This window comes from Crenothrix sp. (assembly GCF_043729335.1).
GTDB lineage: Bacteria > Pseudomonadota > Gammaproteobacteria > Methylococcales > Methylomonadaceae > Crenothrix.
In genome coordinates, this window is the sequence record NZ_JAYTLQ010000034.1 from 1 (window position 1) to 57,671 (window position 57,671).

A 57,671-nucleotide genomic window follows, 5' to 3' on the forward strand; every position below is an offset into this window, starting at 1 on the left:
GCCCTCCGTACTGCCAAACCAGGCAAACAGTTCGTTGCCAATATGGGTACAGTAGCCATTCTTTCCGTTATGCCGTGCCCCCGTGTCGTCCGCATGGACGTACTGCGAAACTGATAGCCCCGCTTCCAGCAGCTGGTCTTTTTCGTCATGGAACACGTCCAGCCCATCGGTGATGAATTGGCTTAACCGGCCACTGGAAATGTCAACGCCCAAATCGTGCAGTTGTTTGAGCAGCAGTGGCCGGGTAACGTGTTGGTGATGGTATTGGTACAGGATAAAGCCAATCAGGTTCTTGCCAAAATGGCAGCCGCACAACCCATACGGCAATAGTTCGGAGGAATACGTCAGCTATTGCGTCAGGCGATAAGCCGTAGCAGCTTAACTTGGAGGCTTGTTCATATTCTTTGAAACTGCCATGTTTGCCACACAACCACAATAACCTGTTTCAGAAAAGCGGTGATTTCCTTTTCCGCAGTGAAACATCTGTCGGAAAACACCATCACTTTTGGTTGTGTAGCCACCATCTTTGGTGATGTGGTTATCCGTTGACTTGTGGTAGGGACAATCGGCTCTTGGGCAAAACAAATTTAACGGGGCGTTCAGTTTAGCAGGTGTAAGATTCATGACATGGTAGCAAAGTTTAGCCGCAGACTATGTCAAAAACACCTAAAAAAGCTACCTGCATTGATTTGCAGGGACTACCTAATGCACACTGTTATGACGTTATTGGAAAACTCAAAATCAAAGCGGTGTATTTATAAACACGGAAGACTAATCCACTACCTACAATAGCCGGGATGAATATGTTAAATACGATTTCTTAAAAAACAATTGACCATAGTAGTCTAAATGCTATATTATAGGCAGCTATTCAAGAGCAACTTGAATTAGATTATCAAGTTTTAGAGCAGCAGATGATAATCGGGGTGTAGCGCAGTTTGGTAGCGCGCCTGCTTTGGGAGCAGGATGTCGGGGGTTCGAATCCCTCCACCCCGACCACATTTTGCGCTTGTAGCTCAACCGGATAGAGCACCAGCCTTCTAAGCTGGGGGTCGCAGGTTCGAGTCCTGCCAAGCGCGCCATTACTTGAAATACCCTTTATGGTGAGCGTAGCTCAGTTGGTAGAGTCCAGGATTGTGATTCCTGTTGTCGCGGGTTCGAGCCCCGTCGTTCACCCCATCAAATACAGCTGTTAACCACATCAACGGCTTTCTTACTGTTTATCTGTTTTGTAAATTCTGAATTTACACTAAATAGTGGTCATTTTGGCATTATTAAAAGAATGCTTTTAGCATCAGAGACAAAATACCCGCCAACATTAAGCCCATCATCCATTTTAGAACCGTTAGATCTGTGTAAATTGGAGACAACTTGTTATCGAATTTATTATCCAAGTACTCCTTGGTGACTAACGCGCCCTGCGCTTCCGCAATTACACGAATAACGGCCTCCGCTTGCTCCTGCTGAAATCCGGCGGCTTTTAGTTTATCAACAAGTTGCAGCGTATCAAAAGTTACAGTAGCCATGAAATTTTCCTATGCAGATGTCCACGCAAAGTCTAACACAGTATTAGTTTTGAAATAAGCCGCTAAAGACCATTGTGCCTTACTGGTTTGCCAAAACGATAATTTTATCCTCCGCAGCAAAATCAATCATTTTAGATTTAAGTGGATTGATGTTAATCCCATAGCACAGTGAAGCATCATTAACCTGATTAAGTAATCGATAGCCGATAGCTGTTTCATTTTTACGGCGTGCAGCTTCCATAACCGTGTAAAAACTGACGCTTTGGCCAGGGCAAATATAATCTTCAACCGGTTTCAAATAAATTTCTGCGCCATCGGCATCAAATAAATCACTGAAAACAGCTGCGAGTTGTTTGTTTTCAGAAATTTGCGTTAACAGTAATCCCACCAATTCATCACTGACAATAAAATCATCGGCTTTGGCTATTTCCGCCAGCGCCTGATTTCTGCTGTCCATCATTTCCGCCACAATACTATAAGATTCACCTTTATTGGTTTCAATGTCGCGCAGGTGCAGCAAAGTTAGCAATGTTTTAGAATCGGCTTCCTGCATGCTTAAGTTGTCGCTGTAACACAGCAATATAATGTGGGCGTAGGAGGTTAGGTTAAGTGACTCAAGAAATACCCGGTCTGTAGTATTGCCCAAAATAAAATTAATACGCAGGTTTTTAAGCTCTGTTATCAGCGTGTTAACTATAGCTTCGGTACTGGCTAATTCTGAAACAATCGTTAATTGTGAATCCGGTGCAGCATAATGATCCATCTCACGCACACTGATTTCGGCTCTGTGATTCCAGCCTAAAATAATGTCGCGTTCTTGGGCTATGGAATGAGGTAACTTGCTGCTAATGGCTGAGATGGCAACATTGGGCGTACCCGATATCTGGATTTTATCGTCATCGGCGGCAATGCAGATCAGCGCGTCATCGAGGTCAATAGTTGTCGCCATATCGGGATTAAGATGTGTTACACCATTTTTTTGCAAACCAATTAACGCCGAATGTGCAAAGCTGGCTAACGCATCGCCATAAGTTTTGCCAACTAACGTGGGTTCCTGTTTGAAATAAATTTCGTCACCGGAAAAATTCAACAGCTCTTTATAGACGCTGCTTAAACCCACTTGTCTGGAGGTTTGCACGGTTATTTTGGCGATTAAATCATCGGGTATCACCAGTTCGATTTCATCTTTGCCTATCATTTTGGCGACAGCAATGTTTCTAGCATCACGCAATTCAGCGACGATATGATATTTTTCCGCGCGGCGATTAGGGTGATTGGTAATGGCCAGAATCATCTTTATAACCTGGGCATCTGGGTCTGCATAGCCTTCTGGGGACAAAATAATAATCGATTTAGTGGATTGCGGGTTGACGACATCCAACGCCGCTAAATCGATAGGGCTACCAGAGCGGCAGATTACTTTAGTGCGGCCGGTATCCGCCACATGGGAACGGATTTCATCTTCCATAACCGTCTTTTCCTGATCGGCCAAGACGACGATACGTGGCTTTTTAACATTGGCATTTGCAATAGCCAACTCGGAAATAATCAGGAATAAGCGTGATGACCAGCCTAAAATCAGGGTATGGTTTTGCTCGCAGACCAGCGAATGACCTTTACGTAATTCTTCCAGTTTACTTTCCAGTCCGGTAGACAAAATACTGATTAAGCTACCGACAATAAACAACCCGGCTAGTGTGATTACCAATCCCCACAAGCGAAATTCCCAGCCGTTACCATTATCATCAGCCGCATCGCCGCCGACTGTGCCCGCATCCAGTGAACGCATGAGGGTTTGCCATGCAGCTTCGGGGAAGGAGTAGGCATCGGCAGTATTATCAGATGCTACAGCATTGTTAGGGAGTGCGTCGTCTGTAGGTATGGTGTTGCTTATAGATTGAGGCGTATCGCTAGCCGGTTGCCAGTTGTTGATGACCAATATCGATGAGGCTATCAATATAATGCATAAGGTAATCAGCGCCAGCCAGCCTATAAGTGAGGCTGTGCCACCTGATAAGCTATTATCAAAGTAATAACGCAGTTTTTGGGAGAGTGTTATTTTGCGCATAAACGCCCTATTGATTAAATGGCCTTGTTAGCGGGTCAATTACATACAGAAGCTAAGCCAACAATGAAGACAAACCGATTTTTCATAACGCGACAGCTTCTTGCAGTACTTGCTGACGTAAGTATTTATTTAATGCCCGTTCGCTGACTATATCAACCTTACGCCCCAGTGTTGTGGATAATTCATCAATAAGCCCCACCTGATCTAATAGTGTTGAACCGGGCAAAAAATCGACTAACAAATCAATGTCACTGTCTTCGTGTTCTTCTCCACGCACTACAGAACCAAATACACGAATGTTGGCTGCATGGTAATGGCGGGCAATCTCTATAATAGAGACTTTTTGTTGCTGTAATATTTCGTATTGTGAAATCAATTGAGCATCTCTGATGGCAATTAAAATATCTTTGTTAATTTTATGTCGCTGGCTTGGTTACGAATGTATTCAATAAAGGTTAAGTGTGAGACCATTTTTATTCTACTTGGTAAGGCGGCAGTGAGTAGTTAAAGGGTCTACTTCAGGATAAAAATAACCGTTCAGATTTTCATTGGGTAGCCTTAGATAATCTGACCCTTCTTTAGGGAGGCTCTAGTAGAGTGTATTCCCCGCCATTAGTTGCCATAGTGTATTCCTCTCCAACTCTCTGCCTTTATGAGTGACTCTTCCGAAAGTGTCATCGATAACACGTTGGTCATCTTTATAAACATGCACATGAATCCCTTTTTCTTGAGGTCGATCTGCAGTCCACAAAACAGCAGGAGTTGAAGACCAGATATCAAAATCGAGTCCTGCATATTCGTCTAGGTTTAGAGCCCGTTGTGGAACTATATAGCTGTTACTATTATTGAATTGGTCATGCAAGGGTTTTAAGGGAGTGGAAACAATCTTCCCATCACTCCATATGCTGTCATTGCCGCAGTTTCCGCAGAAGTGTTTGGCGTGAGGTGTAATGGCAAAGTTGCCCAGATCCAAGTGTGGATAACCACATTTTTTGCAGGTCACGCAGCCCATTGTGCGACCTTCCTCAAGAGATTTAACAAACTCAAATGCCGCCGGGGGCGTGATCTGGATCTGAGTAATCTCGACACTTGAAAAAAGACCAAGACCCTGATTGTACGAACAAACTATGGCATCAAAATCCATATCCAATGATTTCTTGTCTCTAGCAGAAAAACGCTTGTGAACATGAATTTTAGGAGGGCGTGGCTGAATAGGTTTGCTAGACATCGCCGGAGGAAGGGAGCACCAAACACCGATTTGTTCAAAGTCGTTGAAATCAATAACAAGCGGATCCACCACGTAGCTCATGACCATGAGGTGATTGCTGCAGGTAACTTCACCGGATGGTGGGACTGCCGCTAGATCAGCTTTTACACCCCAGTGAATTTGATGTGTCTTGCAGTACCATCGGTTGGCACCGTTTCTGAACTTGCCGCAAGGGACAATATGGCAAGGAAGAACTGCATTATCACCTGCTTTGCTAGCGAAACTGCCGAAGACTTCCTCCGAATGCACGGCGATATTGCCTATAGTACGCCCTGGAGCCCAGCAGATCGCCGATGCAGCTGAGTATTGCTCAAGCACAACTTCAAGTTGACCTTCATTGCAGTGCTTGCGTATGAAGTCTTTTTTGGCCATTCCGGTGCCAGGGTCAGACCATTCACATTCCCAGACTTCCACTTCTCCTGTTTCTGGGTTCAGCTTTCTTGAGTAGAACATTCTCGAATCCTTAATGTGAGCGTAAAGTTATGCTGTTCTTTTTGGCTGACATGACAGAACATTTTTAACCCACTTATTGAAACCGGCTCCCTTCTCATACTGGTAAATGTCGAAGTATTCTGGATACGACTCTTTGAATTTTCCATTAAACTCGACCTCAGAATATTCTCCATCTATAGATCTCAAAACTATTTCGAGCTTCTTGTTGATGTCTTTGACTAAGTGACCTTTTGGCTTTCTGGGCAGTTTGACATTCTCACCGAACGCTTGCAATTTGAGAAATGCCAGCTTTTGAACTGCATGCACCTTGTCGTGAATCATTAAGCGCCAAAGAATATCTGTAGACTGCTGGCATTTGAAATTTCCGAGTCCCTCTACCGCATTTAGGCGATTTTTGTAATTTGTTCGATCAGACGCCTGTTTTTTTAACGTTTCAATGTTCTCTGGTGTGTGATTTTCCATGATTGTCCTTTTGGTGGTGTTGTGGAGCGGCATAACTTAGTATTATTAGGTGGGAATAGCGACGCAAAATATTACGTCGCCACATCGTAACCTAAACCATCAATCCCTCAGCAACTCATTAATGCCGGTTTTACTCCGAGTTTTTTCATCGACTTGCTTGATGATAACTGCACAATACAAGCTGTATTTACCATCCGCTGACGGCAAGTTGCCAGACACCACCACAGAACCTGCTGGAATACGGCCAAAGCTGACTTCGCCAGTCATGCGGTTATAGATTTTAGTGCTTTGGCCGATATATACGCCCATAGAAATCACGCAGCCATCTTCAACAATTACACCTTCAACCACTTCTGAACGCGCACCGATAAAGCAGTTGTCACCAATAATAGTTGGGTTGGCTTGCAAAGGTTCTAGCACACCGCCAATACCTACACCGCCAGATAAATGCACATTTTTACCGATTTGCGCACATGAGCCCACCGTTACCCAGGTATCCACCATGGTGCCGCTATCAACATACGCGCCAATGTTAATGTAAGACGGCATTAAAATCGCCCCAGAAGCGATATAAGAACCACGACGCGCTACGGCATTCGGCACTACGCGCACACCGGCTTTAGCAAAATCTTCTTCTGAATAGTTGGAGAATTTGCATTCTACTTTGTCGTAATAACGGGTATTGCCGCCGTCCATCATGCGGTTTTCGTTGATACGGAATGATAATAACACTGCTTTTTTCAGCCATTGGTGCGTAACCCATTCGCCGTCGATTTTTTCGGCAACGCGGGCAGCACCGCTGTCCAGTAAACCAATCACTTCGTTGACGGCAGCGCGTATTTCAGCAGAAACGTTGGCGGGCGTAATGTCGGTACGTTGTTCAAAAGCGCTTTCTATAATACTTTTCGTGTCGGTCATATTTTTTTATTTTAAGGTGGTAAGGAAGTTGTGAATTCGGTTGGCGGCTTTGATGCATTCGCTTAACGGTGCAACCAGGGCAATTCTGACATGGTTTGCGCCGGGATTGATACCCTCAAACGGGCGGGATAAATAACTGCCCGGTAATACGGTAATATTTTCTTGCGCGAACAGTTGCTGGGCAAAGTCGGTATCGCTAATAGGCGTTTTTAGCCAGACATAGAAGCTTGCGGGTGGCTTGTGTATCTCGCAGATATTTTCAAGAATGCTGATGAAAGCGGTAAATTTTTCACGGTATAAGTCCCGATTTTCTTGTACATGGGTTTCATCCCCCCAGGCCTTAATACTGGCATATTGCGTGGGTAAAGGCATAGCGCAGCCTTGATAGGTGCGGTACTGAAAATACGCTTTTAAGATGTCTGCATCCCCCGCGACAAACCCCGAACGCAAGCCAGGGACGTTAGAGCGTTTGGATAAGCTATGAAACACTACGCAGCGTTTGAAATCGGTATTGCCCATAGCATAAGCACTTTGCAGCAAGCCAATAGGTGGATTGTTTTCGTCATCATACAGTTCGCTGTAGCATTCATCGGATGCAATAATAAAATCATATTTTTCCGCCAAACCTATCAGTTTCTCCTGTTCGCTTTGGCTGATGACAGCGCCACTGGGATTGCCCGGCGAGCAGATATAAATCAGTTGGCAGCGTTGCCAGATATGTTCAGGAACGCTATCAAAATCCGGTAAATAACCGGAATCTTCCAGGGTATTTAAAAAATACGGCTCAGCACCGGCCAGTAACGTCGCACCTTCATAAATCTGGTAGAAGGGGTTAGGCATGATGACTACCGGTTTGTCGGTCGGGTCAACAATACACTGGGCGAAAGAAAACAATGCCTCACGCGTTCCGCTGACTGGCAGGATATGTGTGTCGCTGTCGATAAATTCAGCAGGAATCTTGAAGCGGATACTTAACCAATCGGCAATGCTAGCGCGTAGTTCCGGTATGCCCTTCGTGGTTGGGTAAATTCCCAGGCCTTGGCTGTGCTGTGCCAAAGCGGCTTTAATAAAATCCGGTGTCGGATGCGTGGGTTCGCCTATGGATAATGCGATGTGGGTTTTATCAGCGGGTGGTGTTATACCGTGCTTAAGCTGCGCCAGCTTTTCAAAGGGATAGGGGTGTAAATGCGTTAGATTAGGTGTCATGCGTTATGAACATCTCGGTTGCTTGCCCATCGCCTGTGCTTGCTGAAAAAAACTCATCGCTTGTGGCATGTGCTGCTCTAAATCTTGAATACGAGTCGCGTGCGAGGGATGGGTCGACATAAATTCTGAAGGCTGATTCCCTTGCGATGCCTGTTCCATACGCTGCCATAAGCCAATACTTTCACGCGGATCAAATCCGGCTTTGGCCATCAGGTCAATGCCAATAATATCCGCTTCACTTTCTTGCGTACGGCCATAGGGCATGAGTACGCCATATTGTGCGCCAACACCCAACAGACCAAAGCCTAATTGACCTAAGGCACTGGTCGGTGCGCCTGCGATGGCTTGTACCACGGATAAGCCTTGGCTCATGGCCATTTCTTGAGACGCGCGTTCATTACTGTGTTTTGCCATAACGTGGCCAATTTCATGGCCAATCACCGCAGCCAGTTGATCTTGATTGGCGACCAGTGTCAGTAGGCCGGTATGAACGCCTATTTTGTTGCCGGGCAAGGCAAACGCATTGGGTGATTTATCGTTGAAAACCACCACTTCCCATTGGCCTGCGCCTAACTCGCGGGTAATAGCTTGGGCGACACATTGGGTTAAGTGGTTGTATTTGGCATTATTGCTGACTGGCTTGTCTTTTTTCAAGGTTTCGAAAGCTTGCAGCCCCATGTTATCAATTTGTGTTTCAGGCATCATGATAAACTGGCTTCTACCGGTAGGGCTGGTAACGCAAGCACTCAGCAATAAAGCCGATAACAGTACAGACATTTTTTGTTTGAACATAATCGTGGCCGCTAGTGGTTATTAATAGCCGCCATTTTAGCGCAACTTTATTAGCTTGGAATTAAAATTGTTGGGCTTTTTTCAGGGCGTATGGATTTGACTGTGAAACCAATGGGGGTTTTTGGGTAAGGTGATTTATGATGTAGCATTAAATTAGCAATTATGGCAAATAGACCTGCGATACTATGCCTTCCTGTATTGCTTTTTTGCAAAAACCTTCATCAAATGTGTAAAACAGCATAGTGGGCGTATTTGCTAGGTGCAAGGCATCAGCGAAATCAGCCCCTAAGCGATAGTAGCAGATTGCATTCATTAACGCTGTTTCATCCTCACAAATAATTTGCATTTTTTGCAACAAAATCCCAAAAAAATCAGCGATTTCAACAGATGTTCGTTTATAACGGGAGCGTAAAACCCATTCCGTTTCAAGCTGAACGGTACGACTTATAAAAAGTTGATGCTGTTGTATCAGTGACAGAACTTTTTGATATTGCAGTTCGTCGTCGCGCATAGCGAGGCGTATGATAATATTCGTGTCAACGGCAACAATTGAGCTCATTCTTGGGTTAAATGAACAGGCTTGCAAAGCTGTTCTGTGGATAAGACGATGGTATTGTTTTTAAAAAAACCACCTAAATCAGAAATATCATCACTTTTTGGATAGTGTGTTGGACGCAAAACTACGGTGTCACCAATACGCAACATTTCCACTTCGGAATGGCCTTTCCAGGTATTAATCTGTAGTATTTCTAGCGGTAAGGTGATTTGACCTTGCGGGGAAATGGATAAGGTTGTCATTATTACCCTTAAAAATTAAATGGGAAATCATCCATAAACAAGTCATCGTAATTGTTTTGGTAAGTGTCTTTTGGGATTTTATATTTTTTCAACCAGGCTTTAAACGCGTCGGGCTGTTCAAATAAAGCCAGCTCTTTTTTTATGGCTTTTATGTCTTTTTGCACATCACGCATGTCATTTGCTAATTTTAACAGCAATTGCGCGGGTGAAATTTTGCCATAAAAGGGCATGCTGCATTGTAACCTCGAAATTTCTTCAATTTGGTAAATTTCTTGGGTTAATTCAGATAACTGGTCTTTGAGTATCTTATTGAAATATTTTAAGCGGCTGTCAGCCATTTGGCTTAGTTGCGTGGCATCAATTTGTTCGACCTCTAATTGCAATTCCAGCAGCTGCAATAAATCTTTTTTGCCGTAAGCAATATTAACGCGCTGCATCAATTCAGTTTTGCGTAGGCGTTCTTGTTCATCCGGTTCACGATCAGGGTGTAATACCGCCACTAATTTGCGATATACCTCTTGCACGGATTTGCTGGCTTGTGCCTCTTCTTCTTGCAGACGTGCTTCCCTGGCCAGTTGGGTTTTAGTCTTTTTTCGCTCTATTTTCGGTTCAGCTTGGGCTTCTTGATGTTCACGCATTTTTTCGTGCAAGTGTGCCTGAAAATTCTCCGGCGAACTAAGGTCAATATCATCACCTAAATCGATGTTAAACATATTTTTGGCCATGTTTCTCATCATTTCGCCAAGCACTTCTTTATTTTCTTCGGTGGCGGTATCGTAATCTTCATCGCTGTATTTATTGAACAAAGATTTCACTGCATCGGTGTTCATTTCAACAATCAATTGGCCGCATACCTCAGCAATGAGATGTTTTATCTTGGCCTTGTCGGTTTTTTTAATCGACGCATCATCGTAATACCGATCTAAACGTTGTGCCCATTCAAATTGATGCTGATACAGGGTATCGACCAGCGGATTGAATTCCTGCTCAGATTTTTGACGGTACACGGGCAGGGCTTCTTTCCAGGCCAATAAAGATTTTTTTTGCTGGTCAATTTTTTTGCTCAGGGTATTAAACAGTTTTTGTGCGGCTGATAAGGTTTTATCCTGCGCTTTTGGCGCAATGTGGACTATCTTGTTGGCTAGTGTCATGTTGTCGGTGTTGGTAATGATCGAATAAGGTATGTGTTAAAAGAGTCTAGTACTCAGTCAATCTTATTTTGTCAGTCAGATATTTTAAAAAACCGTTCGTGGTGAGCTTGTCGAACCATGAACTACAAGTCCTTCGACAGGCTCAGGACGAACGGAGTATTTTATAGTACTCGACATTATAAAGCTGACTAAGTACTAGACTATTATTAACCTATCCACTCGATAATTTAATTCCGCTACCACCGATTGGAAAATGTGTATGAAAATGCCAAAAAACCCTGCTCGAAGCCCGATTTTACTGTTTACCTTAATTACCGCAATGGGTATTAGCGGATGCGCGACTAAAAAAGTAGCCACAAATCCGGATGATCCCATGGAATCATGGAACCGCAGTACCTTTTCCTTCAATAACGATGTAGACAAGGCGGTGCTAAAACCGATGGCCAAAGGTTATCAAGAGGTGGCGCCAACTCCAGTTAACAAAGGTGTCACTAATTTCTTCAGCAATATTAATGATGTAGGCGTCTCAGTTAATGATTTATTGCAGCTTAAGTTTATCCAAAGTGGCATGGATGTGAGTCGTTTTGTGATTAACTCCACCGTTGGCCTAGCGGGTATTTTTGATGTCGCCTCAAAACTTAACTTGCCTAAACATAACGAAGATTTTGGCCAAACCTTAGGTTTTTGGGGCGTACCTTCAGGTTCTTACACGGTATTACCGCTTTTGGGTGCCAGTTCGCCTCGGGACGCGGTGGGTCTAGTGGGTGATGCGCTGCTAAATCCGCTTACTTACGTTTCGCTGTTTGGTGGCGTGGCCGCCAATGCCGCAACCACCGGCTCAACCGTATTAGATGTTACCGACACCCGATCTGATGTGATGTCGACGGAAAAAATTGTTGATGAAGGCGCAGTGGATCGCTACGACTTTATTAAAAATGCCTACCAGCAACACCGCGAATATCTGATTCATGATGGCAATCCGCCTGAAGATAGCGATGATTTGCTATCAGAAGACCCCAGCACTTCCCCTTCTGGTATTGATCAAAATACTGCCGCTGCCCAAATAGGTAATTCGGGTAATGGCATTTTAACTAACATTGGCGGCAGCGTTCCTGTAATCAACAATTCTAAAACACTAGAGCCGGTAGAAAATGGTCCGGTTCCCATTATCGATAACTCCAAACATTTTCTAGAATTGTCTGCTCCGGATTAATGATTATGCCCAAAGCACCTTACCCTGATAATTGGTATGAAATTGATACGACGCTCTATAATCGATCGGTAAAAATTTTTAGCGCCGTCAAAAAAATGCTCGGCGTTAAAATGATGCTGCATGGCGATGCGCAGGTACAAGAAGGCGATATTTTTTTATTCAATCATTTTGCCCGCTTTGAAACCTTTATTCCGCAATTTTTAATTTTTGAGCAAACGGGTGCCTACAGTTGCGCGATTGCTTCCAGCGAATTTTTTAAGGGCGATACCTTACTGGCCAATTATTTGCAAAAAGTGGGGGCAATTCCACACGATCACCCGCGCATTTTTAGCCTTTTGGCGGCACAAATACTGCGCGGACATAAGGTTATTATTTTTCCGGAAGGCGGGATGGTCAAAGACCATCGAGTACTCGACCATCAAGGCGAGTACAATATTTATTCGCGTATTACTGGCGAAAGACGTAAACAGCACACCGGTGCTGCGGTATTGGCAGAAGGGCTTGAACTCTTTAAAACGGTGATCCGTCATGCTTATACCACTAAAAATCACGCCCAACTTGTGTACTGGAAAGAGCACCTGCAACTCGATAGCTTAGATCAGCTACTAGTAGGCGCTTTAAAACCTACCCGTATTATCCCCGCCAATATTACCTTTTACCCCATCCGAAGTTCAGCAAACTGGTTGTCTAATGGTGTTGAATTATTTACTGACAATTTAAGTTTCAGACAAACCGAAGAATTATTGGTCGAAGGCAATATTCTCCTCAAAAATACCGATATGGATATTCGCATGGGAAAGGCTATCGATCCCTACGCTTATTCACCTTGGTGGGCACGTTATATTTTAAAAAACATAGCGTCCGAGTTTAATAACCTCGATGATGTATTTGCCGTTAATTCCGCCCCTAAAAACCTTAAGCAGCGCCTGCTATCGAGCTATCTTAAAAAAAGTGCCAATGCCACCCGCAATGAGTACATGAAAGCTATTTATGACAACGTCACTATCAACCTGAGCCATCTTGCGGCTACCCTGATTATGGTTTGTGTCGAAAAGGGCCGTATGTCTATTCCGCGCCAAGATTTTTTTACCTCCCTGTACGTGGCGGTTAAACACTTACAGCACAATACCAGTGTTCATTTGCATCGAAGCCTGCTTAACCCATTGGACTACAGCGATTTAATGGCCGGAACCAGCAAACGCTTTCAGCAATTTATTCATGTTGCCGCTAGTAGCCAATTGCTTATTGAGCATGAAGACGGTTACGAATTCTTACCCAAACTGTTAAAAGAACAAGATTTTGACAGCATTCGCCTGGAAAATATCATTGCCGTTTACGACAACGAAGTAGAGCCGATTACCGCCATTCGCGATGTTATCGTCAATGCACTGGAGAATTGTAAAACCTTTGATAAAAAACAACTGGCGGCCTGGTATTTTGAAGATGAATGCCGTGATTTAAGTTGGGAAACCCGGGCTTATAATAAAAGCAAGTACGATGACATCAATAGCCAGGAAACTGCCGAAGCCGATGCAACGCCTTTTTTACTGACCTCTGAGAACAGCAATGGCCTGGGCGTATTGCTGATTCATGGTTTACTGGCTAGCCCTGCGGAATTGAGAGATTATGGCAATTATCTTGCACAGCAAGGTTATACGGTTATGGGCGTGCGCCTAAAGGGCCATGGCTCTTCGCCTTATGCCCTGCGCAAACAAACTTGGGAAGATTGGTATGCCTCTGTCTTAAGAAGCTTTACTATTTTAACCGCGCATTGCCCACATATTTTCGTCAGCGGATTTTCAACAGGCGGTGCATTGGCACTTAAACTGGCCTCTGAAAGACACCCAGAAATTATCGGGGTATGCGCCACTGCCGTGCCCATCAAATTTGTTAATCCAGCCTTTATGCTGGTGCCGTTATTACACAGTGCCAACCGACTGATAGATTGGTTTTCATCTTATGAAGGCATCAAACCTTTTATCGAAAATGATTCCGAACATCCGCTGGTCAATTACCATCATGTCCCGGTCAAAAGCTTGTATGAATTACGTCGGCTGATTGAGGCCACCACTGAATTCTTACCCCGAATTAACATACCGGTCCTGATTGTTCAGGCCGATAATGACCCAGTTGTCTCACCTAAAAGTGCCCATGACATTATGGCAAAACTCACTACGCCGGAAAAACAACTGGTCATCATTAACGCCAATCATCACGGCATTTTGATGGAAAATATCGGCGGAACCTGGGAAACCATACATGACTTTATGTGTCGCTGCCAACCGGTTAAAACTTGTCTATCCGCTTTTGTCGATTAAGCCACGCTGCACGTAACCGATAATAACCATGTAGCAACCTGATACCAGCAAGCTTAATGTACGGCAGGGCCGTTTTTATCGCTATTTCGCTAACGCGATGTAGTTTAACGACACTCAAGTAAACCGTTTTTAACGCACGTTGCCCCAACGCTTTAAACCTAGCCCAATTCACAGGCCTATCCTGGACTTTACCGCGCCGATGTAACCAGCGCAGCACGCCACTGACATATAAAAAGCACACTCCAAACCCTGACAAAAACCAGATAAAACGCCCCTTAGCGCCTAATGCTTCACCGGTATGCACCGGCCAAATCCACGTTAAAGCGGTTTCGCCTGTACTAAATCGAAACGGATCACGCACTTCTCGGGCCTGCCCACTCCAGCGATCTACCCACACCGTAGTAAACGGATGTCGCTCATTAATCTCGCCTGCTTGCCGTAAATTAATCCGATAAATACCACTATTGCCCGCCGGTGTAGTAATACGTCTTAACTTGCCTCTGGGAAACGCACCCCGGGCAATAAACTCAGCGGATTCCAAACCGGTAGGATGATCATTAGGGTTTGCCGTGCTTTCAATGGTACGTCCGGTTTCGCCATGCGCCATGCCCGACGAACCCACCACCGTTTCTAATAGCTTAGGGTAACTGAGCATAAAACCGGTGATGGCCAATAATAACAACCCGGGCGCTACAAAAATCCCCGTAACCCGATGCACATCAAATAAAAGCCTTATGATACCGTTGCGATAATTAATTTTTAACGCCGAAACAATATTTCCTAAACCCGGCCACCATAAATACACGCCGCTGCACACAGAAATACTCAATAATGCGCCTAAAATTCCCACGGTATTCCAGCCAAAGCGGTTCATTAATAACTGGGTGTGTAAATCCAGCAGCCACGTGGTTACGGTTTGTCCCCAAAAGCGACTGGCAACCACTTCTGCGGTATATGGATTTACTGACACCATCAACGGCGCATATAATTCAAAAAAGGTTTCTGTGGGCTTATCGTACCAGGCGGTCATCATGCTATGCGGCGATTGTGGCATCTCTAATGTCCAAGAACCGTAGCGCTTAGGATGGGCACTGCGCACTGCGGACATAATATGATCGAGTGACTGCCATTCACCCTGCGGGTTATTAATGACCAATTGCGGATTAAGGAATTCGTCTATGTCTTCCCGGTACACACTGATACTCCCGGTCAGACCCACCAGTACAAAAAACAACCCGGCAATTAACGCCAGCCACAAATGAACTTTTAAGCACATTAACCGCAGTGATAAACCTTGAAAAAAACTTCGCATAACCCTGTTTTAGATTAAAATAAATATTATCCCATACTCATCATGAATTGGATCAATCGTTCGGCTAGAACCACAAAACTAAAAACCAGCAAATGTCACTATGTCTCCCACATTAACAACCACTGACCACAGCCGCGATATTGCCGGGTTAAAATATATTTATCCGGTTATATCAAGACGTGCAGGCGGTTTATCGATAGGGGTTAATTTCAATACCAACAATGCCTGTAACTGGCGCTGTGTATACTGTCAAGTGCCGGAACTTACCATCGGCACGGCACCAGACCTAGATTTTAAGCTGCTGGAAGACGAGTTGCGCTTTTTTCTTACTAACGTTTTGCACGGTGATTTTTACCAGCGTTTTAACATTGCTGAAAACCAGCGCGTGATCAAAGATATTGCCATTTCCGGCAATGGCGAACCCACTACTTTACAAGATTTCGCTAAAGCGGTAGAGCTCATTGGTAAAATAGCAACGGAAATGGGGGTATTCCCCCAAAGCCATTTTGTGTTGATCACCAACGGCAGCTTAGTGCATTTGCCTAGAGTTCAACATGGCTTGCAAGCTTTAAAAAACTACGGCGGGGAAGTGTGGTTTAAACTGGACAGCGCTACTGATCAAGGCCGCGCACTAATCAACAATTGCGCACAAAGCGCCGAAACCAGTTTAAAAAACTTAACGCTATCAGCCAGTCTTTGCCCTACAAAACTGCAAACCTGTTTATTTAATTACAACGAAGCGGGGTTTTCTGCCGTCGAACAAGAGGCATTGCTAAGCTTGCTACAGATCATTAAAAATGACACGCCAGTAACAACAGTGATGCTATACACATTAGCTAGGGCTTCTTTACAGCCAGAAGCGAATCTCCTAAAAAAATTATCTTTGGATGAATTAAGCGTCTTTGCTGCAAAAATCAAAGCATTAGGCTTTCATGTGGGCATTAATGCCTGAAAAGGTAGACCCTGCACTAAATTAACACTTGTTGTCATACTAAACTTACCTTTATAATGCCAGGTTCAGCTATGTGCGAATGTGGCGGAATTGGTAGACGCGCTGGATTTAGGTTCCAGTAGGTAACCCTGCGAGAGTTCGAGTCTCTCCATTCGCACCACTTAATTACTAAAATTAGCTACACTTTTAAGTTAGCTAAGTTTTCAGGTCTTTTGAGCCGCCATCGGTACTCCATAAAATTCATCGTAACTTATTTGAGGTAAAGAAATGCAAGTTTCTGTCGAAAAGACATCAGAATTAAGCATAAAAATGACTGTCACTGTGCCTGCAACCGTTGTCCAGCAAAAAATGGCAGCACGCTTGCAATCACTAGCAAGCAAAGTCAAAGTTGATGGTTTTCGTCCCGGTAAAGTTCCTGCTCAAGTTGTCAAAAAGCTTTATGGCGATAAAATTCGCGCTGAAATCAGTGAAGAGCTGTTTAAAAGCACTTATCCTGAAGCCTTAGCCAAAGAAGCGATAAGGCCCGTTGACTACCCGCTGATTGAATTTTTGAATGACCCAGAAGGCATAACTTACACCGCATCAGTGGAAGTCTACCCAGAAATAATCTTAGACGCGCTAGATCAAATGGAGGTTATTCGTCCGGTAGCGACAGTACAAGACAGCGATGTTGACACCATGATCGAAAAACTAAGAATCATGCGTCAAACCCTGCAATTAACCGACCGTCCTGCACAAGAAGGCGACCGTGTTAGCATCAGTTTTTCAGCGACCTGTGACGACAATGGCTTGAGTACGGGCAGAATTGACAAGGATGAAAAAGGTAATGACTTCGGCGTCTTTATCGGCGCAAAGCAAATGATCCCAGGCTTTGAAGATAACTTAATCGGCCTTAAAACAGGTGATAATAAAACTTTTCCATTAGTTTTTCCTGAAAACTACAACAACGCTGATTTTGCAGGTAAAGCGGCTCAATTTGAAGTCGATGTCATCAAGGTCGAAGAACCTTCCCCGCTGCCCGAAATTGATGATGAATTCGTTAAGGCTTACGGCCTTGAAGGCAGCACTGTAGATTCTTTTCGTGAAGATGTTAAAGCCACGATGGAAAGAGAACTGGAACAAGCTTTAAATGAACAATTTAAAGCCGCCGTGTTAGGAAGCGTTTATAAAACAGTTCCCTTGCCATTGCCCAACGTGTTAATTGAACAAGAAATTGAAAACCTGGCTAAACCTTATCTGGATAATGCCAAGAAACAAAAGCTCAACATGGAAGAGTTTAAACTTCCACGTGATATATTTGAAGAAACTGCCAGAACACGCGTTACCTTATCGCTGATTTTACGTGAAATCATTGAAAAGCAAAACATACAACTTGACGACACCAAAGTACGTACAGTTGTGGAAAGAATGGCGCAAAGCTTTGAAAGACCTGAAGAAGTCGTTGAATACTATTACGCAGATGAAAAGCGTTTGAACGACATTCGCCAAATGGTTCTGGAAGAGCAAACGGTAGAATGGCTGGCAGCACGCGCCAACATATCAGATGAAACACTGAGCTTCAGTGAAATCATGGACAAACAGCAACGTTAGGAATGCACATGTATAAGCACACGCTAATCAACCAAATGATAGCTCCTCAAGCGGCTGGCGGCCTGGTGCCAATGGTTGTTGAGCAAAGCGCTCGTGGCGAACGCGCCTACGATATTTACTCGCGCTTATTAAAAGAAAGAGTCATATTTATGGTCGGCCAAGTTGAAGATTACATGGCCAACTTGATTGTCGCCCAGTTGTTGTTCTTAGAGTCAGAAAACCCCGATAAAGATATCCATTTGTATATAAATTCACCGGGCGGCTCAGTCACAGCAGGCATGTCAATTTATGATACGATGCAATTTATAAAGCCTGATGTCAGCACCATGTGTATCGGCCAAGCGGCTAGCATGGGTGCATTATTGCTAACTGGTGGCGCCAAAGGAAAACGCTATTGTTTGCCGCACTCCAGAATGATGATTCATCAACCTTTAGGTGGATTTCAGGGACAAGCTTCAGACATCGATATCCATGCACGGGAAATATTGTTAATCCGAGATAAATTAAACAAAATTTTATCTGATCATACCGGACAACCGATTGAAAAAGTGCAACAAGATACCGATAGAGATAATTTCCTCAGCGCTAACGACGCCGTAAACTACGGACTGATTGACAAAGTCTTGTCAAGTCGGGATGCTATAGCTTAAACGGAATGAGTTCTGATGCCATGGATTTGGCTTTTGAATGTTTCTGTAATATTGTTTATCACATGGAAAGTAAACATACCACATTGATGTTTTTAGAGGATTTTGCGTTATGAGTAATGACAAAAAAGGCAAAGACGAGGAGAAGCTCCTGTATTGTTCCTTTTGCGGGAAAAGCCAGCATGAGGTTAGAAAGCTGATTGCAGGGCCTTCGGTTTACGTTTGCGACGAATGTGTCGAACTGTGTAACGACATCATTAAAGACGAGCTGCAAGAAAAGTCTACTTTTAGTGGTGGTGCTTTACCTAAACCCAAAGAAATAAAAAATGAGCTTGATGGCTATGTTATTGGCCAAGATCGCGCAAAAAAAATGCTGGCAGTTGCGGTCTACAACCATTACAAGCGTTTACGCAGCCGCACCAAAAAAGACTCTGTAGAGCTGGCAAAAAGTAATATTTTACTTATCGGCCCCACCGGTTCAGGCAAAACATTATTGGCTGAAACTTTAGCTCGCCTGCTTGACGTCCCTTTTACCATTGCTGATGCCACCACCCTCACCGAAGCGGGTTATGTGGGCGAGGACGTGGAAAACATCATCCAAAAAATCCTGCAAAAATGTGATTACAATATCGAAAAAGCCGAAACCGGTATTGTTTACATTGATGAAATCGATAAAATCTCCAGAAAATCGGACAATCCTTCCATCACGCGTGATGTTTCTGGCGAAGGTGTTCAGCAAGCCTTACTGAAATTAATTGAGGGTACGATCGCTTCTGTGCCACCTCAAGGCGGACGCAAGCACCCCCAGGGTGAATTTTTGCAAGTCAACACCGCCAATATCCTGTTTATCGTGGGAGGCGCTTTTGCAGGTCTCGACAAAGTTATTAAAGCACGCTCTGAAAAAGGCGGCATAGGTTTTAGTGCCGAAGTTAAAACCAAAGATGACACAAAAAACGTCGGCCAGCTGTTTGCCGAGGTTGAGTCTGAAGATTTAATCAAATACGGCTTAATTCCCGAATTTGTTGGCCGTTTACCCGTCGTTGCCACTTTAGACGAACTGGATGAAGTGGCGTTGATTAAAATATTGACTGAACCTAAAAATGCCTTAATCAAACAATATCAACATTTGTTTGAAATGGAAGGTGCCGAACTTGAATTTCGAGAAGACTCTTTGGGCGCTATAGCTCGAAAAGCCATGGAAAGAAAAACGGGCGCACGCGGTTTACGTACTATTGTGGAAAATGTCTTATTAAATACCATGTACGAATTGCCTTCCGCTGATAATATAACCAAAGTGGTGGTCGATGAAGCCGTTATTTTAGGCCAATCAGAACCGTATTTAGTATATGAGTCTGAAAACCAAAAAACCGTGGCCGAATCCTGATCCCTACGACAAAAATTCTTTTACAATATCTTTAGGACTTGCTATTTCAATTAGCGCCCCCAAATCTTGATATTCAAGAAACTGCCGAAGGTTGCCATTATGGAAACACATACAATGTCAGACACAGAGACTTTAATACCAGTTCTGCCGCTTAGGGATGTTGTAGTATACCCGCACATGGTTATCCCCCTTTTTGTGGGTCGTGGAAAATCTATTGAAGCACTGGATGCGGCAATGGAAGACAACAAGCAAATTTTGTTAGTTGCCCAAAAAGAAGCCGAAATTGATGATCCGACATTTGACGACCTGTATGAAGTTGGCACTCTAGCCAACATTTTACAACTGCTTAAATTACCCGATGGCACAGTAAAAGTACTGGTAGAAGGCAGTCAGCGTAGTTTAGTACGGCATTATCAACAAACAGGTCAGTTTTTTTCCGCAGCAGTGACACCTATAGAAGACATCTTAATTCTTTCCCAACAAGAACAAGATGTGTTGCAACGTACCGTGTTAAATTCATTTGACCAGTATGTCAAATTGAATAATAAAATCCCCCCAGAAGTATTAAGCTCACTATCCGGCATTGATGAACCCAGCCGTCTTGCTGATACTATTGCGGCACACATGCCTCTAAAAGTGCATGAAAAACAAACGATATTAGAAACGGCGAACGTTGAAATACGGCTTGAAGATTTAATGACGCTTATGGAAGGCGAAGTCGATCTGCTGGAAATGGAAAAGAAAATCCGTGTGCGTGTTAAACAGCAAATGGAAAAAAACCAGCGTGAATATTATTTGAATGAGCAAATGAAAGCCATTCAAAAAGAACTCGGGGATATGGATGATGTCCCCAATGAAATTGAAGAACTGGAATACAAGATTGAAATGGCTGGCATGTCCAAGGAAGCCAAAACTAAAGCCATTACCGAGCTGAACAAACTTAAGCTTATGTCACCGATGTCGGCTGAAGCTACCGTGGTACGTAATTATATTGACTGGATAGTCAATGTACCCTGGAAAAAGAAAACCAAGGTTAGGCATGATTTAAAGCTGGCTGAGCAAGTGCTGGAAGAAGAGCATTATGGCCTGGAAAAAGTCAAAGAGCGCATACTGGAATATCTGGCGGTACAACAGCGTGTAAAACAGCTGAAAGGTCCGATCTTGTGCTTAGTCGGCCCTCCGGGTGTAGGCAAAACCTCTTTGGGCGAATCCATCGCCAGAGCCACCAATCGCAAGTATGTGCGCATGGCGTTAGGCGGTGTTCGTGACGAAGCGGAAATCCGTGGTCATCGTCGCACTTACATCGGCTCTATGCCCGGCAAAATATTACAGAACCTAGCTAAAGTAAAAACACGTAACCCAATGTTTTTACTAGATGAAATTGACAAGATGGCCGCAGATTTTCGTGGCGACCCTGCATCAGCGCTTCTGGAAGTACTCGACCCTGAGCAAAACCATACTTTTTCAGATCATTATCTAGAAGTCGATTTCGATTTGTCCGATGTCATGTTTGTTGCAACGGCCAATACGCTGAACATTCCCCCTGCCCTGCTGGACAGAATGGAAGTCATCCGTTTGGCCGGCTATACCGAAGATGAAAAAATTAATATTGCGCTGCGCTATCTGGTTCCTAAACAAATCAAAAATAATGGACTTGAAGCTAACGAAATTGAAATTTTAGAAAATACCGTTAGAGATATGATTCGCTATTACTCCAGAGAAGCTGGCGTACGTAGTCTTGAACGCGATATCTCAAAAATTTGTCGAAAAGTAGTTAAAGCGCTATTGTTAAAACCCAGCAAAGCTCAAGTGTGTATTACACCCGAAAATCTTGGCGATTACTTGGGAGTGAGGCGTTACAATTATGGCCTTGCCGAAGAACAGGACCAGATTGGTCAAGTCACTGGCCTAGCCTGGACGGAAGTTGGCGGTGAACTATTAACCATTGAAACCGCCGTTATTCCAGGAAAAGGTAAGCATTCGGCAACAGGCAAGCTGGGCGATGTCATGAAAGAGTCGATTGAAGCAGCCATGACAGTGGTTAGAAGTCGCGCCGAAATTTTAGGCATCGATAACGACGTTTTTCAAAAAAATGATATCCATATTCACGTCCCTGAAGGCGCAACCCCAAAAGATGGGCCGAGTGCAGGCATAGGCATGTGTACAGCGATTATTTCGGCGCTAACCAAAATACCGGTGCATGCCAACGTAGCAATGACAGGTGAGATCACTTTACGCGGCGAAGTATTGCCTATCGGGGGTCTTAAAGAAAAATTGCTGGCTGCGCATAGAGGTGGCATCACCACGGTTTTAATCCCGATGGAAAATGAAAAAGATTTAGTGGATATCCCTGAAAATATTAAACAACATCTCACCATAAAGCCTGTACACTGGATAGATGAAGTTTTACAAGTTGCTTTGCAATACATGCCTGTTCCGGTTGAAAAAATAGAACCTGCCGAACAACCTCAAAATGAAACTGATTCAGCTAGAGCGGCAAAATCAATACTTACCGCACATTAGGCTAAACTGCATCATGTAATTGACGACATAGCTGTCAATTACATGAATTTTGTTTTATAAAACTATTAAACAATTGCTGTGGCATGGCCTTCTATTACATTGTTTTAAGAAACTAATTTTATTAATTTTTTCAATACAATCAAACAGCACGCCGTATTATGCTCATAAATCATCTACCCTCTGGGGATAACATTTTTTTATTGGCTTTATTTAAACGTTTATTGGGCTACAATGCAGTGTCAACAAAACTTATGAAGTTTGTTGTTTTTTATCTTTACCATAAAAATAGGCGCATTGAATCGGTTAAAGCTTGACACCGGACAAGGCCTATTGATATAAATTACGGGTATTTCTTGTGTTTCAGAGGATCGCACATAGGAATTAGCACGTTTTATTGCTGAACACATATAAAATTGACTTCCTAAGGGGGAATAATGAATAAATCGGAACTTATTGATGCTATTGCAGAGTCTGCTAATTTAACAAAAACAGATGCTGGACGTGCTTTAGATGGTTTTATTAACGCAGTAACCACAGCATTGAGCGACGCGGATGCAAGCAAGCGATCAGTTGCTTTAGTCGGCTTTGGTACCTTCACCGTAAAGGAACGCGCTGAACGTAAAGGTCGTAATCCACAATCTGGTGAAGAGATTACAATTAAAGCTGCAAAAATTGCATCATTTAAAGCTGGTAAATCTTTAAAAGATGCTGTAAACTAGTCTTCATCAGTCGGGTGCTTAGCTCAGCTGGGAGAGCGGCGCCCTTACAAGGCGTAGGTCGGGGGTTCGATCCCCTCAGCACCCACCAGACTTTGGAGCGGTAGTTCAGTTGGTTAGAATACCGGCCTGTCACGCCGGTGGTCGCGGGTTCGAGCCCCGTCCGCTCCGCCAAATAAAAAAGCCCCGCGCCATCTGGTGCGGGGCTTTTTTTTTAATCTGATTTCCGCTTTACATTTTAAATTATTGCTTCGGAATAAAAGTTATGCTGACAACAATTAGAGAAAAAGCGCAAGGCACTTTCGCAAAAGGTATGCTGGTAGCAATTTGCTGCGCCTTCGCCTTGTGGGGGATTCAAAATTACATGAGTAACGGCTCTGAGCCGCCTGTTGTGTCCGTGGGTGACAAGGATTTTTACCAGCGCGATGTCAATAAAGCCTACGAAAAATACAGTCAAAATTTACAAGGCATGAACATTGATGAGCAGGAATTAAAAAAACAAGCGCTCGACAAACTGATTAAGGATGAAGTTTTATTACAATATGTGCATGATGAAGGTTTAGTCGTCACAGACGAAAGTGTAAGAACCTTTATAAAAACCCTGCCCTATTTTCAAACTAATGGTAAGTTTGATGACCAACAGTATAAAAAACTGCTGAGTTCACAACGCATGTCTTCTGCACAGTTTGTCAACGAAATAAAAAATGCTTTGATCATGGAGCAATTTCAACGCAGCATTACAGAAAGCAGTTTTGCCACAAAGTACGATATTGAAAGTTTCTTTAAAATCCACAACCAACAGCGCGATGTTGCCTATGTGACTATTGCCCCGCAAAAACTCACCGAACAACCTTCGGATGAAGAAATTACTAAATACTATCAACAACACCAAGATGTCTATAAAATTCCCGAGCAAATATCGGTAGAGTACGTAGAACTGACCAGTGATGATATGGCCAAAACCATTCAAGTCACGGATGAAAAAACAAAAGCTTTCTACGACGAACAAATAGACCAATATACCACCCCGGAACGTCGAAAAATCAGTCATATTTTATTTGCTATTAACAGCAAACAAGATGATAAAACGGCATTAGCTAAAGCCACTGCCGCTCAAGAAGCACTAAAAACCAAAGACTTTTCAGCTTTAGCCACTGAAGTTTCCGAAGATAAAAAATCCGGTAAGGAAGGTGGGGATTTAGGCTTTTTTAATACCGGTGATCTGGAAAAAAGTATTGAAGATGCGGCCAAAGCCTTAAAGAAAGGTGAAGTTTCCAAGCCGGTCAAATCGGCATTTGGCTATCATTTAATTAAATTAACCGAGTTGGAGTCCGCAGTAGTAAAACCCTATAATACGGTCAAAGCAGAGGTCGCTAAAGCTTATCAAAAAGCCCAATCTGAAGATGCTTTTTTTAAAGCCGGCGAAACCTTAACGGAAGTGAGTTACCAAAATCCAGACAGCTTACAGCCCGCAACCGATGCATTAAAACTTCCCATCAAAAAGTCAGGCTTATTCACCAAAGATAAAGGTGATGGCATTGCAGCTGATGAAAAAGTGCGCACTATGGCGTTTTCTGAAGAAGTGCTACAAGGCAATAACAGCACACCGATTGAAATGAGTGCAGATCGCGTGGTGGTATTGCGTAAACTGGAGCATAAGCCCAGTGCTACTCGCGAACTAAAAGAAGTTAAAGCGGATGTAGTGGCGGCAATATTAGCAGATAAAGCGAAGCAGCAAGCTGCGGACAAAGCACAAAAAATAAAAACACTCTTGCTAGCAGGTGGCGCCATAGATACGATTGCCGCCGAAAACAAGCTGCCAGTCCAAAAACTACCTGGGTTTACCCGTACCAGCACCGCTGTCCCAGAGGCCGTGAGTCAAGCGATTTTTAAAGCAGCAAAACCCGTAGCCGGTAAAGCCACAGCAACTGCGGTAACGTTGCCTACAGGCGAAAATATTGTTATCAGCATCACAAAAGTCATCGAGGGGGTAATGAGCGAAGCAGACAAGAAGAAGCTGGACTTAGCAACCAAAAATATCGCCAAAGCGGTAGGCCAAAATGAGTTTGAGGCTGTTTTGAGTAGTTTACAGGCTGATACTGACGTCTCTATTGCCAAGCAGAAACCAGTAGCACCGTAGTTAAAACCTGTCCGTTAAACACGTAAGGGAATTTTTCTCTTACGTGTTTTACAACTTACTTTCCTTACCAGCCTGGAAAAACAAGCTGCCTATAACGTCAAGCCACTGCGCTTAATCGCCCAAGCCACATCAACCGCCTGCTTATTCTCTTTAACATCATGTACCCGAAAAATCTTCACCCCCGCCATCACCCCTAAAGCCGTGGTAACTGCCGTAGCCGTCACCAGCTCATAAGGCTCAGAGACATTGCAAATACTGCCCATAAAACGCTTACGACTTGTCCCTAATAAAACCGGAAAACCCAAAACTACCAGACTATCTAACCGCGCCAACAAATCTAAGTTATCCTGTTTGCGTTTGCCAAACCCGATACCAGGATCGATAATAATATTGTCCGGTTTTATTCCCACCGCCAACGCTGCGTCAATCTTAGCCTTTAAGCTATCAACCACTTCCTGCACCACGTTATCATAATGCGGATTATCTTGCATGGTTTGCGGCGAACCCTGACGATGCATCAAAATAATCGGCACCTGCATCTGTGCCGCCAACGACAATATCGACACATCATCATCGCCCGCAGAAACATCATTGATAATATTAGCACCGGCTAACAAAGCCGCTTGAGCCACCCCGCTTAAAGTGGTATCAACGCTAATCAATACCGCAATACCCCGCTGCCGAATAGCTTGAATAACGGGTACGATACGTTGAATTTGCTCCTCAGCAGACACAGATACCGCACCGGGACGCGTAGATTCACCACCAATATCAATAATATCTGCACCAGCCGCCAACATTCGCTCAACCTGCTGCACCGCGTCATCAACCGCCAAAAACTGCCCGCCATCAGAAAAACTATCGGGGGTAACATTCAATATCCCCATAACTAGCGGCTTTTCAAGACCTCCAAACATGCGTGTAGACTCCTCACTGCGTTGCAATCCGTTGATTCAGGTATAATGGCCGTCTCTTTTAAACCACCACCGTGTAATGAAAAAACCGAGATTAGCATGGGCAATCACCGGCTCAGGCCATTATATAGAAGAATGCCTGGCTTTTCTTTTAACCCTTGATGATGTTGACTTATACATTAGCCAAGCCGGCGAAGAAGTGCTCAAAATGTACGGTGTCGACCTCTCCGAGATCCGCGCCAAAATGCCGGTTTTCCGTGACAAAACCGCCTCATCACCACCGGTTGGGCATTTTTATAAAGGCTATTACCACACGTTTGTGATGGCACCAGCCACTTCCAACACCATTGCTAAATGCGTGTTAGGCATTGCGGATAACCTGGTTACTAACCTGTATTCACAGGCCGGCAAATGCAAAGTCCCCAGTATTGTCTACCCGTGTGACATAGCCCCCGAAATGGAAACCACTGCACCTGGCGGCAAAGTAATGGTCTACCCGCGTAAAATTGACCTGGAAGGTACCGACAAAATCCGCAGCTTTGAATACACCACAGTGGTCGAAAGCGTAGAGCAATTAATCAGCGCGGTGAACACACGCTTGCAATCCCTGCCATGAGCGAACACGTCCTGTTTTTAACCGGCAAGCTGGCCGAAAAACAACTGCGTAGCATACTGGAAAAAATTCAGCCGGAATTCACTTATACCGTGCATCAACTCGGCGTAAAAGTGGCTGCGTTAATGACTACCGATATGATTGCCCGGCGCTTGATCGATACTTTCGGTGCAACTCGCATCATATTACCGGGACGCTGCCGTGGCGATATCAATGCCTTGTCACAACACTTGAATTTACCTGTAGAACGCGGCCCCGAAGAGCTGAAAGATTTGCCGATGTATTTTGGCAAAGCCGCGCATAAGTACGATTTAAGCCAATACAACGTTAAAATCTTCGCAGAAATCGTTGATGCACCGCATATTAGCATCGAAGCAATACTTGAGAAGGCTAATTATTACCGGCGCAATGGCGCGGATGTTATCGATATTGGCTGCCTACCCAGCACCGATTTTCCCCATCTGGAAGAAACTATCCAAGCTTTGAAGCAGGAAAGTTTTACGGTCAGCATTGATTCTCTGGATGACAATGATTTACTCAAAGGCGGCAAAGCCGGTGCGGACTATATGCTCAGTCTGCACGAAGATAGCCTGTGGATTGCTGATGAAGTTGCCGCTACACCGATATTAATTCCGCAAAAACACGAAGATTTGGCCTCGTTAAACCGGGCGATTGCTATTATGCAGGCCAAAAACCGCGATTTTATTGTTGATCCAATTCTTGATCCCATTCATTTTGGCTTTACCCAATCCATCGTCCGTTATCATCAGGTTAGGCAGCAACATCCTGACATTAACATGATGCTGGGCGTGGGCAATATTACCGAACTCACCCATGCCGATACTGTGGGTATGAACACGCTGCTACTGGGCATCTGTTCGGAACTGAATATCAACAATATTTTAACCACCGAGGTCAGCAAGCACGCCTGTCGCGCCGTTAAAGAAGCCGATGTGGCACGGCGCATTATGCACGCTGCCAAAGAGCAAAACACTTTACCCAAACATATCGATGCCAGCTTAATGGCCTTGCACGAGCCTGCGCCCTTTCCTTATGCGTTTAACGAAATCAAGGAACTGGCCACGCAAATTACCGATCCTAGCTTTCGCATCCAAATCAGCCAGGAAGGCGTACACATTTTTAACCGCGATGGCTTGCACAGTGCCACCGATCCTTTTGATCTGTATCCACATTTAAACGTTAAAGACGACGGTGGCCATGCTTTTTATTTAGGCGTAGAACTGGCACGCGCCGAAATCGCCTGGCAACTGGGTAAGCGTTTTAACCAGGATCAGCCTTTAAACTGGGGTTGTGCAACCGATAGTACTGAACAAACTGTTGACCTACACGCCTTTAAACCGGCGGGAAGCACCTTAAAAAAGCCATGATACAAGAAACCATAGTTAGCACACAAAACAAAAACGGTATCGTACATATTGCCCCAATGGGTATACATATCAGTGCCGATGAATTCATTATTCTACCGTTTAAGCCCTCCACCACACTGGATAATCTGTTAGAAACTAACGTCGCTGTGCTTAATTACTGCACAGATGTACGGGTATTTGCCGGTTGCTTAACCGGTCGGCGCGATTGGCCCGTTAAAGATGCCGAACGCATCGACGGTAAAGTCTTATCCTGTGCTTTGGCACATACTGAAGTTAAAGTGCTGCGTATAGAAGACGACGAGCTGCGCCCCAAACTCTATTGTCAGGCGGTACATACGGTGAATCATGCACCGTTTACCGGTTTTAACCGCGCCCAGTATGCAGTGTTGGAAGCCGCTATTTTGGTCAGCAGATTACACATGCTGCCTATTGAAAAGCTTGATGCTGAGCTGACTTATTTACAAATCGGTATTGATAAAACTGCGGGCGCTCACGAATTTGAAGCTTGGGGCTGGTTGATGACCGTGGTAGATAATTACAAAGCGACGCTAAATTTATGACAAAAATGCTCGCCAGCGTTAACAGCGTAGAGGAAGCCTTGCTGGTTTTACGAGAAAACGTTGATATTATTGACCTTAAACAACCCGCATTAGGCGCACTAGGTGCTTTGGAACTTGATGTGGTTCGAGCAATTGTCACTGCAATTGCTAAACGTCGGCCGGTGAGCGCCACTATTGGTGATTTGCCCATGCAAGCCGAGCTGATTTTCAACGCTGTACAGGCTATGGCAGAAACCGGCGTAGATTATATTAAAATCGGCTTCTTCCCTGATGCCAATTGGCAAGCCACCATTGATAAATTATCATTATTAACGAAAAAAAACCACACGCTAATCGCCGTGTTGTTTGCCGATGGACAGCCTGATCTAAACGTCATCTACGCGCTAAAACACGCAGGATTCAGCGGTGTTATGCTGGACACCATCGACAAAAAGCGGGGTTCATTAAACCAGGTTATGGCCAGTGAGACTATTCATGACTTTGTTAGTTTGGCAAAAAATCAGCAGTTATTGTGCGGATTGGCAGGCTCGTTAACATTACAGAGTATTCCCGATTTATTAAATCATCAACCGGATTATTTAGGTTTTAGAGGTGCATTATGCGAACAGCATAATAGAAGTGGACAGCTCAGCCAACACGCTATTAAACACATAAAATTAGCCATAACCTGATGTTAATGAGGACTCGCTTCTTAATAATGCGTGCAGCAAAATACCTGTTGTTAATCGGGTTGCTGGCTGGCGTTTATTTTGTTTTCGGTTTGCTAGGATTATTGCTTAAAGTTGCGCCCAGTGTAACAGGCGCCATCTGGCCACCCGCCGGCATAGCCTTGGCCGCAATATTGCTGGCGGGTAATAAAGTCTGGCCCAGTATTTTTATAGGCCAGCTTGGGATTATTATCTGGCAACTTGGTTTTAATGACGCTGCCATTAACACTGCCTGGGTAACAGGATTAGGCGCTTGCGCCTGTTCGCTTACCGGCGCTTTTGCTATTCGCCGTTTTATTGGTTTTCCCACGTCCTTAACAACCGATAAAAATATTTTAATCTTTATGTTGCTGGGTGGCTTATTAAGCTGCGCTATACCGGCATCAACTAACACTTTGTACCTAAACATTACCAACCAGATCCGCTTGCCTGACATTCCGCTTACCTGGCTCAGCCTGTGGATAAAAGATACGCTAGGGGTGTTGATATTTACGCCACTGGCACTGATTATATTTGCCGAACCTAGGAAAATCTGGTTGAAACGTCGCTATTCTGTCGGCTTACCCGTGCTTATTACCTTTGCGTTAGTGGCAGTGTTCTTTTTTTACACTAAAAAAATTGAGCATCAACAACATCAACAACAGCTCAAAGATCAATCAATGAGCCTATTTAAAGCTTTTAAAAGTCGCATCGAAGGTCATCTACAGGCAATTAATGCCAGTCGATTATTTATTGAAAGCACTAAAATCGTCAATGACACCAGTTTTTCATTGTTTACTAAAGGCACGTTATCACCGTTTAAAGAGATTGAGGCGATACGCTGGTTAAGCTACCCAGCATCTGGCATCGGTATTATTAAATTCACTTCAATCCTCAATAAAATGCCCTCCGAAAACGCTGATCCTTCTATTACCGGCACTGAAAATTTTTTGAATTTAATCAACGGTAATATATCGTTACAGGACGACGTGGTACGTATTGCCATTAAAAATGACAAAATTATTTTCATTAACCCGGTTTTTTCATTAAAAAGTCCCGACAAAAACTTACTCGGCGTTCTTGCTACCACTGTTTCTATTCAAGAACTTATCGAACAAGTATTTAAGAATACGGATGCTAATGAATTTTTTTTTACCATTAGCATTTTTAATCCCACATTAACCAATCAAATCACTGTTTATTCCAATGTAGAAGGCCATCAAGTGGATGTTTATCAGAAATATCATTTAATGATTGATAATAACCAACACTGGCAAATCAGTTTTTATCATGATTGGATTGCCGAAAAAAACCGTATTCACTGGACAATATGGGGCATTTTATTGAGTGGTTTATTATTTACCAGCCTACTCGCCATAGGGCTGTTGATGTTAACAGGACGACATTTCCGCTCTGAATTTATCATTGAGGAGCGTACCACGGCTTTGTTGCAGGCTAAAAACACCGCTGAAAAAGCCAACCAGGCTAAAAGTCAATTTTTGGCTAAAATAAGCCACGAGCTGCGCACACCGTTGAATGGCATATTAGGCTTCTCGCAGTTATTACAAAATAAATCGTCGCTTGCTGTGGAAGATAAAAAGCAAATCAATATTATTAAGCAATGCGGCGACAGTTTGTTGGCACTGATTACCGATATACTGGACATTGCCTCCATTGAATCTAAACAAATTAAAAAAGAAATCAGTGATTTTAACTTTGAAACCCTATTGGCCAATATTATCGCCATGTTCAGGCTACAGCTGGATGAAAAAAAACTCAAATTAACAATTTGTAACGCCATTATTCCGCATTCTTTTCAGGGCGACAAAAAACACATACAGCAAGTTATTGTTAACCTATTGAGTAATGCCATTAAATACACTGATCAAGGCAAAATTATCATTAGCTTCAATTATCAAAATGGCAATTTAAGCTTTTCAATTGAAGACACGGGTTGCGGTATTGCGCAAAAAGATCTCCAGCAAATTTTTTCGCCCTTTGTGCAAATTAATGCGCCTTCTTTAATAAGGGAAGGCGTAGGTCTAGGGCTTGCAATTACCCGCGAGCTGGTCACGTTAATGAGCGGAAAATTACTGGTCACCAGTAAACCCGGTATAGGTAGCATCTTTTCTGTGACCTTGCCGCTGCCGATTAGCGAAAAAGTGGCTCCATCGCCGTCCCAACCCATAACTCGCAATAAATCGGAAAACACCACGCTAAAACGCATACTGATTGCCGATGATAATGAAATTAATCTATTACTCTTGAGCAACATGCTGGAATTACAAGGCTGTACAGTTGATTCGGCCAATAATGGCCGGGAGGCTCTGCAATTAATTAAAAACCACAGCTATCAAATGGCGCTTATCGATCTCAACATGCCGGTGATGACCGGTATCCAGTTGATTAAAATACTCAGAAGCCGGCATAATCGGCTCAAAATAGCCGCTATCAGTGCCTATGCCGATCAAGATAAAATCAATGAGGCTCTGGATGCAGGCTTTGATTATTATCTTACTAAACCTATTGATAGCCATCAGCTCAATAACTTAATACATTCCCTACACACTTAAACTATTACACAGCAATGCAATTGTATTTTGAGACTCAATATGTGCGTTAATTTTGTGTTATGCTACTGAGTTAGCTTTTTAAAAAAATTCACATATCACTTTATGCGAACTCGCGTTAAAATTTGCGGCTTTACTCGTGTTGACGATGCAGTCTACGCCGCTTATGCTGGGGTTGATGCCATAGGCCTGGTGTTTTATCCACCTAGTCCACGTCATGTCAATATCGACACAGCCATCAAAATCGTCAAAGCATTACCGGCTTTTGTTACTGTGGTAGCGCTTTTTGTCGACGAACAAGAAAACGTTATCAGGGAAGTTTTGCGTCATGTGCCTATCGATTGTTTGCAGTTTCACGGTAATGAATCGGCAGCGACTTGCAGAATCTATAACAAACGTTATATCAAAGCAGTAAGCATGCAGCAAGACACCGACATTTCAGCACTGGCCGCACACTACCACGATGCCGCAGGATTATTGCTGGATACCTATCATCCAGGCGCGAAAGGCGGTACCGGACATCAATTTGATTGGTCATTGATTCCTAAGCTGCGTCCTTTGCCTATTATACTAGCCGGTGGCCTGGATGCCGATAACGCACGCCTAGCCGTACATACCGTCAGGCCTTATGCGTTAGATGTGAGCAGTGGCGTAGAATCTCAAAAAGGTATTAAAGACCAACTTAAAACCAGCGCATTTTTAAAAGAAGTTATTGAGGGTGATAAAATAATAGTATGACAGAAAAATATAATATGCCCGATGACCGGGGGCACTTTGGCAACTACGGCGGAATATTTGTTGCAGAAACGTTAATACCCCCTATTGAGGAATTAAACGAGGCGTACCAACGTTATCTAAAAGATCCTGAGTTTATTGCCGAACTGAGTGCTGATTTAAAAAATTACGTGGGACGACCCTCGCCCTTATATCATGCTGAACGCTGGAGTCGCCACTTAGGTGGCGCACAAGTTTATTTAAAGCGCGAAGACTTGAATCATACCGGCGCCCATAAAGTCAATAATACCGTCGGCCAGGCTTTATTAGCCAAACGCATGGGTAAAACCCGCATTATTGCCGAAACCGGCGCAGGTCAACACGGTGTGGCTACGGCAACCGTGGCCGCAAGATTAGGCTTGGAATGCGTAGTTTATATGGGCTCTGTTGATGTTGCCCGTCAAGCCTTAAATGTTTATCGCATGAAATTGCTGGGGGCTACTGTAGTTTCGGTTGAATCAGGTTCAAAAACCTTAAAAGATGCACTCAACGAAGCCCTGCGTGACTGGGTTACTAATGTCGACAATACCTTCTATATTATTGGCACAGTTGCAGGCCCGCACCCCTACCCTGCAATGGTCAGAGATTTTCAAACTGTCATTGGCCATGAAGCCAAGCAGCAATGTCTGGAAGCAACCGGCCGTTTACCCGATGCACTGGTGGCATGCGTGGGTGGTGGCTCCAATGCCATTGGCCTGTTCCATCCTTTTATTGATGATCCCTCAGTTGCCATGTACGGTGTAGAAGCGGCTGGCGATGGCATTGAAACAGGCCGCCATTCAGCGCCTTTATCTGCGGGAAAGCCGGGCGTATTACACGGCAATCGCACCTATTTAATGTCCGATGAAGACGGCGAAATCATCGAAACGCATTCAATTTCAGCAGGCCTTGATTATCCAGGCGTAGGCCCAGAGCATTCCTGGCTAAAAGACTCGGGGCGTGCTCATTACGTAAGCGTTACCGATACTGAGGCAATGGGCGGCTTTCATGCCCTCACTAAAATGGAAGGCATTATTCCTGCCCTGGAATCCAGCCACGCCCTCGCCTATACCATGAAACTTGCTCCGACTATGAAAAAAGACGACATCATCATCATAAATCTATCAGGTCGTGGCGATAAAGACATGCATACCATCGCTCAGCGTGAAGGAATAGAATTATGAGCCGATTAGCTGCCACCTTCGAAGTCTTAGCTAAAATAGGCCGTAAAGCATTGATTCCTTTTATTACCACCGGCGATCCTAATCCCGAATTTACCCTGCCGCTTATGCACGCCATGGTCGAAGCCGGTGTCGATATCATCGAATTAGGTATCCCTTTTTCTGATCCTATGGCTGATGGCCCGGTTATTCAACGTGCCAGCGAGCGCGCGCTTGCCCATAAAATGAGCCTGCGCCGTGTTTTGGCACTTGCTGCAGAATTCAGAAAAACCGATCAAAAAACGCCGATTGTACTAATGGGTTATGTGAATCCCATTGAAATTATGGGCTACGAAAGTTTCGCCAACGCAGCCAAACTGGCTGATATTGACGGCGTTCTTACGGTTGACTTACCCCCCGAAGAAGCGACTGAATACGGTGCTTTATTGAAAGCCCGTGGCATTGACCCGATTTTTCTGCTCGCGCCCAATAGCACAGATGAGCGTATCCAGAAAATGGATGCGCTGGGCAGCGGCTATCTTTATTATGTCTCCCTAAAAGGTGTGACCGGTGCAGGGCATTTAAATATTGCCGATGTGGAAGCCAAACTCCAGCAAATAAGAGCCAATACCCGCTTACCGATTGCAATTGGTTTTGGTGTTAAAGATGCCGCTATGGCCAAAACCCTTGCCAGTGTGGGTGATGGCGTGGTGATTGGTAGTGCACTTATCAGCAAAATAGAAGCGAATCTGGGCAATCTAGACACTGCCAAACATGACATTATTGAATTATTAGCCGCCATGCGACTAGCAATGGATGCTTAATCCAACGAGCGGAGACATAAAATGAGTTGGTTTGAAAAATTAATCCCATCAACAATCAGAACCGAACGCTCGAATAAAAAAGGCGCGGTTCCCGAAGGCTTGTGGAACAAATGCCCTTGTTGTAGTGCTATTTTGTATAACGCTGAACTTGAAAAAAACTACAGTGTCTGCCCTAAGTGTGAACACCACATGCGTATTCCAGCGAGAATACGCCTGGAAATGTTTCTGGATGAAGAGGGTCGTGAAGAAATTGCCAAACACGTAAAACCGGTTGACCCGTTAAAATTCAAAGACAGCAAAAAATACAAAGATCGCATTACTGCCGCTCAAAAACAAACCAAAGAAAATGACGCGCTGGTCGTGATGAAAGGCCAGTTACACGGGCAAGATATTGTGGCGGCGGCATTTGACTTTGATTTTATGGGCGGCTCTATGGGCTCGGTAGTCGGAGAAAAATTCATCCGTGGTGTCAATAAAAGCCTGGAATTAAATGCACCCTTTATCGTGTTTACTGCCAGCGGCGGTGCGCGTATGCAGGAGTCCTTGTTTTCGTTGTTTCAAATGGCCAAAACCAGCGCCGCGCTAAGTCGCCTTTCTCAAGCCGGCCTGCCTTACATCTCCTTTATGACCGATCCAACAATGGGCGGTGTTTCGGCCAGCTTGGCCATGTTAGGCGATATTAATGTCGCAGAGCCTAATGCGTTAATTGGCTTTGCAGGCCCCAGAGTCATTGAACAAACTGTACGCGAAAAATTGCCGGAAGGCTTTCAACGTAGTGAGTTTTTGCAAGAGCATGGCGCTATCGACATGATTATCGACCGCCGCCAAATGCGTGATAAAATTGCCAGCTTAATGTCTTTGCTCATGTCAGGCCGCCCCGTTCAGTCTATTGTTGAAATAAAAGATGCCATTGAACCCGATGAACAAGGGATTGATCTCGAAAATAGTGATGCGGAAATTCAGGAACCTGTTATCGATTCCGATTGATGATGCACTTTGACTCGTTACAGGGCTGGCTCACTTGGCAGGAAAGCCTTCATCCTTTAGCAATAGACTTAGGGCTAGAGCGGGCAGCGCACATCTATCACGTGCTTAATCCGGATGCCATAAAACCCCCTACGATTACCATTGCCGGCACTAATGGCAAGGGTTCGTGTGTGGCTTTTTTGGAGGCCATTTATGCCGCTGAAGGCTATTGTGTCGGTTCGTATACTTCGCCACATATCCAAAAATATAACGAAAGAATAAGAATAAACGGTAAACCCGTTTCCGATGCACTGATTTGTGAAGCCTTTGCACGCATAGAGTCGGCTCGCGAAGACATGTCACTGAGTTATTTTGAATTTGGCACACTGGCTGCCCTCGATATTTTTTGGCGTTTTAATGTGGATATTCAACTGCTGGAAGTCGGTATGGGTGGACGATTAGATGCAGTCAATATCATTGATGCGGATATTGCTTTGGTCTCCAGCATTCATATCGATCATGTCGATTGGCTAGGCGCTACGCGGGAAGCTATCGGCCATGAAAAAGCCGGTATTTTTAGGGCAAACACACCGGCCATTGTCGGCGACCCTAATCCTCCAGAATCATTGCGACAAAATGCCATTGACAAACACGCCTTACTTTACTGTATCGGCAAAGATTTTTCTTATCAAAAGCAGGCAACAGGTTGGAACTGGACTGCCCAGGATTACACGTTAACAGAACTCCCAGAGCCGGGTTTAAAAGGTGAGCACCAATACCGTAACGCCTCTTCTGTTATTATGGCCATACAGCAATTGAATGATCGCATGCCAGTCAAGGAATCATCTATCCGGTCCGGCTTAAAAAATGTTAACTTACCCGGGCGCTTTCAACTGATAGAACTTAACAATGCTACGCCACTGTTATTAGATGTGGGACATAATCCCGAAGCTGTAGCCACACTGGCCGATTATATCAGTGCCGCTTATCCCAAAAGACGGGTACATGCTATTTTTTCGATGATGAAAGATAAAGACATTGCCAGTGTACTGAAAATTATGGCGCCGGTCATACATGCCTGGTATTTTGTACCGCTCACCAACCCCAGAGCCATTTCTACATCCGCCGTACAAGATTTTTTTTCACAATGTCAAATCGCTAACGTATCCTTTGACTATACTGCGTTTGCTGGCGCTTTTGCCGCAGCCAAAAAAAAATGCCAAAATGACGATTTATTACTCGTTTTTGGCTCTTTTTTTTTGGTATCTGATTGCTTAAACGAACTTGAAGGTAAATAAACAAATGGATCATGAATTAAAACAACGTTTAATTGGTGCTATCGTTGTCACCGCACTGGCAGCAATTTTTCTGCCCATGTTATTCGACGACCCTATTGACAATAGCGGTCAACAAGTTAGCGAACTGACCATTCCTAAAGCGCCAGAAAACCTGGCTCAAAATGTTGAAAAAAAGTTGCCCGAGGACTTCGGTCGAGCGCTTACTGCTCCAGACCAGGAGACCAATGCCAATCCTAATAGCACGAATGACACCGCCACCACAGCTACTAGCGAAGCGCCCGATCAGGTCACACAGCCCGAAGCGTCTGTAGATGAAGAGCTGGTGGTAACTGAAGACAATGAAGAGCCTAATTTAAATCAGCACACCAAAGCCAAAGTTGGCCCAGAAACTCTCGACACCGCCGAGGTTTTAGAAGCCGATAAATCTGAGAGCGTAGAACCCGCGCCAGCTAAGCTAAAACCGGTTGCAGAGCCCGTCGTTTCAAATGTAGTCCCTGAACCGAAAATCAAGAAAAAACCTAAAAGCACTGAAATCGATAGCCATAAAACCGCATCCAAAGCAGAAAATAACCTTGAAAACACCACTGCGCATGACGCTAAAACAGCGATTGCAAAAACCAGTAGCTTGAGTCGCTGGTCTATTCAGGCCGGCAGTTTTAGTAAAAAAGAAAATGCTGTCGCCTTCTTAGAGAAGCTGAAAAAACAAGGTTTCCCGGTTACATTACAGTCGAAAGGTGATATTTACAGACTGAAAATAGGTCCCGAACTGGATAAGCAACGCGCCCTTGACATGAAAAAAAGATTGGACAAGCAAAATATTCAAGCTTTACTCATTGCCGAGTAAATTGATACATTATTTTATCGTGTTGGCCTGTTATTTAACGGGTAAGCTATATGCTCTGGATAGATAATATTATTATCGCAATAATTTTTATCTGCACTTTAGCTGGAGTTGTGCGTGGCTTGGTGGGCGAAATCATGTCGCTGGGCGGCTGGATGCTGTCAATAGGCATAGGCCTTAGCTTTAACCGGGAATTTTCGGTTTTACTTAACTTAACAGTGGCTAATCCTGCTGTTAAAGTTGCTTTGTCTTTTGTGGGTTTACTGATTATTACGTCACTCATGGGCAATACCATCAATGCCTTGTTGATTGATATTATAAGAGGCACAAACTTAAGTTTTTTTAACCGCTTTTGGGCTATGTTCTTGGGCAGCGTACACGGTATTCTTATCGTTGCAACGCTTATTCTGTTAGCCGGATTATCGCCATTGCCGTCGGAATCTTGGTGGAACAACGCATTACTGATTCCCCCATTTCAATCACTTGCTATTTTTATGAGGGATAATATCCCCTCCGAAATGGCATCTTATGTCAATTATCACTAACACTTCTACTGGGTCCAAACAATAATGTGTGGTATTGCTGCTATCGTTTCACATCAACCGGTTAATCAGGAATTATATGATGCACTTACCGTCTTGCAACACAGAGGCCAAGATGCTGCCGGTATCGTCACCTGCGAGAATGGAAGATTACATTTACGTAAGGAAAATGGCTTAACGCGTGATGTCTTCACCAATATCCAAATGTTGAAACTACGCGGAAACATGGGTATTGCCCATGTCCGCTACCCTACCGCAGGCTGTACCAGCTCTGCAGAAGCGCAGCCTTTTTATGTCAACTCACCTTTTGGCTTAACGCTTGCCCATAACGGCAATTTAACCAATACCGAAGAACTTAAAAAAGCGCTGTTCATCGAAGACCAGCGGCATCTGAATACCGATTCTGACTCGGAAGTGCTGTTGAATATTTTTGCACATGAGCTGCAAAGCCTGGGTAAGATACATCTAAGCGTCGTCGATGTTTTTGAGGCCGTAGCGGGCGTACATCGTCGCTGTAAAGGCGCCTATGCCGTGGTCATCATGATAGCAGGTTTCGGTATTTTGGGTTTCAGGGATCCTAACGGTATAAGGCCTTTAATTTTTGGCGAACGCAAAACCGACGGCCAATCTGAATTCATGATTGCATCAGAGAGTGTTGCATTGGATGTATTGGGTTTTTCGGTATTAAGAGACGTGCAACCGGGCGAGGCGGTGTTTATTGAACAATCCGGCATACTGCATACCCACCAATGCGCTTCAAAGCCTGACCATTGCCCGTGTATCTTTGAATATGTCTATTTTGCCCGACCTGATTCTATTATCGACAACATTTCTGTACACAAAGCCCGTTTACGCATGGGCGAAAAACTGGCCGCAAAAATCCTCAGAGTTTGGCCCGATCATGATATTGATGTTGTTATTCCTATACCCGATACCAGCCGCACAGCCGCGTTGCAAATGGCGTTTTTATTAGGCGTCAAGTTTCGGGAAGGGTTTATTAAAAACCGTTACATAGGCCGAACTTTCATCATGCCCGGCCAAAAAATGCGCGAAAAATCGGTACGCCAAAAACTCAATGCCATTGGCCTGGAATTTGAAGGCAAAAATGTCATGCTTGTAGATGACTCTATCGTTAGGGGCACAACTTCTGAGCAAATCATTCAAATGGCGCGCGATGCCGGTGCCAAAAAAGTCTATTTTGCGTCTGCTGCGCCACCGGTGCGCTACCCAAACGTATACGGCATTGATATGCCTGCTGCGCACGAATTAATCGCGCATAACCGCACTGAAGATGAAGTCTGTGCGGAAATAACCGCAGACCGGCTGATTTATCAAGATTTAAATGATTTAATTGATGCAGTGCGCAAAGGCAATCCCGACATTAAGCATTTTGATACCTCGTGCTTCAGTAAAGAATATATTACTGGCGATGTCGATGATGCCTATCTGGATCGCATCGAAATGCTACGCAATGACAGTGCTCAAAGCGCACGCAACACGCAATCGTGTATCATCGAAATGCAAAATAACAACTGACGCAAACACAGCAGGCAGCATGGTTAGCAACAGGGCGGCCAACAACCGCCCTTCTTTTTTTCTACTACTCTCCCATAATCCTATGAAAGACATTGATTGGAACGACTATTCCCTGGAAACTAAGGCCATCCGTGCCGGACACAATCGCACTCATGAAGATGAACACAGCATAGGCATTTTTACCACTTCCAGTTATGTGTTTAAAAATGCCGAGGAAGCCGCGCTACGCTTTACTGGCCAAAAAGCCGGTAATATTTATTCGCGTTTTACTAACCCTACGGTCAATGCATTCCAGGAACGTCTGGCATTAATGGAAAAAGGTGAGCGCTGCCTGGCTTTTGCATCCGGCATGGCTGCCATTATGGCCGTAGGCATGGGATTGCTACAAGCCGGTGATCATATCGTCTGTTCGCGCGGCGTATTTGGCAATACTGTACTGCTATTTCAAAACTATTTTGGCAAGTTTGGCGTAAGCACCGATTTCGTGGATTTGACGGATGCCAATGCCTGGGAGGCTGCTATTAAGCCTAATACCCGATTTTTATTTTTAGAAACACCGTCAAATCCTCTCACTGAAATTGCAGATATTGAATTACTTGCTAATATTGCTCATAAGAATAACTGTTTATTGATTGTTGATAATTGCTTTTGCACGCCGGTCTTACAAAGACCCTTTGAATTAGGTGCAGACATTGTTATCCATTCAGCCACTAAATACCTGGATGGCCAAGGCCGGTGTATTGGTGGTGCAGTTATTGCCAGTAACGAGATTATAGAAAAATATATCTATCCGTATTTGCGTACCGGCGGCGCCACCATGAGTCCGTTTAATGCCTGGGTGTTTTTATCAGGCCTTGAAACCTTGGCGATAAGAATGAAAGCCCATTGCGACAGTGCCTTTGAACTGGCTTTGTGGCTGGAACAACAACCCGGAGTAAACCGCGTGCTATATCCTGGTTTGTCGTCCCATCCACAACATGAACTGGCAAAACGTCAACAAAGCCATTTTGGCGGCATTGTCAGTTTTGAAGTGACAGGTGGCAAAGACCACGCATGGCGGCTTATTGATGCCACTAGAATGATCTCCATAACGGCCAATTTAGGAGATGTTAAAAGTACGATAACGCATCCGGCAACCACCACACATGGTCGCCTGACTCCAGAGGTACGGGCGTTAGCAGGCATTAAGGACGGATTGGTAAGAATTTCGGTAGGGCTTGAAAATAATGACGATATTAAAAACGACCTTCTAAGAGGGTTATAGCGAAGAACAGGGACACCATGGATTTAACAAGCGCAAGCAATTTACTCAGTAATAACGTAAAAATTCTTAAAAGTGAAGCCTCAAAAACCGCCTATCAAGGCGTGCTTATTGCGGTAGGCAGCATTCTTGTCGCAACGTGCTTGGTCAGCTTTTACGTTAATAACAGTATCTCTTTAGAAAATCTATGGTTGGCCCAAAGGAATAATGTCGCTCTGTGGATATTGGATGTTATCCCTTTTGTGTTTGGAGTTTGGGGGCAACATTCTAGTTCAGTCATGGCTTATCAGGCCGGGGCGCTGATTTTCGATCAGACACAAGAGTTACGCACTCGGGCGATAGATCTGGAAAAACACACTAATCATGTGAGTACCCACGATCTTTTAACCGACTTACCCAACCGGGCACTGTTTTATGATCGGGTCGCGCGTGCCATTTCGTCCGCTAATCTTCCCAACAGCCAATTGTCAATTTTGTTGGTGGAAATTGAGAACTTTAAGGATGTTTACGATACCTTGGGCAGAAATAGCAGCGACCATATTCTTAAACAAATTTCCATACGCTTACAGGGTGCAAGCTCGGAAGATGACAGTGTTGCCAAAATAGATGGCAATGTCTTTGGTATTCTTATTTCCCATAGTGCAGATTTAAGTGAAGCCGAGCAACTTGCCAGACATATCCAAAAAGCCATGGAAGCGCCATTTATTATTGAAAGGCTGCAAGTAGGTATGCACGCCAATATTGGTATTGTACATTTTCCAGGGCATGGTGAAGATGTAGACACTTTAGTGCAAAAAGCCGGTGTTGCCCTGCATATAGCGCAAAAATCCGCCAAGGGCTATGCCTTGTATGAAATTTCATTTGACAAACATACACCGCTACGCCTGACCTTAATGTCAGAATTACGCAGAGCCATCGAAAAAAATGATCTGGCCTTGTTTTATCAACCTAAAGTATCTCTACAAACCAATGAATTGTGTGGCGCTGAAGCCTTAGCCCGTTGGAATCATCCGACACACGGCTTTATTGCACCTGACGAATTTATCCCAATGGCCGAACGCACACGGATGATAAAACAGCTCACTCAATGGGTGTTAAAGCGTGCTTTTCGCGATTGTGCCATTTGGCATGAACAAGGTATTGATATCAAAATTTCGGTCAATTTATCAACCCGCGATTTACACGATCCTGATCTACCGGATTTAATCGCTGGCATTGCCGCCTCAACCGGCATTAAACCCGAATGGATTATTCTGGAAATTACCGAAAGTGCGGTAATGAACGAACCAGAAAATGCGCTGGCCATCATCAACCGCTTACATGACATGGGCTATCAATTTTCTATTGATGATTTTGGCACGGGATATTCGTCGCTCGCCTATCTTAAAAAATTACCTTTAGCAGAACTTAAAATAGATAAATCTTTTGTCATGGACTTAATGAATAGCGAAAATGATGTTGCTATTGTTAAAGCCATTATTAATCTGGCGCATAATTTAGGCTTATCCGTCACCGCTGAAGGCGTTGAAACTGAAGAGATACTGGCAAAACTCAAAGACTACGACTGCGATATCGTTCAAGGTTACTTTATGAGCAAACCTTTGCCGGTCAATGAGTTTAACAACTGGGTAAAGAAATCAAAATTACCCGCTTGCCCGGCGTTCCCCGCGTTAAGATCAAACACGCTCATTTCCGATGCTATGGAAAAATATCAATCCAAACCACGCTGAACTCTAAACAATGCGCAAGCGGTAAAAATCAGTGATGTCTATTGGCTGCCAACTCAAGACGGGACAGTTTAAAAAAGCCGTTCGTGGAGCCTGTCGAACCATGAACAACAAATCCTTCGGCAAGCTCGAACGGATATCCCGTCTTAGTTGGTAGTGTGTTTATTTAACAGTAATCTCTATTTTTACACCTTGCTTTGCGAGCTCTTCCTGCAAGCGGTTTGCAATTTCCATCTCAACTTTCTTTTGTATATCAACTCTAAACAATTTACCAATAAACAACATAAACCAGTTTTGCTGCATTTCTGCAAGTTCTTCAGCGTTTTCGATATGAATTTCAATCATCTGATAACTCCTGGGTAATCTATTGAAGACAAAGCGATAAGATAAGCTAAAAATCGTCCTGTAAATTGATCTGGCGCAAATGAACCCAACAAAATTACTTGCACGTTGCCTGTAATGTAATCAGCAATTTAAAATTTTGGCTACCAACTTAACGCGGGACAGGTATTGCTCCTTCTCCCTGAGGGAGAAGGCTGGGATGAGGGTGATTTAAACTTCCCCTCACCCAACCCTCTCCCTCCGGAGAGGGCTTTTGTCCCGTCTTAAGTATGTAGCCAAAAATTTTAAAGGTCATTAAGAACAGAGACCTGAGGAGCTTGATAACCCCGTCAGGTCCTAAATACGCTGTTTAATTAAACATCGCCTTTTTGAGGATGCTTACGCTGATCTGGGCTTTGTAACTTGTTTAAGGCATTAATATAGGCTTTTGCAGAGGCAATAACAATATCAGTATCCGCCCCTAAGCCATTCACAATACGACCGCCTTTTTCAAGTCGCACAGTCACTTCACCCTGTGAATCGGTACCGTTAGTAATATTATTAACTGAATACAGCTCTAAAATAGCCTCGGACATTACCAATTTTTCTATGGCTTTTAAACTGGCATCCACCGCGCCACCGCCCTCAGAATTACCGGTAATTTCCTGGTTATTAATCCGCAATGTCACTTTGGCATTGGGTATTTCCCCTGTTTCTGAACAAACCTTCAAGGCAATCAGCTTGATAATTTCATCTTCGGCTTCAAAACCCGCCTCTGAAATCAACATCTGTAAATCTTCATCAAAAATTTCGTGTTTCTTATCTGCCAATTGTTTAAAGCGCGAGAACGCCTCGTTTAATTCAGCTTCAGAAGTAAACTCAAAACCCAGTTCGGTGATGCGACTTTTAAAGGCATTTCGACCCGAATGCTTGCCTAATACCATCCGGTTAGCCGACCAGCCAACATCTTCAGCGCGCATGATTTCGTAAGTTTCGCGGCTTTTCAACACGCCATCTTGATGGATACCCGCTTCATGTGCAAACGCGTTAGCACCCACAATCGCCTTATTGGGTTGCACTGGAAAGCCAGTAATCGATGACACCAGTTTGGAACACGTTAAAATTTCACGGGTATCAATTCGGGTTTGGCAATCGAATACGTCATGACGCGTACGCACCGCCATCACCACTTCTTCCAATGACGCATTACCGGCGCGTTCACCCAAGCCGTTAATGGTACATTCCACTTGTCTTGCACCGTTCATAACAGCCGCCAAGGAATTGGCCACCGCAAGTCCTAAATCATTGTGGCAATGTACCGAAAAAATCGCCTTGTCAGAGTTGGGAATACGCTGTATCAAACTGGCGATAGTCGCGCCAAACTGCTGTGGCACGCTGTAACCTACGGTATCCGGTATGTTAAGCGTTCTGGCACCGGCATTAATGACCGCTTCCAAAATACGACATAAGAAATCTTCATCAGAGCGCCCTGCATCTTCCGGGGAGAACTCCACATCGTCGGTGTACTGCCGCGCACGTTTTACCGCGCGTACCGCATGCTCAATCACTTGCTCCGGTGTCATCTGCAATTTCATTTGCATGTGTATCGGCGAGGTTGCAATAAAGGTGTGAATACGTGATTGTTTAGCACCTTTAAGCGCTTCACCGGCTCGGTCTATGTCTTTATCTAAGGCTCTGGCTAAACCGCATACGGTACTGTCTTTGATAATATTAGCAACCGCTTGCACCGATTCAAAATCGCCGGGACTTGCGGCTGGAAAACCGGCTTCGATAATATCAACGCGTAAGCGTTCCAACGCCCGCGCTATTCTGACTTTTTCATCGCGGGTCATAGAGGCACCAGGGCTTTGCTCGCCATCGCGCAAAGTGGTATCAAATATAATTAATTTGTCTTTCATAAAAACGCCATTCAGGTAGAACACGCCACCCATTGTGGCATGTTATAAAATAAGATAGGTTTGGAAGTGTTTAATACAAAGATGGATGCCCGTTAGGGCAGGAATCTTAAAGACAGGAACGCAGCGCCACAAAAACAGTTGTTTGTGGCGGCGCTAAAAGCAGATGTAGATGTTGTGTTATATTCAATCATAGCAAGACTATACGCCGATCAAAGTAGGCACTCAAGCAGATTTTACGGCTTATGCGCTTGCATTCTGCGCTTACGCCGACGCATGATCAAAGTGATTACCGGCCCTGAAACCGCATAAGCCAAAAATAACAAAAATAACATAGTCTGTGGCTGCGCCATGATAAAAGCGATGCCTAACATGACCGAAATAGCGACAAAAAACGGCACTTTTCCTTTAAGATCAATCTCTTTAAAGCTGGAATAGCGAAAGTTACTTACCATGAGCAAGCCGGTACTCATGGTTAACAGCACCGCAATATAGCTTAGCGATTCGGGATTATAGCCACGATCCAAACAAAACCAAATAAAACCAGCCAAAACCGCCGCTGCCGCAGGACTGGGTAAACCCTGAAAATAGCGTTTGTCTGCTGTGCCCACTTGGGTATTAAACCGTGCCAAACGTAATGCACCGCCTGCGGTATGCACAAAAGCCGCAAATAACCCTAGCTTTCCTAAACTGAAAAATGCCCATAAATACATCACTAAGCCCGGTGCTACACCAAATGACACCATGTCAGACAAACTGTCGTACTGCACACCAAATTCACTTTCAGTATTGGTTAATCTGGCAACGCGCCCGTCCAATCCATCTAATATCATAGCAACAAAAATGGCAATAGCAGCAGTTTCGAAATGGCCGCTCATTGCTGAGGTAATTGCATAAAAACCGGAAAATAAAGCGCCTGTGGTAAATAAATTAGGTAATAAATAAATCCCACGTCGGCGAATAGAACGTTTTTCTGTAATCATATTTGTCTCCGATATCATCCTTGTGCTTAATGCGTTAACGCGGCAAACGGGATCGCTAAGCTTAAATTATACAATAATTAAACGTTGCCGCAGCTCCAACTTTTCAAAACAAAAAACGAGTTGTTAATGTTTACCACATAAAAAAGGCAGCCTAAAGCTGCCTTTTTTATTAATGAAAAACCAGCTTACAGTTTTTCTTTAATACGGGCAGCTTTACCGGTCAAATCACGTAGATAATACAGTTTAGCACGACGGACATCACCACGACGCTTAACTATAACTTCACTGATGATAGGGCTGTGCGTTTGAAAAACACGCTCAACACCGGTGCCATGCGAAATTTTTCTGACTGTAAAAGCAGAATTTAAGCCACGGTTACGCTTAGCGATAACAATACCTTCAAAAGCCTGGATTCTTTCACGCTCGCCTTCTTTTACTCTAACTTGTACCACAACAGTGTCACCTGGATTAAACTCCGGAATTTGTCTTAACTGTTCGTTTTCCAATTCATCAATAATATTACTCATTACCACACCCTAGTTAACTTCAACTTTAAACTGTTTGAGCAGACGCTGTTGCTCTGCACTTAAATTCTTTTTTTCCAGCAAATCCGGTCTTCTTTGCCAAGTTCTACCTAAGGCTTGCTTCATACGCCAGCTAGCAATCTCGGCATGATTACCGCCGAGTAAAACCTTGGGGACTTCATAATCTTGTAGGCATTCTGGCCGCGTATAATGCGGGCAATCCAGTAAACCATCACTGTGAGAATCTTGACTAGCAGAATCTTCGTCACCCAATACACCAGGCAACAAGCGAACAATGGAATCTATGACCACCAGCGCGGCTAATTCACCACCACTGATAACATAATCGCCAATAGACCATTCATCATCACAATCCAACTCAACAAAACGCTCATCAATACCTTCATAACGCCCAGCAACCAAAATTAACTGTGATGTCTGAGCGGCTTCTGCCAACAAAGATTGGTTAATTACCTTACCTTGTGGGCTCAAATAAACTACTTTTGCTGTCGCACCTGAGCTTTGTTTTGCAGCTTGAACTGCATCATGCAAAGGTTGATATTTCATCACCATGCCAGGACCACCACCGTAAGGTCGATCATCCACTGTTTTGTGTCTGTCGTGGGTATAATCCCTAGGGTTCCACGTATTCACACTGACGATGTCGCGTTCTAAAGCGCGTCCTGTTACACCGTAAACTACAGCCGCTGAAATCATCTCAGGAAACAAGGTTATAACGTCAAAATGCATCATGACAATTAAAAATCAAGTTCCCAATCAACCACCATTAAACCGGCTGCCAGATCAATACTGATAATAGTTTGACCTTGCAAAAACGGAATGGCGCGATCTCTCTCGCCTTTAACGATAACAACATCGTTAGCGCCAGTTTCCATCAGGCTATCGACAATGCCGAAATCACTTCCTTGCGTGTTTTCAACCCGTAAACCAACCAGATCAAACCAGTAATACTCGTTGCCAGCCACCTTAGGCAATCGGCTTTGCTCAACCAGAATATCCCAACCTGCCAGAGTAGCGGCAACATCTCGGTCGGAAATACCTTCAATTTCAGCAACAATAGCTTTACCCTGAACCCTACCACCCAGTACTTTAACACGTTTAGTGTCAGTGCCTTTTTGCAGCGTCCACGGGGAATACTTGATAATGTTATCAGTCGGTTCGGTAAAAGAATACACTTTGACCCAACCTTTAATACCAAAAACGCCAGAAATTTTCCCAACGTTAATCAGTTTTGGTGTAGTCAAAAGTTACGCAGCAGCCTTCAGCGCATCTTTAATCAATTTCGCAACGCGTTCAGATGGCTGGGCGCCGGTCGCTTTCCAATATTCAACACGGGCGTTGTCTAAACGCAATCTTTCTTCATTGCCGCGTGCTAAAGGATTAAAAAATCCAACACGTTCAATATAGCGACCATCACGTGAACTTCTGCTATCAGTTACTACAACGTGGTAAAAAGGGCGATTTTTAGCGCCGCCTCTTGAAAGACGAATGGTTACCATTCTTAATTCCTCAAAATCATTTAGTCATTGTTAATCCACCTATTGTACGCGATTTTTTGCATAAGTGAAAAACAAAATAAAACTACCGGTAATCTAGCGTCGCATACCGCCGCGTATATTACCTTTCATACCGCGCAACATATTGGCCATATTGCCGCCTTTTATTTTTTTCATCATTTTTTGCATCATCAGATATTGCTTGAGTATGCGATTGACATCTTGCAGTTGTTGCCCCGCACCGTCGGCAATACGTTGTTTACGCGTGCCTTTAATCAAATCAGGATGCTTGCGTTCTTGTTCGGTCATTGAACATATAACCCCAATCTGGCGGGAAATTTCTCTGTCGTTAATCTTGGCTTTCATTTCCGGCGTAATTTTTCCAAGCCCGGGCAATTTATCAATCATGGAACTGACGCCACCCATCTCTTGCATTTGCTGCAATTGCTCACGAAAATCATTCATATCAAAAGGCTTGCCCTTTTGCATTTTCTTGGCAAATTTTGCTGCGCGGTCTTTGTCGACATTTTGCTCAATTTGCTCAATCAAGCTGAGCATATCGCCCATACCCAAAATACGGGAGGCCAAACGATCGGGATGGAAGGGCTCTAAAGCATCGGTTTTTTCACCAGACCCCATGAATTTAATCGGTTTCCCGGTAATATGGCGTATCGATAATGCTGCGCCGCCACGCGCATCACCGTCTGTCTTGGTAAGGATAACACCGGTTAATGGCAGGGCATCATTGAAGGCCTTAGCTGTAATCGCAGCATCCTGGCCCGTCATGCTATCGACCACAAACAAGGTTTCGATAGGATTGATAGCCGCATGCAGGGCTTTAATTTCGCCCATCATTTCATCATCAATATGCAAACGGCCTGCGGTATCGATAATAAGGACATCCAGGAACTTTCTTTTCGCCGCTTCAATAGCGTTTTTGGCAATGTCGACTGGATTTTGACTGATATCACTGTCATAAAAATCAAGCCCAACATCTTCCGCCAAAGTCTGCAACTGTTTAATCGCAGCAGGCCGGTATACGTCAACACTCACTACGCCGACTTTTTTCTTTTGATTTTGCTTTAACCAGCGCCCCAGTTTGGCAACCGTAGTGGTTTTACCTGCCCCTTGCAGACCCGCCATGAGGATGATAGCAGGCGGAACGGCTCTCAAATTCAAACTTTCATTGGCCGCACCCATTACCTTAACCAGTTCAGCCTGAACCAGCTTAATCATGGCTTGCCCTGGCGATAGGCTACTTTGAACCTCTTGCCCCAGAGCCCCTGCCTTGACCTGCTCAATAAAGTCCGTTACCACCGGCAAAGCAACATCCGCTTCAAGCAAGGCCATGCGGACTTCCCGCAAGGTGTCCTTTATATTATCCTCAGTCAGTTTGCCTTGGCCCTTAAGCTTTTTAAGGGTGCCGCTGAGTCGATCACTTAAATTATCAAACATATCTTAGGTTTTTATTATTACGCCAAAGGAAACCACGTTCCAGCACAAATGCACTAGGACTATTTTGGCGGTTAGTTTACCATACTCAACAAAACCTTTGCACCCGCTGTGAGGCCAGTCAGTCCGTTAAAAGGCTAACTGTCTTAGAAGAGCGGGCAAAGTGTTTATAATCGATAGACACTGATGCGACACGGGTGCAACTAACTCTCAGACAAAAACCCAATGACTATCTTGATACTTGGCATTTCCGCCATCGTTGCGTACCTGAGCGAAACCGGCCTGATTATTAGGCAGTTTTACCAGAATAATACTTCCAAAACGCCTTATTTAGCTTGGCTAGGCGTGCTCGCACATTTTTTATATACCGCTGTTAGCGTTCAACACAATAACGCATTCAACTTTGGCTTTTTTACCATCAGTTCTCTGATTGCTCTGGTCGTCAGCTTATTACTGCTGTTAACAGCCTTGAATAAACCCGTGATACAGCTGGGCATTATTTTATTCCCTCTTACTGGTTTGATGCTGGCACTGGAAATGATTTTTCCCCAAGAAGCTCATCGGCTACTTATCAACAACTGGCAGATGAATGCCCATATCCTGAGCTCGGTAATTGCCTTTGGGTTGTTAAACATTGCTGCTTTGCAAGCTATTTTGCTGTATATCCAAAATCAACAACTCAAAAGCCATCCGCCCAGGCGTTTTATACAAAAACTGCCCTCACTACAAACAATGGAGCTTTTACTGTTTCAAATGCTGGGCACTGGGATTTTTTTTCTGACCGTATCGTTAGGCAGTGGCTTTTTATTTATTGAAGACTTGTTTGCACAGCATTTAGTCCATAAAACCGTATTGTCGATATTGGCATGGGTTATATTTTCAGGCTTATTGATCGGCCGAAGCCGCTATGGATGGCGCGGCAAAACCGCCATACAATGGACACTGATTGGATTTATTGCGTTACTGCTGGCTTATTTTGGCAGTAAGCTGGTATTGGAATTAATTCTACAAAGACAATAAATTACTCTTCTCAACCTTACCCAAAGCTTGCAAAATGTGGCAAGCACAAAGCAAGTTAACATTACGCCACTGAGCTAACATTAGCTTTACTACTTCGTATCGCAGGTAAAAACAAGCGGAATAGTTCACACAACCAGTGTGAAATACCTCACTTACAAGCTGGCTTGATCTCCTTATACTGTAAGCGTGATGAAAAATTCACCACAGTAAATAATTAAACCTTAGGAGACAGCAAAAATGAAACACAAAATAAAAGCAATTATGTTTGGCATCAGTCTTGGATTAATGGGACAAGCGCAAGCAGCTGAAAATTGTTCAGTCTTGTTAGATGATTTAATGGCTTGGGCTAAAACTCCTATATTCGGAGAAAATTCGATTGGAGTTACCATGACGACCAACGTAAACACGAGAAAATTTGCAAGCTACACTACGGCAAGTTTGGATTATAAGCCCGGATTTTTCACTAAATTTGGCTTTATCTCAGAACGTTTACTCGGGGATGGTGAAACATATTTCAGCGATAGGACTTGGGACAATGCGTCTCCAGGATGCACCGGCTTTTGTTTTTCTGACCTACAACCCTTTTCTCCAAAAAAGAAAGACAAGGTACGCATTGCGTTGACCAAATATCTTGGCGATGTCACTAAAGCCAATGTTTCCATTACTTTATTGAGCTGGGGCAATGCTAAAGTCAACTTTGTAGCCCAATGTGATAACAAGCATATTTATGGCTTTAAAGCCGACCAGCATGGCACACATTTATATGATTTAACTTTCAGCAAAGATCAGATTAATTTTCCAAAGTAAAAGCACTAAGGTAACTCGATCTTTACAGGCAACCCGCATGAAGCTGGAGTAATGCGGGAATACCCTAATAGAAACCCGTCGATTTTTTAGGATTTTTATTGATGTAGAGAAGAATTCAAGAAATTTAACACGACTTTCCTACTCATAAATAACAAATATAGCCCACCAAACTAAACGATATACCCTTACGATACCGCATCAATCTGACTAACAATCTCACTTGAAGCCAGTTCCAAACCGTATTTATAACATTCGCAGGCTTTGTCTTTTTCATTTTGTGCAAATAACACATCACCCAGCAATTGATAGGCTTGAACAGTGGGTTCAATTTGAATACTTTGTGACAAATAATCCTCGGCTTTTTGTGGTTCGCCGACTTTAATGCTTAGTTTACCCAAAACATTTAATAAAACAACATCCTTAGAATGTAAGCTAAGCCATTTTTCAGCCACGGCAAATTGTTTAGCGCTATCTTCAGATTGCACACTGCCAAACAAAACCAGTAAGGTTTCATCCCAATTAACTGACAGCAGCTTAGTTAATTCTTCTTCAACTTTTGCGCTCGCCCCCGCATTAATCATGGCAGCAAAATAAATTGCCGACAAGCCATGCATTCGTTTGATATAACTTGGAATATCTGCCCACAGCGTTTGAATTTCCTGAGCATTGCCACGTTCTGCGGCCTGCTTCAATAAGTTACTGAACGCTTCTGCTTCCAATAATTTGATTTCAGCTTCCATCATGACCTTATTTTTGTTTAAGGTCGGAATCAATTTACGGATATTTTCCCAGTCACCCAGATTTTGATAGGTCTGGTGCAATAACCTTAAAACACTGGCATGGCTGGGATCTATCGAATGCAACTTGGTTAAGGTTTGCAGGGCTTGATCAAACTGATTGCCTGATAAACTTAGCTCTGCATGAGTCAAACCTACTGCCAGATCAGACCCTGGCGCTTTATCTGAGGCTATTTTTAAATATTCATCACGCTTTTCAAAAGCGCCGCGCGACTGCGCCGCCCTCGCCGCGGTCAAATAATGCAGCAACGGCGCACCACTGTGCGAGGCATGTTTAATTAATGCTTTTTCAGCTTTTTCAAAGTTACCTTCGGCAGAATCAACCAAGCCTGCGATCAGTGCTTCCTGAGAGCGATTGAACTTAATGCGCTTGCCCCGATTTTTAAGCTGCTTAGGCATCTTAACTAACCAGCCCATGACCCTGAAAAAGTTATAACAAATATAAAAACCAATAACCAGGCTGATCGCAAATACAACCAGCGAAGTTTCCATTGACCATTCGCCTATGCCAATCAGCACATAGCCTGGCGTTTCAAAACCACCTAACCATTTGTTAAGCAAAAAAACAACGATAATAGCCAGCAACAACGGCCCTAGAAGATAAAGTAGTTTTTTCATTATTATTCTCTAGTTATTGCCGGGCAAATACTGCTTTATTTTTTCAAGCACTTTAGCCGCTAACGGCTTGTCTTCTTCCGGTTGCTGGTTTTGAGCCTTATTACTCTCAGCCGGTTGCTGACCATCAGTACTGGGCGATTTTTCTTCGACAGAATTTACGATTGGCTCGCTCTTAGGCTCAACTTGTTCAGCTGACGGCTGAACTGGCGCTGCTTTAGGCATTGACAATTGAGATAGCGGCACAGAGTCCACCTCAAGCTTAGGATCTACTTTAGGCTCTACCTGAACGTTTGTCACGGATGGCACAGCCTGAACCGGCGCTGCATCAGGAGCTTGAACACTATCCACAGGTTTAACAGGGTCAATGGATTTTTCCCCCTCAACAACCTGAGCATCAACACCGGTATCGTTAGAACTTGTTGGCTCCGGCTGCATGCCTTTGTCGGTTTCAATACGCAAGTTGGTAATATCTCTGAGCATTTTTAAGGAAACACTGATATCAGGAAATTGACTGCGAATTTTAATACTTTCAAAACGATTCAATTCAGCGACAAACGCTTTAGTCTCACTATTCTGGGTAAACTGTTGGTCAACCCATTGCTTAACATCCACCAAACCTGCTTTATAGAGCGGTTCATTTTGTTGCACTAAGGCGATTTTAACTATTTCTAGCTTAACACGGAGTTGTTCACGAATAAACTGCGCTTGTTCTGGCGTTAATATTTCCTTAACCGATTTATCGCTATGCTTGATAGTAACAATTTCACTAAGCTTATTTTTGGCAGCGCCCAATAAACTATCGTCACTATCGGTAGATTTACCTGATATTTCAGGCAATTTACCAGCATAAGGCAATGACAATACTAAATTATTAACGCGCGATTCCAAAGCCTGTATTGATGAATACAAGCCCACCACATCAACAGACTTAACATCAGTGAGCGCGGCAATATCCTTAATCACTTGATCGCGTACTTTAAACGCCGACGCATCGCCGCTTTCACGCAAGCGCTGATCAGCAGCTTCAAGGGCTTGACGCGTGGTATTCACGTCACCAATCAAATACAAACGTTCATTGGCCACACTGAGCAAATATTCGGCATCTGCAATCAACCAGTCACCGCGAGTTTTACCCAGTTGGCGTTGCAACTTTAAAATAGACTCGCCCAAGTCTTTGCGTGTGTTATCCAATTTTTCATTATGCAAATTAGAAAAATCGCTAATCGTCTTATTGAAACGAGCATCTTTATTGGAAATATCGGCCTGCAGCGCCGCTATTTGCGACTCAATAGCAGCAAGTTGCGTTTGGTAACCACCCAACTGCTTAGTCATCTCGTTTCTGACTTCGCCGCTAAAACCCTCTTGTTTAGCGCGTAACTGGCTGAGTACAAAAAACCCTACGCCTGCCAAACCAATTACAAGTAGCAAAATTGTAGCGCCAAACCAGAATCCGCCGCGCGACCGAGGTGGGTGTTTATTTTCACCCACAGGTGATTCTTGTTGTTCTATTAATTCAGCCACTCTATGCTCCTGTTACATACGTTGTTACTGTTTCAAGAATTGCTGTATCCGAAGGATGTTTCGTCACAGCGACTCGCTCAAATCCCATCTCCACAGCCACGCACCTTATTCTTTCACTCATCACAACTAAAGGTACTTTTAAGAGTTGTTGATGCGCCTCAGCACCTATGATGACTACTAAATTCTGTAATATTTCAACACTGGTGGCGGTAACCACATCTAATGTATTTGTTGTCAACAAAGCAAGCACATACGAATTATCCACGCGGGGAATTATTCGGTTATAAACTTCTAAATAGTTAACTTTAGCACCACGCGCCCGCAAACTACTGGCTAAATCCTCACGCCCACCGCTGCCTCGGACGATTAAAAAACACTGTCCATCAATGGCTTGCATTTGCGGCATCGCTAGCAATGCTTCGCTGCTATGCAGTTCTGTAGGCATTAAATCCACAGCCATGCCTGCTGATTGCAAAGCTTGTGCAGTAGCAGGCCCTATTGCAACTACACCTAATGAATGATTGTGAGGTATTTTGCCACTATTCGCCTTAACTGCAAAATTTACCGCATTTGCGCTAATAAAAACAAGCCACTGAAATTCACTCAAATTTGCCATTTTTTTTTGGATATTGACACGGTCTTCATGCTCAACAATAGCAACAGTAGGCAAACAAATCGCCTCGCCACCGTGCTCAGCAATCAACTCACTTAGTTTGTTTGCCTGATCTACGGGGCGTGTGACTAAAATACGTGCACCGTTTAGCGGTTTCATTCGTGATATAAATCCTGCAAAATTTTATCCGCACCCTGCCCCAATAAATCTTCGGCAATCTCACGACCCATCGCCTCGGCATTATTAAAATGTCCACTGCGTTCTGCACGGTACAAGACACTGCCATTGGGATGCCCCACCAAACCCCGCATAAACAATTCATCGCCTTGCAATTGTGCAAAACCAGCAATCGGTACTTGGCAGCCGCCACTCAAACGAGCATTCATGGCACGTTCCGCACTAACGCACACGCCGGTTTCACGATCGTGTAAGTGCGCGAGCATAGTATTTATCTCGACATCATCAACGCGGCACTCAATACCAATCGCGCCCTGACCAATCGCTGGCAAGCTGACTGATGGCTCCAAACATTCAGTAATGCGATTCGCCATACCTAAACGTTTAAGTCCCGCAGAAGCCAGGATAATAGCATCGTATTCGCCTGCATCCAGTTTAGCCAAGCGTGTGTTGACGTTACCGCGTAGCGGTATGATCTGTGCGTTTGGAAATAAGCTACTGATCTGGCATTGCCGGCGCAAACTGGAGGTACCAATACGGGCGTTTCCAGGCAAATCTCGTAACGTGGCATAATGATTGGACACAAACGCGTCGGTCGGATCTTCACGCGTTAAGATAGCGGCCAGATGCAAACCTTCTGGAAAATCCACCGGCACATCTTTCATGGAATGCACGGCAATATCAGCCTTACCTTCCAGCATACCTAGCTCTAACTCTTTAACAAACAGGCCTTTACCGCCCACTTTAGCCAATGGCGTATCCAATATTTTGTCGCCGCGCGTCACCATTTTAACCAGCTCCACACTAATATCTGGGAACGCCAATTGTAAACGCTCTGCAACATGCTCTGCTTGCCACAGTGCTAAAGGGCTCTGGCGCGTGGCGATACGAATAATTTTGTCAGTCAAAGGGCAATCCATTATTTCTTAAAATATAGGCCTTATTGTAACTCTAATTTTTAAGATGATAGAGATTGGCGATATTTTAATTTCCCCAAAAATGTCATATTCATTAAGTTGTAACGAATACGAAGTCACCCAGAATTCTTCAATCGCAACTAATTTCACTGGATAACCGTAAGCAATCTGAAAGCACTATCCTATCAATCACCCTGAATCAATCACTATAACCCTGAAAAATACAGTAAAATGACCGGCTTTTATCCTTAGCCAGGCAGACCAATCAAAGTCCTATGAAGCATTATAAAATTGCAGTATTAGCCGGAGACGGCATCGGCCCCGAAATTACCCGCGAAGCCCTTAAAGTTCTCAAACTCATAGAAGAACGTAACGATGTGGCTTTTGAATTAATGCCTGCCGCGTTTGGTGCATGTGCCTATTTTGAAACTGGCAATGCCTTCCCGCAAGCTACCATGGACATTTGCGATCAAGCCGATGCTATTCTTAAAGGCCCGATTGGTTTAAGCCACGAAGAATCCAAAAAAATTCCTATTGATAAGCAACCCGAACGCGGTGCATTGCTGCCTATGCGCCGTCGCTACAATACTTACGCCAATTTTAGACCGGTTTCCTTGCCCAAAGCGTTGGCGCATTTTTCACCGCTCAAAGCCGAAATTATCGGGGAAGGCATTGATCTGGTCATCGTACGTGAATTAGTGGGCGGCCTGTACTTTGGCCAAAAAGAAAGCGGTGTTAACGCACAAGGTTTACGTTACGTCAAAGAAACCCTGGAATATGACGAACTGCAAATCCGCCGTATCATGCACCAGGCCTTCAAATTAGCCAATAAACGTCGAAAATTACTGCATAATATCCACAAAAGCAATGTGCTAAAATCGAGCGTATTGTGGAATGAAGTCATGGAAGAAGTGGCGGTGGAATACCCTGATGTGACTGTACACAACATGCTGGTCGATTCTGCTGCGACTGCCTTGTGTCTTAATCCTACACAATTTGATGTCATGGTGATGGAAAATATGTTTGGTGACATTTTAAGCGATCAAGGCGGCGGTATCTTAGGCTCATTAGGCTTAATGCCATCCGCTTGCCTGGGTGATGACAAAGCCTATTACGAACCGTCACACGGCTCAGCGCCTGATATTGCCGGTAAAAATATCGCCAATCCGTATTCCATGATCGGCTCTGTCGCCATGATGCTGGAAAACAGTTTCGATATGGCTGAAGAAGCCAAGAATGTCTGGGCAGCGATGCAAGCCGTGTTCAGCGATGGTTATTCCACTGCCGATTTATCTAAAGCTGGCAGCGGCGTCACCATGATCAGCACCGAACAATTTGGCGATAAAGTGGTGGAAAAGCTTAAAGCTATGCCAAAAGTCGGCTAAGCCAAGAGCGCTGGAAATCAAACCGGCT

54 protein-coding genes and 6 tRNA genes are annotated in these 57,671 nt (G+C 44.1%); 33 read left to right on the top strand and 27 right to left on the bottom strand.

Annotated features, from left to right (window positions below; all coding sequences use genetic code 11):
- The coding region (locus ACHZC4_RS08020; RefSeq protein ID WP_394753315.1) for a transposase at positions 1-327 on the bottom strand (327 nt) is incomplete at its 3' end.
- A gap of 51 nt (positions 328-378) precedes the next feature.
- On the bottom strand, positions 379-624 hold the full coding sequence (locus ACHZC4_RS08025; protein ID WP_394753316.1) for a hypothetical protein: 246 nt from the start codon (positions 622-624) through the stop codon (positions 379-381).
- A 298-nt stretch (positions 625-922) separates the two neighbouring features.
- Here ACHZC4_RS08025 and ACHZC4_RS08030 point away from each other — a divergent pair.
- The 3 genes from ACHZC4_RS08030 (at position 923) to ACHZC4_RS08040 (ending at position 1,179) form a co-directional block, all read left to right on the top strand.
- A tRNA-Pro gene (locus ACHZC4_RS08030) sits at positions 923-999 on the top strand.
- A gap of 6 nt (positions 1,000-1,005) precedes the next feature.
- Positions 1,006-1,082 (top strand) — tRNA-Arg (locus tag ACHZC4_RS08035).
- A gap of 21 nt (positions 1,083-1,103) precedes the next feature.
- A tRNA-His gene (locus ACHZC4_RS08040) sits at positions 1,104-1,179 on the top strand.
- Between the two features lie 95 nt (positions 1,180-1,274).
- Here the strand turns inward: ACHZC4_RS08040 and ACHZC4_RS08045 are convergent.
- The 11 genes from ACHZC4_RS08045 to ACHZC4_RS08095 form a co-directional block, all read right to left on the bottom strand.
- Entirely contained in the window at positions 1,275-1,526 is a 252-nt protein-coding gene (locus ACHZC4_RS08045) for a DUF1640 domain-containing protein (RefSeq protein WP_394753317.1), read from the bottom strand.
- A gap of 79 nt (positions 1,527-1,605) precedes the next feature.
- Positions 1,606-3,594: a hypothetical protein gene (locus tag ACHZC4_RS08050; RefSeq protein ID WP_394753318.1), complete on the bottom strand. Its 1,989-nt coding sequence runs from the start codon at positions 3,592-3,594 to the stop codon at positions 1,606-1,608.
- A gap of 82 nt (positions 3,595-3,676) precedes the next feature.
- Positions 3,677-3,970, bottom strand: coding sequence for a nucleotidyltransferase family protein (locus ACHZC4_RS08055; RefSeq protein WP_394753319.1), 294 nt, complete (start codon positions 3,968-3,970; stop codon positions 3,677-3,679).
- 213 nt (positions 3,971-4,183) lie between these two features.
- Entirely contained in the window at positions 4,184-5,314 is a 1,131-nt protein-coding gene (locus ACHZC4_RS08060; protein ID WP_394753320.1) for a hypothetical protein, read from the bottom strand.
- Between the two features lie 27 nt (positions 5,315-5,341).
- Complete coding sequence (locus ACHZC4_RS08065) at positions 5,342-5,776, bottom strand: HEAT repeat domain-containing protein (RefSeq protein ID WP_394753321.1); 435 nt, start codon at positions 5,774-5,776, stop codon at positions 5,342-5,344.
- A gap of 99 nt (positions 5,777-5,875) precedes the next feature.
- Positions 5,876-6,694, bottom strand: coding sequence for a 2,3,4,5-tetrahydropyridine-2,6-dicarboxylate N-succinyltransferase (gene dapD, locus ACHZC4_RS08070; RefSeq protein WP_394753322.1), 819 nt, complete (start codon positions 6,692-6,694; stop codon positions 5,876-5,878).
- 6 nt (positions 6,695-6,700) lie between these two features.
- Positions 6,701-7,900 carry a succinyldiaminopimelate transaminase gene (gene dapC / locus ACHZC4_RS08075; RefSeq protein ID WP_394753323.1) on the bottom strand — a complete coding sequence of 400 codons (1,200 nt, stop codon included), beginning with the start codon at positions 7,898-7,900 and terminating at the stop codon, positions 6,701-6,703.
- Positions 7,901-7,903: 3 nt separating this feature from the next.
- A complete protein-coding gene (locus ACHZC4_RS08080; RefSeq protein WP_394753324.1) occupies positions 7,904-8,692 on the bottom strand; it encodes a M48 family metallopeptidase in 789 nt (262 codons plus the stop codon).
- Between the two features lie 160 nt (positions 8,693-8,852).
- Complete coding sequence (locus ACHZC4_RS08085; RefSeq protein WP_394753325.1) at positions 8,853-9,251, bottom strand: type II toxin-antitoxin system VapC family toxin; 399 nt, start codon at positions 9,249-9,251, stop codon at positions 8,853-8,855.
- Positions 9,248-9,490, bottom strand: a complete 243-nt coding sequence (locus ACHZC4_RS08090; RefSeq protein WP_394753326.1) for an AbrB/MazE/SpoVT family DNA-binding domain-containing protein — start codon at positions 9,488-9,490, stop codon at positions 9,248-9,250. Before ACHZC4_RS08090 ends, ACHZC4_RS08085 begins: the two co-directional genes overlap by 4 nt.
- Before the next feature lie 8 nt (positions 9,491-9,498).
- On the bottom strand, positions 9,499-10,641 hold the full coding sequence (locus ACHZC4_RS08095) for a hypothetical protein (RefSeq protein WP_394753327.1): 1,143 nt from the start codon (positions 10,639-10,641) through the stop codon (positions 9,499-9,501).
- A gap of 259 nt (positions 10,642-10,900) precedes the next feature.
- On the opposite strand from ACHZC4_RS08095, the gene ACHZC4_RS08100 reads away from it, so the two are divergent.
- Positions 10,901-11,854 carry a VacJ family lipoprotein gene (locus ACHZC4_RS08100; RefSeq protein WP_394753328.1) on the top strand — a complete coding sequence of 318 codons (954 nt, stop codon included), beginning with the start codon at positions 10,901-10,903 and terminating at the stop codon, positions 11,852-11,854.
- A 5-nt stretch (positions 11,855-11,859) separates the two neighbouring features.
- Positions 11,860-14,172: an alpha/beta fold hydrolase gene (locus tag ACHZC4_RS08105; protein ID WP_394753329.1), complete on the top strand. Its 2,313-nt coding sequence runs from the start codon at positions 11,860-11,862 to the stop codon at positions 14,170-14,172.
- On the opposite strand, the gene ACHZC4_RS08110 is transcribed toward ACHZC4_RS08105, so the two are convergent.
- Positions 14,141-15,484: a PepSY-associated TM helix domain-containing protein gene (locus tag ACHZC4_RS08110; RefSeq protein ID WP_394753330.1), complete on the bottom strand. Its 1,344-nt coding sequence runs from the start codon at positions 15,482-15,484 to the stop codon at positions 14,141-14,143. The genes ACHZC4_RS08105 and ACHZC4_RS08110 overlap by 32 nt on opposite strands.
- Positions 15,485-15,584: 100 nt before the next feature.
- Between ACHZC4_RS08110 and ACHZC4_RS08115 the strand changes: the two genes are divergently transcribed.
- The 10 genes from ACHZC4_RS08115 to ACHZC4_RS08160 all read left to right on the top strand — a co-directional run bounded on the left by ACHZC4_RS08115 (position 15,585) and on the right by ACHZC4_RS08160 (position 25,436).
- Positions 15,585-16,436: a radical SAM protein gene (locus tag ACHZC4_RS08115; protein ID WP_394753331.1), complete on the top strand. Its 852-nt coding sequence runs from the start codon at positions 15,585-15,587 to the stop codon at positions 16,434-16,436.
- 75 nt (positions 16,437-16,511) lie between these two features.
- A tRNA-Leu gene (locus tag ACHZC4_RS08120) sits at positions 16,512-16,596 on the top strand.
- A 107-nt stretch (positions 16,597-16,703) separates the two neighbouring features.
- Entirely contained in the window at positions 16,704-18,026 is a 1,323-nt protein-coding gene (gene tig, locus ACHZC4_RS08125; protein WP_394753332.1) for a trigger factor, read from the top strand.
- Between the two features lie 8 nt (positions 18,027-18,034).
- Positions 18,035-18,676, top strand: coding sequence for an ATP-dependent Clp endopeptidase proteolytic subunit ClpP (gene clpP, locus ACHZC4_RS08130; RefSeq protein WP_394753333.1), 642 nt, complete (start codon positions 18,035-18,037; stop codon positions 18,674-18,676).
- 109 nt (positions 18,677-18,785) lie between these two features.
- Positions 18,786-20,057 (top strand): ATP-dependent Clp protease ATP-binding subunit ClpX, encoded by a 1,272-nt coding sequence (gene clpX, locus ACHZC4_RS08135; RefSeq protein WP_394753334.1) that lies wholly within the window; start codon positions 18,786-18,788, stop codon positions 20,055-20,057.
- Between the two features lie 99 nt (positions 20,058-20,156).
- Complete coding sequence (gene lon / locus ACHZC4_RS08140; protein WP_394753335.1) at positions 20,157-22,580, top strand: endopeptidase La; 2,424 nt, start codon at positions 20,157-20,159, stop codon at positions 22,578-22,580.
- Between the two features lie 434 nt (positions 22,581-23,014).
- Entirely contained in the window at positions 23,015-23,299 is a 285-nt protein-coding gene (locus tag ACHZC4_RS08145) for an HU family DNA-binding protein (RefSeq protein ID WP_394753336.1), read from the top strand.
- Positions 23,300-23,311: 12 nt separating this feature from the next.
- Positions 23,312-23,387 (top strand) — tRNA-Val (locus ACHZC4_RS08150).
- A 6-nt stretch (positions 23,388-23,393) separates the two neighbouring features.
- Positions 23,394-23,470, top strand: a tRNA-Asp gene (locus ACHZC4_RS08155).
- Between the two features lie 91 nt (positions 23,471-23,561).
- Positions 23,562-25,436 carry a SurA N-terminal domain-containing protein gene (locus ACHZC4_RS08160; protein ID WP_394753337.1) on the top strand — a complete coding sequence of 625 codons (1,875 nt, stop codon included), beginning with the start codon at positions 23,562-23,564 and terminating at the stop codon, positions 25,434-25,436.
- A gap of 89 nt (positions 25,437-25,525) precedes the next feature.
- Here ACHZC4_RS08160 and folP read toward each other — a convergent pair whose 3' ends face one another.
- Entirely contained in the window at positions 25,526-26,353 is an 828-nt protein-coding gene (folP, locus tag ACHZC4_RS08165) for a dihydropteroate synthase (RefSeq protein ID WP_394753338.1), read from the bottom strand.
- A gap of 76 nt (positions 26,354-26,429) precedes the next feature.
- Between folP and ACHZC4_RS08170 the strand changes: the two genes are divergently transcribed.
- The 15 genes from ACHZC4_RS08170 to ACHZC4_RS08240 all read left to right on the top strand — a co-directional run bounded on the left by ACHZC4_RS08170 (position 26,430) and on the right by ACHZC4_RS08240 (position 43,078).
- The gene (locus ACHZC4_RS08170) at positions 26,430-26,966 is read left to right on the top strand and encodes a flavoprotein (protein WP_394753339.1); all 537 of its coding nucleotides are present in this window, start codon (positions 26,430-26,432) and stop codon (positions 26,964-26,966) included.
- Positions 26,963-28,351, top strand: coding sequence for a DUF6513 domain-containing protein (locus ACHZC4_RS08175; RefSeq protein ID WP_394753340.1), 1,389 nt, complete (start codon positions 26,963-26,965; stop codon positions 28,349-28,351). The genes ACHZC4_RS08170 and ACHZC4_RS08175 overlap by 4 nt, the downstream gene beginning before the upstream one ends.
- Entirely contained in the window at positions 28,348-28,911 is a 564-nt protein-coding gene (locus tag ACHZC4_RS08180) for a DUF447 domain-containing protein (protein ID WP_394753341.1), read from the top strand. The genes ACHZC4_RS08175 and ACHZC4_RS08180 overlap by 4 nt, the downstream gene beginning before the upstream one ends.
- Positions 28,908-29,582 carry a (5-formylfuran-3-yl)methyl phosphate synthase gene (locus tag ACHZC4_RS08185; RefSeq protein ID WP_394753342.1) on the top strand — a complete coding sequence of 225 codons (675 nt, stop codon included), beginning with the start codon at positions 28,908-28,910 and terminating at the stop codon, positions 29,580-29,582. Before ACHZC4_RS08180 ends, ACHZC4_RS08185 begins: the two co-directional genes overlap by 4 nt.
- Positions 29,583-29,608: 26 nt before the next feature.
- Complete coding sequence (locus tag ACHZC4_RS08190; protein ID WP_394753343.1) at positions 29,609-32,170, top strand: response regulator; 2,562 nt, start codon at positions 29,609-29,611, stop codon at positions 32,168-32,170.
- 102 nt (positions 32,171-32,272) lie between these two features.
- Positions 32,273-32,905: a phosphoribosylanthranilate isomerase gene (locus ACHZC4_RS08195; protein ID WP_394753344.1), complete on the top strand. Its 633-nt coding sequence runs from the start codon at positions 32,273-32,275 to the stop codon at positions 32,903-32,905.
- A complete protein-coding gene (gene trpB, locus ACHZC4_RS08200) occupies positions 32,902-34,104 on the top strand; it encodes a tryptophan synthase subunit beta (RefSeq protein ID WP_394753345.1) in 1,203 nt (400 codons plus the stop codon). The genes ACHZC4_RS08195 and trpB overlap by 4 nt, the downstream gene beginning before the upstream one ends.
- The gene (gene trpA / locus ACHZC4_RS08205) at positions 34,101-34,904 is read left to right on the top strand and encodes a tryptophan synthase subunit alpha (RefSeq protein WP_394753346.1); all 804 of its coding nucleotides are present in this window, start codon (positions 34,101-34,103) and stop codon (positions 34,902-34,904) included. Before trpB ends, trpA begins: the two co-directional genes overlap by 4 nt.
- Positions 34,905-34,925: 21 nt before the next feature.
- Positions 34,926-35,891 carry an acetyl-CoA carboxylase, carboxyltransferase subunit beta gene (gene accD / locus ACHZC4_RS08210; protein WP_394753347.1) on the top strand — a complete coding sequence of 322 codons (966 nt, stop codon included), beginning with the start codon at positions 34,926-34,928 and terminating at the stop codon, positions 35,889-35,891.
- Positions 35,891-37,168, top strand: a complete 1,278-nt coding sequence (gene folC / locus ACHZC4_RS08215; RefSeq protein WP_394753348.1) for a bifunctional tetrahydrofolate synthase/dihydrofolate synthase — start codon at positions 35,891-35,893, stop codon at positions 37,166-37,168. Before accD ends, folC begins: the two co-directional genes overlap by 1 nt.
- Positions 37,169-37,172: 4 nt before the next feature.
- Entirely contained in the window at positions 37,173-38,012 is an 840-nt protein-coding gene (locus tag ACHZC4_RS08220) for an SPOR domain-containing protein (protein WP_394753349.1), read from the top strand.
- A gap of 50 nt (positions 38,013-38,062) precedes the next feature.
- Positions 38,063-38,554 carry a CvpA family protein gene (locus ACHZC4_RS08225; RefSeq protein WP_394753350.1) on the top strand — a complete coding sequence of 164 codons (492 nt, stop codon included), beginning with the start codon at positions 38,063-38,065 and terminating at the stop codon, positions 38,552-38,554.
- A gap of 24 nt (positions 38,555-38,578) precedes the next feature.
- A complete protein-coding gene (gene purF, locus ACHZC4_RS08230; protein ID WP_394753351.1) occupies positions 38,579-40,087 on the top strand; it encodes an amidophosphoribosyltransferase in 1,509 nt (502 codons plus the stop codon).
- A gap of 82 nt (positions 40,088-40,169) precedes the next feature.
- Positions 40,170-41,351, top strand: coding sequence for an O-succinylhomoserine sulfhydrylase (locus ACHZC4_RS08235; RefSeq protein WP_394753352.1), 1,182 nt, complete (start codon positions 40,170-40,172; stop codon positions 41,349-41,351).
- Positions 41,352-41,368: 17 nt separating this feature from the next.
- Positions 41,369-43,078, top strand: a complete 1,710-nt coding sequence (locus tag ACHZC4_RS08240; protein WP_394753353.1) for a putative bifunctional diguanylate cyclase/phosphodiesterase — start codon at positions 41,369-41,371, stop codon at positions 43,076-43,078.
- A gap of 159 nt (positions 43,079-43,237) precedes the next feature.
- Here ACHZC4_RS08240 and ACHZC4_RS08245 read toward each other — a convergent pair whose 3' ends face one another.
- From ACHZC4_RS08245 to ffh, 8 genes are all read right to left on the bottom strand, one after another.
- Positions 43,238-43,420 carry a hypothetical protein gene (locus ACHZC4_RS08245; RefSeq protein ID WP_394753354.1) on the bottom strand — a complete coding sequence of 61 codons (183 nt, stop codon included), beginning with the start codon at positions 43,418-43,420 and terminating at the stop codon, positions 43,238-43,240.
- A gap of 350 nt (positions 43,421-43,770) precedes the next feature.
- On the bottom strand, positions 43,771-45,315 hold the full coding sequence (locus tag ACHZC4_RS08250) for a 2-isopropylmalate synthase (protein ID WP_394753355.1): 1,545 nt from the start codon (positions 45,313-45,315) through the stop codon (positions 43,771-43,773).
- Between the two features lie 233 nt (positions 45,316-45,548).
- Positions 45,549-46,295: a CDP-diacylglycerol--serine O-phosphatidyltransferase gene (pssA, locus tag ACHZC4_RS08255; RefSeq protein ID WP_394753356.1), complete on the bottom strand. Its 747-nt coding sequence runs from the start codon at positions 46,293-46,295 to the stop codon at positions 45,549-45,551.
- Between the two features lie 185 nt (positions 46,296-46,480).
- Complete coding sequence (gene rplS, locus ACHZC4_RS08260; protein ID WP_394753357.1) at positions 46,481-46,822, bottom strand: 50S ribosomal protein L19; 342 nt, start codon at positions 46,820-46,822, stop codon at positions 46,481-46,483.
- Between the two features lie 9 nt (positions 46,823-46,831).
- On the bottom strand, positions 46,832-47,569 hold the full coding sequence (gene trmD, locus ACHZC4_RS08265; RefSeq protein WP_394753385.1) for a tRNA (guanosine(37)-N1)-methyltransferase TrmD: 738 nt from the start codon (positions 47,567-47,569) through the stop codon (positions 46,832-46,834).
- 8 nt (positions 47,570-47,577) lie between these two features.
- Positions 47,578-48,084 carry a ribosome maturation factor RimM gene (rimM, locus tag ACHZC4_RS08270; RefSeq protein WP_394753358.1) on the bottom strand — a complete coding sequence of 169 codons (507 nt, stop codon included), beginning with the start codon at positions 48,082-48,084 and terminating at the stop codon, positions 47,578-47,580.
- A 3-nt stretch (positions 48,085-48,087) separates the two neighbouring features.
- On the bottom strand, positions 48,088-48,339 hold the full coding sequence (gene rpsP, locus ACHZC4_RS08275) for a 30S ribosomal protein S16 (protein WP_394753359.1): 252 nt from the start codon (positions 48,337-48,339) through the stop codon (positions 48,088-48,090).
- 93 nt (positions 48,340-48,432) lie between these two features.
- Positions 48,433-49,791 carry a signal recognition particle protein gene (ffh, locus tag ACHZC4_RS08280; RefSeq protein ID WP_394753360.1) on the bottom strand — a complete coding sequence of 453 codons (1,359 nt, stop codon included), beginning with the start codon at positions 49,789-49,791 and terminating at the stop codon, positions 48,433-48,435.
- Positions 49,792-50,013: 222 nt separating this feature from the next.
- Here ffh and ACHZC4_RS08285 point away from each other — a divergent pair, with 222 nt between their 5' ends.
- Positions 50,014-50,808 (top strand): inner membrane protein YpjD, encoded by a 795-nt coding sequence (locus tag ACHZC4_RS08285; RefSeq protein WP_394753361.1) that lies wholly within the window; start codon positions 50,014-50,016, stop codon positions 50,806-50,808.
- A 237-nt stretch (positions 50,809-51,045) separates the two neighbouring features.
- Positions 51,046-51,615, top strand: a complete 570-nt coding sequence (locus ACHZC4_RS08290) for a hypothetical protein (RefSeq protein WP_394753362.1) — start codon at positions 51,046-51,048, stop codon at positions 51,613-51,615.
- Between the two features lie 185 nt (positions 51,616-51,800).
- Here ACHZC4_RS08290 and ACHZC4_RS08295 read toward each other — a convergent pair whose 3' ends face one another.
- The 4 genes from ACHZC4_RS08295 to hemC are packed head-to-tail and all read right to left on the bottom strand — an operon-like array spanning position 51,801 to position 56,249.
- Positions 51,801-53,030 (bottom strand): heme biosynthesis HemY N-terminal domain-containing protein, encoded by a 1,230-nt coding sequence (locus ACHZC4_RS08295; RefSeq protein WP_394753363.1) that lies wholly within the window; start codon positions 53,028-53,030, stop codon positions 51,801-51,803.
- 9 nt (positions 53,031-53,039) lie between these two features.
- Entirely contained in the window at positions 53,040-54,551 is a 1,512-nt protein-coding gene (locus tag ACHZC4_RS08300) for a uroporphyrinogen-III C-methyltransferase (protein WP_394753364.1), read from the bottom strand.
- 1 nt (position 54,552) lies between these two features.
- Positions 54,553-55,323 carry a uroporphyrinogen-III synthase gene (locus ACHZC4_RS08305; RefSeq protein ID WP_394753365.1) on the bottom strand — a complete coding sequence of 257 codons (771 nt, stop codon included), beginning with the start codon at positions 55,321-55,323 and terminating at the stop codon, positions 54,553-54,555.
- Positions 55,320-56,249 carry a hydroxymethylbilane synthase gene (gene hemC, locus ACHZC4_RS08310; protein ID WP_394753366.1) on the bottom strand — a complete coding sequence of 310 codons (930 nt, stop codon included), beginning with the start codon at positions 56,247-56,249 and terminating at the stop codon, positions 55,320-55,322. The genes ACHZC4_RS08305 and hemC overlap by 4 nt, the downstream gene beginning before the upstream one ends.
- Positions 56,250-56,533: 284 nt before the next feature.
- Here hemC and leuB point away from each other — a divergent pair, with 284 nt between their 5' ends.
- Entirely contained in the window at positions 56,534-57,643 is a 1,110-nt protein-coding gene (gene leuB / locus ACHZC4_RS08315) for a 3-isopropylmalate dehydrogenase (RefSeq protein ID WP_394753367.1), read from the top strand.
- Positions 57,644-57,671: the final 28 nt, after the last annotated feature.

Bases quoted from the DNA above. Each gene is read 5' to 3' on its own strand.
- ACHZC4_RS08025 (WP_394753316.1), bottom strand. From the start codon at position 624: ATGAATCTTACACCTGCTAAACTGAACGCCCCGTTAAATTTGTTTTGC.
- ACHZC4_RS08045 (WP_394753317.1), bottom strand. From the start codon at position 1,526: ATGGCTACTGTAACTTTTGATACGCTGCAACTTGTTGATAAACTAAAA.
- ACHZC4_RS08050 (WP_394753318.1), bottom strand. From the start codon at position 3,594: ATGCGCAAAATAACACTCTCCCAAAAACTGCGTTATTACTTTGATAAT.
- ACHZC4_RS08060 (WP_394753320.1), bottom strand. From the start codon at position 5,314: ATGTTCTACTCAAGAAAGCTGAACCCAGAAACAGGAGAAGTGGAAGTC.
- ACHZC4_RS08065 (WP_394753321.1), bottom strand. From the start codon at position 5,776: ATGGAAAATCACACACCAGAGAACATTGAAACGTTAAAAAAACAGGCG.
- dapD (WP_394753322.1), bottom strand. From the start codon at position 6,694: ATGACCGACACGAAAAGTATTATAGAAAGCGCTTTTGAACAACGTACC.
- dapC (WP_394753323.1), bottom strand. From the start codon at position 7,900: ATGACACCTAATCTAACGCATTTACACCCCTATCCCTTTGAAAAGCTG.
- ACHZC4_RS08080 (WP_394753324.1), bottom strand. From the start codon at position 8,692: ATGTTCAAACAAAAAATGTCTGTACTGTTATCGGCTTTATTGCTGAGT.
- ACHZC4_RS08085 (WP_394753325.1), bottom strand. From the start codon at position 9,251: ATGAGCTCAATTGTTGCCGTTGACACGAATATTATCATACGCCTCGCT.
- ACHZC4_RS08090 (WP_394753326.1), bottom strand. From the start codon at position 9,490: ATGACAACCTTATCCATTTCCCCGCAAGGTCAAATCACCTTACCGCTA.
- ACHZC4_RS08095 (WP_394753327.1), bottom strand. From the start codon at position 10,641: ATGACACTAGCCAACAAGATAGTCCACATTGCGCCAAAAGCGCAGGAT.
- ACHZC4_RS08100 (WP_394753328.1), top strand. From the start codon at position 10,901: ATGAAAATGCCAAAAAACCCTGCTCGAAGCCCGATTTTACTGTTTACC.
- ACHZC4_RS08105 (WP_394753329.1), top strand. From the start codon at position 11,860: ATGCCCAAAGCACCTTACCCTGATAATTGGTATGAAATTGATACGACG.
- ACHZC4_RS08110 (WP_394753330.1), bottom strand. From the start codon at position 15,484: ATGCGAAGTTTTTTTCAAGGTTTATCACTGCGGTTAATGTGCTTAAAA.
- ACHZC4_RS08115 (WP_394753331.1), top strand. From the start codon at position 15,585: ATGTCTCCCACATTAACAACCACTGACCACAGCCGCGATATTGCCGGG.
- tig (WP_394753332.1), top strand. From the start codon at position 16,704: ATGCAAGTTTCTGTCGAAAAGACATCAGAATTAAGCATAAAAATGACT.
- clpP (WP_394753333.1), top strand. From the start codon at position 18,035: ATGTATAAGCACACGCTAATCAACCAAATGATAGCTCCTCAAGCGGCT.
- clpX (WP_394753334.1), top strand. From the start codon at position 18,786: ATGAGTAATGACAAAAAAGGCAAAGACGAGGAGAAGCTCCTGTATTGT.
- lon (WP_394753335.1), top strand. From the start codon at position 20,157: ATGGAAACACATACAATGTCAGACACAGAGACTTTAATACCAGTTCTG.
- ACHZC4_RS08145 (WP_394753336.1), top strand. From the start codon at position 23,015: ATGAATAAATCGGAACTTATTGATGCTATTGCAGAGTCTGCTAATTTA.
- ACHZC4_RS08160 (WP_394753337.1), top strand. From the start codon at position 23,562: ATGCTGACAACAATTAGAGAAAAAGCGCAAGGCACTTTCGCAAAAGGT.
- folP (WP_394753338.1), bottom strand. From the start codon at position 26,353: ATGTTTGGAGGTCTTGAAAAGCCGCTAGTTATGGGGATATTGAATGTT.
- ACHZC4_RS08170 (WP_394753339.1), top strand. From the start codon at position 26,430: ATGAAAAAACCGAGATTAGCATGGGCAATCACCGGCTCAGGCCATTAT.
- ACHZC4_RS08175 (WP_394753340.1), top strand. From the start codon at position 26,963: ATGAGCGAACACGTCCTGTTTTTAACCGGCAAGCTGGCCGAAAAACAA.
- ACHZC4_RS08180 (WP_394753341.1), top strand. From the start codon at position 28,348: ATGATACAAGAAACCATAGTTAGCACACAAAACAAAAACGGTATCGTA.
- ACHZC4_RS08185 (WP_394753342.1), top strand. From the start codon at position 28,908: ATGACAAAAATGCTCGCCAGCGTTAACAGCGTAGAGGAAGCCTTGCTG.
- ACHZC4_RS08190 (WP_394753343.1), top strand. From the start codon at position 29,609: ATGCGTGCAGCAAAATACCTGTTGTTAATCGGGTTGCTGGCTGGCGTT.
- ACHZC4_RS08195 (WP_394753344.1), top strand. From the start codon at position 32,273: ATGCGAACTCGCGTTAAAATTTGCGGCTTTACTCGTGTTGACGATGCA.
- trpB (WP_394753345.1), top strand. From the start codon at position 32,902: ATGACAGAAAAATATAATATGCCCGATGACCGGGGGCACTTTGGCAAC.
- trpA (WP_394753346.1), top strand. From the start codon at position 34,101: ATGAGCCGATTAGCTGCCACCTTCGAAGTCTTAGCTAAAATAGGCCGT.
- accD (WP_394753347.1), top strand. From the start codon at position 34,926: ATGAGTTGGTTTGAAAAATTAATCCCATCAACAATCAGAACCGAACGC.
- folC (WP_394753348.1), top strand. From the start codon at position 35,891: ATGATGCACTTTGACTCGTTACAGGGCTGGCTCACTTGGCAGGAAAGC.
- ACHZC4_RS08220 (WP_394753349.1), top strand. From the start codon at position 37,173: ATGGATCATGAATTAAAACAACGTTTAATTGGTGCTATCGTTGTCACC.
- ACHZC4_RS08225 (WP_394753350.1), top strand. From the start codon at position 38,063: ATGCTCTGGATAGATAATATTATTATCGCAATAATTTTTATCTGCACT.
- purF (WP_394753351.1), top strand. From the start codon at position 38,579: ATGTGTGGTATTGCTGCTATCGTTTCACATCAACCGGTTAATCAGGAA.
- ACHZC4_RS08235 (WP_394753352.1), top strand. From the start codon at position 40,170: ATGAAAGACATTGATTGGAACGACTATTCCCTGGAAACTAAGGCCATC.
- ACHZC4_RS08240 (WP_394753353.1), top strand. From the start codon at position 41,369: ATGGATTTAACAAGCGCAAGCAATTTACTCAGTAATAACGTAAAAATT.
- ACHZC4_RS08245 (WP_394753354.1), bottom strand. From the start codon at position 43,420: ATGATTGAAATTCATATCGAAAACGCTGAAGAACTTGCAGAAATGCAG.
- ACHZC4_RS08250 (WP_394753355.1), bottom strand. From the start codon at position 45,315: ATGAAAGACAAATTAATTATATTTGATACCACTTTGCGCGATGGCGAG.
- pssA (WP_394753356.1), bottom strand. From the start codon at position 46,295: ATGATTACAGAAAAACGTTCTATTCGCCGACGTGGGATTTATTTATTA.
- rplS (WP_394753357.1), bottom strand. From the start codon at position 46,822: ATGAGTAATATTATTGATGAATTGGAAAACGAACAGTTAAGACAAATT.
- trmD (WP_394753385.1), bottom strand. From the start codon at position 47,569: ATGCATTTTGACGTTATAACCTTGTTTCCTGAGATGATTTCAGCGGCT.
- rpsP (WP_394753359.1), bottom strand. From the start codon at position 48,339: ATGGTAACCATTCGTCTTTCAAGAGGCGGCGCTAAAAATCGCCCTTTT.
- ffh (WP_394753360.1), bottom strand. From the start codon at position 49,791: ATGTTTGATAATTTAAGTGATCGACTCAGCGGCACCCTTAAAAAGCTT.
- ACHZC4_RS08285 (WP_394753361.1), top strand. From the start codon at position 50,014: ATGACTATCTTGATACTTGGCATTTCCGCCATCGTTGCGTACCTGAGC.
- ACHZC4_RS08290 (WP_394753362.1), top strand. From the start codon at position 51,046: ATGAAACACAAAATAAAAGCAATTATGTTTGGCATCAGTCTTGGATTA.
- ACHZC4_RS08295 (WP_394753363.1), bottom strand. From the start codon at position 53,030: ATGAAAAAACTACTTTATCTTCTAGGGCCGTTGTTGCTGGCTATTATC.
- ACHZC4_RS08305 (WP_394753365.1), bottom strand. From the start codon at position 55,323: ATGAAACCGCTAAACGGTGCACGTATTTTAGTCACACGCCCCGTAGAT.
- leuB (WP_394753367.1), top strand. From the start codon at position 56,534: ATGAAGCATTATAAAATTGCAGTATTAGCCGGAGACGGCATCGGCCCC.